Origin of the sequence: Streptococcus gallolyticus subsp. gallolyticus DSM 16831 (assembly GCF_002000985.1) — a bacterium.
GTDB lineage: Bacteria > Bacillota > Bacilli > Lactobacillales > Streptococcaceae > Streptococcus > Streptococcus gallolyticus.
On the sequence record NZ_CP018822.1, the window covers coordinates 30,001 to 77,500 of the forward strand.

The following is a 47,500-nucleotide window of genomic DNA, read 5'->3' on the forward strand; positions in this document are numbered from 1 at the left end:
GCGTGATTTTTTGGTAAAATAATAATGTCTTATCAAAAAGGAGTAGTTTAATTTATATGAAAAAAAGAATTTTATCAGCTGTTCTTGTCAGTGGTGTAACACTTGGAACGGCAGCCGCTACAGTAAATGCGGATGATTATGATACACAAATCGCTGCACAAGATGCGGTTATCAGTAATCTTACATCTGAGCAAGCAGCTGCACAAAGTCAAGTTGATGCTCTTCAAGAACAAGTGACTTCACTTCAATCACAACAAGATGAATTGGAAGCACAAAATGCTCAACTCGAAGCAGAATCTCAAAAATTGAGCGAAGAAATTCAAGCTCTTTCAAGCAAGATTGTTGCTCGTAATGAATCTTTGAAAAAACAAGCACGCAGTGCTCAAAAAACTAACACAGCTACAAGCTACATTAATACTATCTTGAATTCTAAATCAATTTCAGATGCTATTAATCGTGTAGCTGCTGTTCGTGAAGTTGTTTCTGCAAACGAAAAAATGTTGGAACAACAAGAAGCAGATAAAGCTGCTATCGAACAAAAACAAGCTGAAAACCAAGAAGCTATCAATACAGTAGCTGCTAATAAAGCAACTATTGAACAAAACCAAGCAGCTTTGGCAACTCAACAAGCTGAATTGGAAGCAGCTCAATTGAACTTGTCAGCTCAATTGGCAACTGCAGAAGATGAAAAAGCAAGCTTAGTAGCTCAAAAAGAAGCTGCTGAACAAGCAGCGGCTGAAGCAGCTGCAGCACAAGCTGCCGCGGAAGCACAAGCACAAGCTGAGGCAGAAGCGCAAGCTGCATCTGTAGCACAAGCACAAGAATCTGTTGAAAATGGTACAGCTACTGTTGATACTACAACAGATACATCATCACAAGATTCAACTACTGCATCTACAGATACTGCAGCAGCAACTGAAGATACTTCTTCAACTCAACAAGCTGCTACAGTTACTCCAACTGCTACAACAACTACATCAAGTTCATCAAGTAGCTCATCAGCTTCAAGTTCATCATCAAGTAGTTCATCAGCTTCTACAAGCTCAACTGCTTCAACATCAACTTCATCAAGCAGTTCAAGTAGCTCATCTTCAAGCTCAGTGAACACTTACCCTGTTGGTCAATGTACTTGGGGTGTTAAATCACTTGCTTCATGGGTTGGAAACAACTGGGGTAATGCAAATCAATGGATTGCTAGCGCACAAGCTGCAGGTCATTCTGTAGGTACTACACCACAAGTTGGTGCGGTTGCTGTATGGCCTTATGATGGTGGTGGATATGGACACGTTGCATATGTAACTGCAGTTCAAAGTTCTACAAGTATCCAAGTTATGGAAGCTAATTATGCTGGTAACTCATCTATTGGTAACTACCGTGGATGGTTTGACCCAACTTCATCAACTTGGGGTGGCGGTACTGTTTACTACATCTATCAATAATAAATATTTGAGAAGGAATTTTCCTTCTCTTTTTTCTTTTTACTCGGATTTCCTTGTATTTATAGGGATTTAACGGATTTGTCATTGAAAAATACTTGAAAAAACGTTAAAATGGTATAGGATAAAAACTTTGGAGGAAATCATGTCTTATTCTGATTTAAAATTGTTTGCCTTGTCGTCAAACAAAGAATTAGCAGAAAAAGTTGCTTCGGCTATGGGTATTGAACTTGGAAAATCGACTGTTCGTCAATTTTCTGATGGTGAAATCCAAGTCAACATTGAAGAATCAATTCGTGGACACCATGTCTTTATTTTGCAGTCAACTAGCTCACCAGTTAATGATAACTTGATGGAAATCTTGATTATGGTTGATGCGCTTAAACGTGCTAGTGCTGAAAAAATTAGTGTGGTTATCCCTTACTATGGTTACGCTCGTCAAGACCGTAAAGCTCGTTCGCGTGAACCGATTACTTCTAAATTAGTAGCTAATATGCTTGAAGTTGCAGGAGTTGACCGTCTTTTGACTGTTGATTTGCACGCCGCTCAAATTCAAGGGTTCTTTGATATTCCAGTTGATCATTTGATGGGTGCTCCATTGATCGCTGATTACTTTGATCGTCATGGATTGGTTGGAGACGATGTTGTTGTCGTTAGTCCTGACCATGGTGGTGTGACACGTGCTCGTAAATTGGCACAATTCCTCCAAACACCGATTGCTATCATTGATAAACGTCGTAGTGTTACTAAAATGAATACCAGTGAAGTTATGAACATCATTGGTAATGTTAAAGGTAAAAAATGTATCTTGATTGATGATATGATTGATACAGCAGGTACTATTTGTCATGCAGCGGATGCTCTTGCTGAAGCTGGTGCAACAGCGGTGTATGCATCATGTACTCACCCTGTTCTTTCTGGTCCTGCACTTGAAAATATTGAAAAATCAGCTATTCAAAAATTGGTTGTTTTGGATACTATCTATCTTTCAGAAGAACGTTTGATTGATAAAATTGAACAAATCTCAATTGCTGAATTAATCGCTGAAGCAATTACTCGTATTCACGAAAAGCGTCCTTTGTCACCATTATTTGAAATGGGAACTGCTAAATAAGACGACTTTTATTAGCTTTCATGTTAAAAACCGTTGGATTTTTGTCTGACGGTTTTTCTGTTTAAATTATTTTGAAAAATATTAACATGTGGATAATTTAATAAAATCTTTTTAAAGATAGAGCTGTGGATAAGTCTAAAAAGGCTGTTTAATTATCTGAATTTTATGTATAATAGATGTAATTAGATTTTGAGGTGAGACTATGAGTTTAACAAACCGTTTTAATAAAAACTTAGATAAAATCGAAGTATCATTGATTCGTCAATTTGACCAATCAATTTCAGACGTGCCAGGGATTATGAAGTTAACTTTGGGTGAGCCTGATTTTACAACTCCTGACCATGTAAAAGAAGCTGCCAAAGCGGCTATTGATGCGAATCAATCACATTATACTGGTATGGCAGGGTTGCCAGCGCTTCGCCAAGCTGCTGCAGATTTTGTGAAGTCAAAATACAATTTGTCTTACAATCCTGATAATGAAATTTTGGTTACGATTGGTGCAACGGAAGCTTTGTCAGCGACTTTGACAGCGATTTTGGAACCAGGAGATACGGTTCTTTTGCCAGCGCCAGCTTATCCTGGGTATGAGCCAATTGCAAATCTTGTTGGTGCTGAAATTGTTGAAATTGATACAACGGCAAATGATTTTGTATTGACACCAGAAATGCTTGAAAAAGCGATTTTGGAACAAGGTGATAAATTAAAAGCAGTTTTGCTTAATTATCCAACTAATCCAACTGGTGTGACTTATTCACGTGAGCAAATTAAGGCTTTGGCCGATGTTCTTAAAAAATATGATATTTTTGTCATCTCAGATGAAGTGTATTCTGAATTGACTTATAATGATGAACCGCATGTGTCAATTGCTGAATATCTTCCAGAGCAAACGATTTTGATTAATGGGCTTTCAAAATCTCATGCTATGACTGGTTGGCGAATTGGTTTGATTTTTGCGCCAGCTATTTTCACGGCACAGTTGATTAAGAGTCACCAATATTTGGTAACGGCTGCTGCGACAATGGCTCAATTTGCTGCGATTGAAGCTCTTTCTGCTGGTAAAGATGATGCACTACCGATGAAAGTTGAATATATCAAACGTCGTGATTATATTATTGATAAGATGTCTGCTCTTGGCTTTAAGATTATTAAACCAGACGGTGCTTTTTACATTTTTGCGAAAATTCCTGCTGGTTATGAACAAGATTCGTTTAAGTTCTGTCAAGATTTTGCGCGTGAAAAAGCAGTTGCTTTCATTCCTGGTGTGGCTTTTGGTAAGTATGGTGAGGGTTATCTACGTCTTTCTTATGCGGCTAGCATGGAAACAATCACAACAGCGATGGAACGCTTGAAAGAATTTATGGAAGAACATGCAAACTAAGGAAACTTATGGTCTTGTCCTCTATAATCGTAATTATCGTGAGGATGATAAGCTAGTCAAAATTTTTACAGAAACCAATGGAAAGCATATGTTTTTTGTTAAACATGCTGGTAAATCTCGGTTTAATTCTGTTATTCAGCCGTTAACGGTGGCAAAATTTATTTTAAAAATTAATGATACAGGTCTGTCTTTCATTGAAGATTATAAGGAAGTTGACTCTTTTAAGGAAATTAATGCAGATTTGTTTAAGTTGTCCTATGCTTCTTATGTGACAGCATTGGCGGATGCAGCTGTGCCAGATGGTGTGGCAGACCCGCAGTTGTTTGCATTTGTTAATAAGACGCTTTCCTTAATGGAAGAGGGACTTGACTACGAAATTTTGACTAATATTTTTGAGATTCAACTTTTAGAACGATTTGGTGTTAGTCTTAATTTTCATGAGTGTGCTTTTTGTCATCGGGTTGGATTGCCCTTTGACTTTTCGCACAAATATTCTGGTCTGCTTTGTCCAGAGCATTATGGAAAAGATGATTATCGTAGTCATCTTGATCCGAATGTGCTGTACCTGGTGGACCGATTTCAAGCCATTCATTTTGATGAATTAAAGACGATTTCAGTTAAGCCTGAGATGAAACGAAAATTGCGTTTATTTATTGATGATATTTATGATAATTATGTCGGTCTTCGTTTGAAAAGTAAAAAATTCATTGATGATTTAGGGACTTGGGGAAATATTATGAAATAATGGTTGTTAGTGCTGCTTGATTTGTAGAGTGAGCACTAACAGCTTTTTGTTTAGAGGTGTGTCATTGAGAAGACATCTTTTTGAAAAGGTATTGTGATATTTTCTGGAACTGAAAAAAATCGGGAATCATGCTATAATGAAGTGATAATGTTTTGTGAGGAAAAAATTGATATGAAAAAAATTGCTGTTGATGCTATGGGTGGCGACAATGCCCCTAAAGCTATTATCGAAGGAGTTAATCGTGCGTTAGCAGAATTCTCAGATATTGAAATTCAACTTTATGGAGATGAATCTAAGATAAAAGAGTACTTGACTGCAACAGAGCGTGTTTCAATTATTCATACAGAAGAAAAAATTAATTCAGATGATGAACCAGCTAAAGCTATTCGTCGTAAGAAGAAAGCTAGCATGGTACTTGGGGCACAAGCTGTAAAAGAAGGGACAGCAGATGCTGTCATTTCAGCAGGGAATACAGGTGCGCTCCTTGCGGCAGGACTATTCGTTGTTGGGCGTATTAAAGGTATTGATCGTCCAGGGCTTATGTCCACTTTGCCAACACTCGATGGTAAAGGGTATGATATGTTGGACCTTGGGGCTAATGCTGAGAATACCCCTAAACATTTACATCAGTATGCTATTTTAGGGTCATTTTATGCGAAGAATGTTCGTGGTATTGCTAAGCCACGTGTTGGTTTGCTTAATAACGGAACTGAGGCAACGAAAGGTGATCCACTTCATAAAGAAGCTTATGCGCTATTAGCAGAAGATGCTTCTTTGAACTTTGTCGGAAATGTTGAAGCGCGTGATTTGATGAATGGTGTTGCAGACGTTGTGGTATCGGATGGTTTCACGGGAAACGCTGTCTTAAAAACAATGGAAGGAACTGCTCTTAACATCATGGGAGGTTTGAAATCTTCTATTAAATCAGGTGGTTTGAAAGCAAAATTGGGAGCCCTTCTTTTGAAGGATAGTTTATATCAATTAAAAGGTACTATGGACTATTCAAGTGCAGGTGGTGCAGTTCTTTTTGGGCTTAAAGCGCCTGTTGTGAAATGTCATGGTTCAAGCGATGCGCAAGCTGTTTACTATACAATCAGACAAGTTCGTACAATGTTAGAAACGAATGTGGTTGGTCAATTAGTAGAAGCTTTCACACCAAAGGATTAAACAAGGGGAGGAAGAGATGACAAAAGAGGCTATTTTTGAAAGGATTTGCTTTATTATTAAGGAGCAATTGCATAAACCAGAGTTAAACATTACTCAAACGACAACTTTACATGATGATTTGGGAGTTGATTCGATTGCCCTAATGGAATTTATCATCAATTTAGAAGATGAGTTTCATTTGGAAATCCCTGACGAAGATGTTGAAAACATGAAATGTATGGGAGAAATGATGGAATATCTCTATAATCGCGTAAATTAAGCAAAAACGTTCGTTAATTTCGAACGTTTTTATTTTTATTTCGTTAAAAAGTCTGCTAAATGTTGAAATTGGTAACATCATGTGTTAAAATTTAGTAGAATAAAAGCGAAAGGCGAACAAAAACATGTCACGACAACTTATTTATACGGGAAAAGCAAAAGATATTTACACTACATCAGAAGATGAGAATTTGATTATTTCAGTCTATAAAGACCAAGCGACAATGCTTAATGGTGCTCGTAAAGAGACTATTAAAGGTAAAGGCGTTCTTAATAATCAAATCTCATCTTTAATTTTTACGAAATTGAATGAAGCAGGTGTGGCGACTCACTTTGTTAAACAATTGTCAGAAACCGAACAATTAAATAAAAAAGTTGATATTGTTCCACTTGAAGTTGTTTTGCGTAATGTTACTGCAGGTTCATTCTCAAAACGCTTTGGTGTTGAAGAAGGAATCAAATTAGATACTCCAATCGTTGAATTTTACTACAAAAATGATGATTTGGATGACCCATTTATCAATGATGAACACGTAAAATTCCTTGGTATTGCAAGTGACGAAGATATTGCTTATATCAAAGCAGAAACACGTCGTATTAATGACCTTTTGAAAGATTGGTTCAGCCAAATTGGTCTTAATTTGATTGATTTCAAATTGGAATTTGGTAAAGACAAAGATGGCAAAATTATTCTTGCGGATGAATTTTCACCAGATAACTGCCGTCTTTGGGATGCTGAAGGTCATCACATGGATAAAGATGTTTTCCGTCGTGATTTAGGTAGTTTGACAGATGTTTACGAAGTTGTCCTTGAAAAACTCAAAGGGCTTAACTAAAAACTGTGATTTCTAATTAAGTAGAAAGAAGAATTCTAAAAAGGGTAAAAAATGAATAAACGAATTTTCGTTGAGAAAAAATCAAATTTTAACATTAAGGCTCAGGCGCTTGTTAAAGAACTCAAACACAATCTTCAATTAACAAGTTTAACTGATTTACGCATTATTCAAGTTTACGATGTTTTTAATTTAGCAGATTCGCTTTTCGAACGTGCTGAAAAACACATTTTTTCTGAACAAGTAACGGATAATATTTTGGCTGAGAGTGATGTGGTTGCTGAACTTTCTAACTATGCTTTCTTTGCTATTGAATCACTTCCAGGTCAATTTGACCAACGTGCAGCGTCATCACAAGAAGCATTGCTTCTTCTTGGCAGCAGTAATGATGTAACAGTTAATACGGCTCAACTTTATCTTGTTAACAAGGATATTGATACTGCTGAACTTGATGCGGTTAAGAATTATCTTCTTAATCCAGTAGATTCTCGTTTTAAAGATATTACAACAGGAATTGCGCCACAAGCATTTTCAGAATCAGACAAAACGATTCCAAATCTTGATTTCTTCAAGACTTATACAGCGGCTGAATTTGCTGATTATAAAGCTGAACAAGGTTTGGCGATGGAAGTTGATGACCTTGTCTTTATCCAAGAGTACTTCAAATCAATTGGGCGCGTGCCAACGGAAACAGAATTGAAAGTTTTGGATACTTATTGGTCAGACCACTGCCGCCACACAACTTTCGAAACTGAGCTTAAACATATTGATTTCTCAGCGTCTAAATTCCAAAAACAATTACAGGCAACTTATGATAAATATATTGCTATGCGTGATGAGCTTGGACGTTCTGAAAAGCCACAAACATTGATGGATATGGCAACAATCTTTGGTCGTTATGAACGTGCGAATGGTCGCTTGGACGATATGGAAGTGTCAGACGAAATTAACGCATGTTCTGTTGAAATTGAAGTTGATGTGAACGGTGTTAAAGAACCATGGCTTTTGATGTTCAAGAATGAAACACACAATCACCCAACGGAAATTGAACCATTTGGTGGTGCCGCAACGTGTATCGGTGGAGCAATCCGCGACCCATTGTCAGGACGTTCTTATGTTTATCAAGCAATGCGTATTTCAGGTGCTGGTGATATTACAACACCAATTTCAGAAACACGTCTTGGTAAATTGCCACAACAAGTGATTTCTAAAACAGCGGCACATGGTTATTCTTCATATGGTAACCAAATCGGTCTTGCCACAACTTATGTTAAAGAATATTTCCACCCAGGATTCGTCGCTAAACGTATGGAACTCGGTGCCGTTGTCGGTGCAGCTCCTAAGGGAAATGTTGTTCGTGAGAAACCAGAAGCTGGTGATGTGGTTATTCTTCTCGGTGGTAAAACTGGTCGTGACGGTGTCGGTGGTGCAACTGGTTCATCTAAAGTTCAAACGGTTGAATCTGTTGAAACAGCTGGTGCAGAAGTACAAAAAGGGAATGCCATTGAAGAACGTAAAATTCAACGTCTTTTCCGTAATGGTAATGTGACTCGCCTCATTAAAAAATCAAACGACTTTGGTGCTGGTGGTGTCTGTGTGGCAATTGGTGAGTTAGCTGACGGTCTTGAAATCGACCTTAACAAAGTGCCTTTGAAATACCAAGGACTTAATGGAACTGAAATTGCCATTTCTGAATCACAAGAACGTATGGCTGTTGTGGTTCGTCCGAAAGATGTTGAGGCTTTCGTGGCAGAATGTCATAAAGAAAATATTGACGCGGTAGTGGTTGCCACAGTTACTGAAAAACCAAATCTTGTTATGACTTGGAATGGTCAAACAATCGTTGATATTGAACGTCGTTTCCTTGATACAAACGGTGTGCGCGTGGTGGTTGATGCTAATGTTGTTGACAGTCAAGTTGACATGCCAGAACAACGTATCACTTCAGCTGCGACACTTGAATCTGATACTGTAAATGTTCTTTCTGACCTTAATCACGCTAGTCAAAAAGGTTTACAAACTATCTTTGATAGCTCTGTTGGTCGTTCAACGGTTAACCATCCGATTGGTGGTCGATATCAAATCACACCAACAGAAAGTTCAGTTCAAAAACTTCCTGTTCAAAACGGTGTAACAACAACAGCGTCAGTTATGGCACAAGGGTTCAACCCTTATATTGCTGAATGGTCACCATATCATGGTGCAGCTTATGCTGTTATCGAAGCAACAGCGCGTTTGGTGGCAACAGGTGCGAATTGGTCTAAAGCACGCTTCTCTTATCAAGAATATTTCCAACGTATGGATAAACAAGCTGAACGCTTTGGACAACCAGTCTCAGCCCTTCTTGGGTCAATCGAAGCGCAATTGCAACTTGGTTTACCATCAATCGGTGGTAAAGACTCAATGTCTGGTACATTTGAAGAATTGACAGTACCACCAACATTGGTTGCTTTTGGTGTGACAACAGCTGATAGTCGTAATGTTCTTTCACCAGAATTTAAAGCAGCTGATGAATACATTTACTACATTCCAGGGCAAGCTATTTCACAAGAGATTGATTTTGATTTGATTAAAGCTAATTTTGCTAAATTTGAAGCGATTCAAAAAGCACACCATATCACATCAGCTTCAGCTGTTAAATATGGTGGTGTGATTGAAAGCTTGGCACTTGCAGCTTTTGGTAACCATATCGGAGCTAAAGTAGAATTGGCAGAGCTTACAACTAGCTTGACAGCACAACTCGGTGGCTTTATCTTTACATCTACTGAAGAAGTTGCTGAAGTTAGCAAAATCGGTGAAACAACAGCTGACTTTACACTTGCTGTCAATGGTGTCAACCTTGCAGGAGATAAACTTTTGTCAGCCTTTGAGGGCAAACTTGAAGATGTTTATCCAACTGAATTTGAACAGAGTACAAAACTTGAAGATGTTCCAGCAGTTGCTTCGGATGCAGTGATTAAAGCAAGTGAAAAAGTTGCTGAACCATTGGTTTACATCCCAGTATTCCCTGGTACAAACTCAGAGTACGATTCAGCTAAAGCCTTTGAACAAGCAGGTGCAAAAGTTAACTTGGTACCATTTGTAACACTTGATGAAGCAGCTATTGAAGCATCTGTTGACACAATGGTTGACAATATCAGTAAAGCTAACATCATCTTCTTTGCAGGTGGTTTCTCAGCTGCTGATGAACCAGACGGTTCGGCTAAATTCATTGTCAACATCTTGTTGAACCAAAAAGTCCGCGCAGCTATTGACAGCTTTATTGAAAAAGGTGGTCTTATTATCGGTATCTGTAATGGATTCCAAGCCCTTGTGAAATCAGGTCTGCTTCCATACGGTAACTTTGAAGACGCGACTGAAACAAGCCCAACTCTTTTCTACAATGATGCTAACCAACACGTGGCGAAAATGGTTGAAACACGTATTGCCAATACGAATTCACCTTGGCTTGCAGGTGTTGAAGTGGGTGACGTTCATGCTATTCCAGTATCACATGGTGAAGGTAAATTCGTCGTAACAGATGAAGAATTTGCAGAACTTCGTGATAATGGACAAATCTTCAGCCAATACGTTGACTTTGACGGTAAACCAAGTATGGATTCTAAATACAATCCAAACGGTTCTGTTAATGCGATTGAAGGTATCACAAGTAAGAACGGTCAAATCATTGGTAAAATGGGACATTCAGAACGTTACGAAGGCGGTCTTTTCCAAAATATTCCAGGAAATAAAGACCAACACTTGTTCCGTAGCGCTGTTGAATATTTTACTAAAGGGTAATACTATTTTTAAAAATATATTTTATAGAAATGACATGACTGCGATTGCGTCTTGAAATTCTAAATACAAATACACAGGCAAGAGAGCTGAGGCTTGTCTCAGCCTCTTTTGTCAACTTATCAAAAGGAGAAAAAATTCCTTATAATTTAGTTCTAGGTAATAAAAATAATGACATACGAAGTTAAATCTCTAAATGAAGAATGTGGTGTTTTTGGGATTTGGGGGCATCCTCAAGCCGCTCAAGTGACTTATTTTGGACTTCACAGTCTTCAACACCGCGGTCAAGAAGGTGCTGGTATCGTTACAAACGATAACGGCAAACTTCTTCAGCACCGTAATACTGGTCTTCTTTCAGAAGTATTTAAAAATCCTGCTGATTTGGAAAAATTAACAGGAACTGCAGCTATTGGTCACGTTCGCTATGCGACTGCTGGCTCTGCGTCTATTAATAACATTCAACCATTTCTTTACAACTTTACAGACGAGCAATTTGGGCTTTGTCACAATGGTAATTTGACAAATGCAGTATCATTGAAAAAAGAATTGGAAGACCAAGGGGCGATTTTTAATGCCTCATCTGATACTGAAATTCTAATGCATTTGATTCGCCGTAGCCATAATCCTGAGTTTATCGGTAAAGTCAAAGAAGCGTTGAACACTGTCAAAGGTGGCTTTGCTTATCTTTTGATGACAGAAGATAAATTGATTGCTGCGCTTGACCCAAATGGTTTTCGTCCGTTGTCAATTGGGCAAATGGCAAATGGTGCTTGGGTAGTATCAAGCGAAACGTGTGCCTTTGAAGTGGTTGGTGCTAAATGGGTTCGTGATGTAAAACCAGGAGAACTTGTTATCATTGATGACAATGGCATTCAGTATGACACTTACACAAATGATACACAGCTTGCTATCTGTTCAATGGAATATATCTATTTTGCACGTCCTGACAGTGATATTTATGGTGTCAATGTTCACACGGCTCGTAAAAATATGGGGAAACGTTTGGCACAGGAATTTCAACATGAAGCTGATATTGTCGTTGGTGTACCGAATTCATCACTTTCAGCAGCGATGGGATTTGCTGAAGAATCAGGTCTCCCAAATGAAATGGGCTTGGTGAAAAATCAGTACACACAACGTACTTTCATTCAACCGACACAAGAGTTACGTGAGCAAGGTGTTCGCATGAAGCTCTCAGCCGTATCTGGTGTTGTTAAAGGTAAGCGCGTGGTCATGGTTGATGATTCTATCGTGCGTGGAACTACATCACGCCGTATCGTTCGTTTGCTTCGTGAAGCTGGTGCGACAGAAGTTCATGTGGCAATCGGTAGTCCAGAATTGAAATACCCATGTTTCTACGGTATCGATATTCAAAATCGTCGTGAATTGATTTCAGCTAACCACACTAAAGATGAAGTTTGTGAGATTATCGGTGCTGATAGCTTGACTTACTTGTCAATTGACGGTTTGATTGAATCAATCGGTCTTGATACAGATGCGCCTAATGGTGGTTTGTGTGTGGCTTACTTTGACGGTAAGTATCCAACACCACTTTACGATTACGAAGAACCTTACCTCAAGAGCTTAGAAGAAAAAACAAGCTTCTATATTCATGAAGTTAATGAAAATAAATAGAACTGTTTAATAGCTCTGCTATTTCCCAAAAGGAGAAAAATATTATGATAAAAAATGCTTACGCTCCACGTCTTACCACTGACTAAAGGCTAAAGCATTTGTCAGTGGACGCTTTGTCCTATGGGACCAAAGCTAAAGACCTGACTAGTTTTTTCAGTCAAAATGATGGTTTGACTGAAAAAACGTCGCAATCTCCAAAATGGTTTTTTGACAAAAAAAGAGAAGGAAAAATATTATGACAAAAAATGCTTATGCTCAATCTGGTGTTGATGTTGAAGCGGGTTATGAAGTTGTTGCACGTATCAAAAAACACGTTGCGCGTACTGAACGTGCAGGTGTTATGGGAGCTCTTGGTGGCTTTGGTGGTATGTTCGATCTTACAAAAACTGGTGTGAAAGAACCTGTTTTGATTTCAGGAACTGATGGTGTGGGAACAAAACTCATGCTTGCCATTAAATATGATAAACACGATACAATCGGTCAAGACTGTGTTGCCATGTGTGTTAATGACATCATTGCAGCTGGTGCGGAACCACTTTACTTCCTAGATTACATTGCAACTGGTAAAAATGAACCTGCAAAACTTGAACAAGTCGTTGCAGGTGTTGCTGAAGGTTGTGTTCAATCTGGCGCAGCTCTTATCGGTGGTGAAACTGCTGAAATGCCTGGTATGTATGGTGAAGATGATTATGATTTGGCTGGTTTTGCAGTAGGTGTTGCTGAAAAATCACAAATCATTGATGGTTCAAAAGTTTCTGATGGTGATGTTCTTCTTGGACTTGCTTCAAGTGGGATTCACTCAAATGGTTATTCACTTGTCCGTCGTGTCTTTGCTGATTACACAGGTGAAGAAGTGCTTCCTGAACTTGAAGGCAAAAAATTAAAAGAAGTTCTTCTTGAACCAACACGTATCTACGTTAAAGCGGCGCTTCCACTTATCAAAGAAGAATTGGTTAACGGTATTGCTCACATTACTGGTGGTGGTTTCATTGAAAATGTCCCACGTATGTTTGCGGATGATTTAGCTGCTGAAATCGAAGAAGATAAAGTTCCTGTTCTTCCAATTTTTAAAGCTCTTGAAAAATACGGTAACATCAAACACGAAGAAATGTTTGAAATCTTCAACATGGGTATTGGTTTGATGTTGGCAGTTAGCCCTGATAAGGTTGAGCGCGTGAAAGAATTGCTTGACGAACCAGTTTACGAACTTGGTCGTATTGTTAAAAAAACTGATGCAAGTGTGGTGATTAAATAATGAAAAAAATCGCAGTTTTTGCGAGTGGTAATGGGTCAAATTTTCAAGTCATTGCGGAGCAATTTCCAGTTGAATTTGTCTTTTCAGATCACCGAGATGCATATGTCTTAGAACGTGCGGAAAAACTCGGTGTGACAACTCATGCTTTTGAACTTAAAGAGTTTGACAATAAAGCAGCTTACGAAGAGGCTATTGTTGCTTTGCTTGAAAAATATGATATTGATTTGGTTTGCCTAGCTGGTTATATGAAGATTGTTGGTCCGACTTTGCTAGCGGCTTACGAAGGTCGTATCATCAATATTCACCCAGCTTATCTGCCAGAATTTCCAGGTGCTCATGGTATTGATGATGCTTGGGAAGCAGGTGTTGACCAGTCTGGTGTTACCATTCACTGGGTTGACAATGGCGTTGACACGGGAAAAGTGATTAAACAAGTCCGTGTGCCTCGTCTGGCTGATGATACCATTGACAGTTTTGAAGCTCGTATTCATGAAAATGAGTATAAACTCTACCCAGAAGTTTTAGAGAGCTTAGGAGTTGAGAAAAAGTAGTCAGCGCATTTGATAGCATAGCTATTGGCATGCTAGCTTATTAGGAGATTATGATGATGAAAAAGATTTTGGTGTTTGTATTAACTTTTATTGTCGTTGCCTTTATAGTAAATGTACTATTTGGCAATCTTGAAAATCCATGGCGTCTTAGTTTAGCTTATGTTATCGGGCTTATTGCTGGCATTATGATTGACTGGTTTATTTTTTATAGAAAGTAGGACTGAAATGACAAAACGTGCACTAATTAGTGTTTCTGATAAAGCGGGCATTGTTGAATTTGCTCAAGAATTGAAAAAACTTGGTTGGGATATTATCTCGACTGGTGGAACAAAAGTTGCGCTTGATAAAGCAGGTGTTGACACTATCGCGATTGATGATGTGACTGGATTCCCAGAAATGATGGACGGTCGTGTGAAAACACTTCACCCAAATATTCATGGTGGTCTTTTGGCTCGTCGTGACCTTGACAGCCACCTTCAAGCTGCAAAAGATAACCACATTGAATTGATTGATCTTGTTGTGGTTAACCTTTACCCATTCAAAGAAACAATCTTGAAACCAGAAGTAACTTACGCTGATGCGGTTGAAAATATTGATATCGGTGGTCCTTCAATGCTTCGCTCTGCTGCTAAAAACCATGCTAGTGTAACAGTTGTCGTTGATCCAGCTGACTACGCTGTTGTTTTGGATGAATTGTCAGCTAATGGTGAAACAAGCTTTGAAACTCGTCAACGTTTGGCAGCAAAAGTTTTCCGTCATACAGCAGCTTATGATGCTTTAATTGCAGAATATTTCACAAAACAAGTTGGTGAAACAAAACCTGAAAAACTCACAATCACTTACGATTTGAAACAACCAATGCGTTATGGTGAAAATCCTCAACAAGACGCTGATTTCTACCAAAAAGCTTTGCCAACAGATTACTCAATTGCTTCTGCTAAACAATTGAATGGTAAAGAATTGTCATTTAACAACATCCGCGACGCTGATGCTGCAATCCGCATTATCCGTGATTTCAAAGACCGTCCCACTGTTGTTGCCCTTAAACACATGAACCCGTGTGGTATCGGACAAGCTGATGATATTGAAACAGCTTGGGACTATGCTTATGAATCAGACCCAGTTTCAATCTTTGGTGGAATTGTTGTACTTAACCGTGAAGTTGACGCCGCAACAGCTAAGAAAATGCACGCTATCTTCCTTGAAATCATCATTGCACCAAGTTATTCAGAAGAAGCCCTTGAAATCTTGACAACTAAGAAGAAAAACTTGCGTATTCTTCAATTGCCATTTGAAGCTCAAGAGGCTAGCCAAGTTGAAAAAGAATACACTGGTGTTGTCGGTGGGCTTTTGGTTCAAAACCAAGATGTTGTCGAAGAAAATCCAGCTGATTGGAAAGTTGTAACAAAACGTCAACCAAACGACCAAGAAAAAACAGCGCTTGAATTTGCTTGGAAAGCTATTAAATACGTGAAATCTAACGGTATTATTGTGACAAATGACCACATGACACTTGGTGTTGGTCCTGGTCAAACAAACCGTGTAGCTTCTGTTCGTATCGCTCTTGATCAAGCTAAAGACCGTCTTGACGGTGCTGTCCTTGCTAGTGATGCCTTCTTCCCATTTGCGGACAACGTTGAAGAAATTGCTGCTGCAGGTGTGAAAGCAATCATCCAACCTGGTGGTTCAGTCCGTGACCAAGAATCTATTGATATGGCTGATAAATACGGCATTGCCATGGTATTTACAGGTGTTCGTCACTTCCGTCATTAAGAGTTAATAATATAATAGCAAGTGCCTTAGCCAAATTGGTTGAGGCGCTTTTTAAGTTTTCTGAAAGAAAATTTTCAGTCTCTCTTAAGCAAGCCACCCTATACTAAAGATACTCCTAAATAAACTTTTTTTCATACCCCTGCAAATCCTAATCTATTTTAGATTGGGATTTTTTTGTGCAACGATTTTAGAGATAAAAAAGAAAGAACCCCGCTAGCGGAGTCCTTTCAGGAGATTATGAAAAAGAAAAGTTTTAGGATTGTTTATATTGTAAATCGGGTGCCTTAATTTTTTCTTAAAAATAAAAATAGAAGTTAGAGTATTTGTCGTGTGATAAGGCTCTATTTTTTGTTATAATGATAAAAGAAGTTTTTAATAAATGAGTTATTGACTACGTAGGGAGAGAAAATGAAAAAAGTATGTTTTGTTTGTCTAGGAAATATTTGTCGTAGTCCAATGGCTGAATTTGTGATGAAAGATTTGGCTGGTGCTGAAGGCTGGCTGATTGAAAGCCGTGCAACTTCTGGCTGGGAACATGGTAATCCCATTCATCATGGAACGCAAAGTATTTTTAAAAAACATAACATTAGTTACGACAAGCACAAGTCATCTCAACAGATTTCGCGCAAAGATTTTTATGATTTTGATGTTATTATTGGTATGGATGCGGAAAATGTTGCGGATTTGAAACATATGTCACAAGGAAAGTATGATGACAAAATCTTTCTTTTTGTAAAAGGTGGTGTACCAGATCCTTGGTTTACAGGTGATTTTGATGCAACCTATGATTTGGTTAAGCGTGGTTGTGAACAATGGCTAACGCGGCTAAAAAATTCTTAAAAAGAGAAGTTGAGCAAAAATGAAAAAAATAAAAATAACCCGAGGGCGCATAGAGCTCTTAACGGTTTTGATTCTTATCATCTGTGGTTTATCCGTTTTTACGCTATCAATGAAATCTAAAACAACGTTAACCTACGACAATGGTAAAATAACCTACACAGGCTATGTTGTTAATCACCGTATGAATGGTCAGGGAAAATTGACTTATGAAAATGGTGATACCTATGAAGGTAATTTTGTGGATGGTGTTTTTGAAGGTCAAGGAACTTTTGCCTCAAATTCTGGTTGGACATATCAAGGAGAATTTAAAGATGGTCAGCCAGACGGTCAAGGAACTTTGACAGCGCAAAATGGAGAGGTATATACAGGAACCTTTAAACAGGGGATTTTTCAAAAATGAGAATAAAATGGTTTTCAATGGTTAGGGTGACGGGGCTCTTGCTCGTTTTACTCTATCATTTCTTTAAAACAGCTTTTCCAGGCGGTTTTATTGGTGTTGATATTTTCTTTACATTTTCAGGATATTTGATTACGGCTTTACTGATTGATGAATATTCGAAAAACAAGAAAATTGATCTTTTAGGATTTTACAAGAGGCGTTTTTATCGTATCGTGCCTCCGTTGGTGTTGATGATTCTTATTGTTATGCCGTTTACTTACTTGGTACGTAAAGACTACGTGGCAAGCATTGGCAGTCAAATTGCGGCAGCAGTAGGATTTACAACGAATTTTTATGAAATTATCACAGGTGGTAACTACGAAACGCAATTTATCCCACATCTCTTTGTTCATACATGGAGTTTGGCAATTGAGATGCATTTTTATTTGATTTGGGGATTTTTGGTTTGGTTTTTGGGGAAACACCATGATAACGTAGTAAAATTCCGTAGTTTGATTTTTGCAATTTCTGCAGCATTTTTTGCTGGAAGTTTCCTATCAATGTTTATCCGAGCATTTTTTGTTGACAACGTTTCGACAATTTACTTTTCATCTCTGTCCCATAGTTTTCCGTTTTTCTTAGGAGCCATGGTGGCAACGATGACAGGAATTCGAGAAACAACGGCTCGTTTCAAAAAGAATGTTCGTCTCTGGTCAACAAAACGCAGTATTTTGACAATGGTGCTAAGCTTTGCTTTGTTGCTACTGTTGACATTTGCTTTGAAATTTGACCAACGAATCACGTATTTGTTTGGCTTTGTATTAGCAAGTTTATTTGCAACGGTGATGATTTATGCGGCGCGTGTGCTAAACGACCAAACGCCTAATGCCAAAGAGCCCGCTATTATCAACTATTTGGCAGATGTTAGTTATGGTGTTTATCTTTTCCATTGGCCATTTTACATTATCTTCACGCAACTAATGTCAAATGGTTTAGCGGTATTGGTAACGGTTATCTTTTCATTGATATTTTCAACGCTGTCTTATTATGTATTGGAGCCATTTCTTGCTGGCAAGTCTGTCAAATTGCTTGGCTTGAATTTAGATTTACATCCTTATCAAAAATGGCTTTATGGTGGAGGAGCTTTGCTTGGTTTGGTGACAATTGTGACCATTATCATTTCTCCAGCTGTTGGTGATTTTGAGACAAGTCTTTTGGTGAATTCGCTCCAGCAAGCACAGACTAATTTGAATCGGACACATACTGTAACTGCTGGGGATGCAACGGCTTTAAGTGATGTTACTGTCATTGGAGATTCCGTAGCTCTTCGCTCAAGTGCTTCATTTTCAAGCTTACTTCCAGATGCTCAAGTTGACGCTGCGGTTAGCCGAAGCTTTGATGATGCTTTTGAGATTTTCCAAAATGAAATTTCAAGCGGGACATTATCGCAAACAACAGTTCTTGCGGTGGGGGTTAATTCGCTAGATAATTACCAAGAAGATTTGCAGCAGTTTATTGATGCTCTGCCAGATGGCTATCGTTTGATTATTGTGACACCTTACAATGCTAATAATGAAGCTCAAGTCAAAGAAGTTCGTGATTATGAGCTAACTTTGGCTGATACTTATAATTATGTTACGGTGGCAGATTGGTATAAAGCAGCAACTAAACACCCAGAAATCTGGAGTGGTACTGATGGCGTGCATTACAGTGATAGTGATACGACTGGTGCAGACCTTTATGTTAAAACGATTCAAAAAGCAATTGAAAAATCCGCTAAAAATCCAGCCAAAGGAGAATCGGATTCTTAGTTTGTTTCAGAAACCAACTTCGGTTGGTTTTTTCTTGTTCAAAACGCTAATTTTCTATCATTTTATGTAAGAAATAATAACATCAAAAAAGTTTTAAAAATCCCTTTACAGTATAGGTTTGAAGCGTTATAATACAGGTGACATAAAACGTGAGAAGAAAGGAGAAAGAAAAAGGTGGCTGATTTATTCTACGACGTCTTGGCAAGCGTCTGGATTTCTATTGCTGGTGTTGATTCACGTTGGGGAAAATAAGAAACTAAAGCACCTGTACGGGTGCTTTTTTCGATAATTGTCATAAATTTGTATAAATTTTCTGATAATTATGGTAAAATAGACAAAAGACTATCTATATATATGAGGAATTTGTGATGACGTTAATTTACCAATCAACTCGTGATGAAAATAACAAAGTAACTGCTAGTCAAGCTATCTTACAAGGATTGGCAACTGACGGTGGTTTATTTACTCCTGTATCACTTCCAGAAGTGGCATTGGATTTTGAAACTTTAAAAGATGCTTCTTACCAGGAAGTGGCTAAGCTTGTATTGTCTGCATTTTTAGACGATTTCACAGAAGAAGAGTTGGCTTACTGTATTGATTCTGCTTACGATGCTAAATTTGATACACCAGAAATCGCACCGCTGGTTAAATTAGGTGGCCAATATAATCTTGAACTTTTCCATGGGTCAACTATTGCGTTTAAAGACATGGCATTGTCAATCTTGCCATACCTTTTGATAACGTCAGCTAAAAAACAAGGCGTTGATAACAAAATCGTGATTTTGACAGCGACATCAGGTGATACTGGTAAAGCTGCAATGGCTGGTTTTGCGGATGTCCCAGGAACAGAAATCATTGTTTTCTATCCAAAAGACGGTGTCAGCAAAATTCAGGAACTTCAAATGACAACACAAACTGGTAATAACACACACGTTGTAGCTATTACTGGTAACTTTGATGATGCGCAAACAGATGTAAAACGTATGTTTAACGACGTTGATTTGCGTGAAAAATTGCTTGCGCACAAGACACAATTTTCATCAGCGAACTCAATGAATGTTGGGCGTTTGGTACCACAAGTTGTTTATTATGTTTATGCTTACGCACAACTTGTTAAAGCTGGTCATATTAAAGCAGGCGACAAAGTAAACTTTACAGTTCCAACAGGAAACTTTGGTAATATTCTAGCAGCTTACTATGCAAGTCAAATCGGTGTCCCAGTTGGTAAATTAATCTGTGCTTCAAATGAAAACAAAGTTTTAACAGACTTCTTCACAACAGGGACTTATGATAAAAAACGTGAGTTTAAAGTCACAACAAGTCCTTCAATGGATATCTTGGTATCATCTAACTTAGAACGTTTGATTTTCCATTTGTTGGGAAATGATGCTGCTAAGACGAAAGCATTGATGGAACAATTGGTTTCAGAAGGCGAATACACACTTCCTGATGTTGACCAATCGATTCTTGATTTATTTGAAGCAGGCTATGCAACAGAAGTTGAAACATCTGCTGAAATCAAACGTGTCTATGAAGCATCTGATTACATTGAGGACCCACATACGGCAGTTGCGTCAGCTGTTTATCAAAAATACGCAGAGCGCACAGGTGATAAAACACCAACTGTGATTGCTTCAACAGCAAGTCCATATAAATTCCCACGTGTGGCAGTTGAAGCTGTTAGTGGACAAGCACCTGCAGATGATTTTGTTGCTGTTAAGGAACTTGAAAAATTATCAGGTGTTGCCATTCCAAAAGCTGTCAATGGACTTGAAACAGCTGAGGTTCGTCACAAAACGGTTGTGGCAACAGGTGATATGCAAAAAGCAGTTGAAAATTATTTAGGACTTTAAATTTATAAAAGTAGAAGCTGAGGCTGGTTCTCAGCTTTTCTTTCTGTTACGATAAGGGTATGAAACAAACAAAGAAAATTATTCACTTGGCTTTTCCTGCTATGATGGAAAATTTGCTGCAGATGCTGATGGGAGTGGTTGACAACTACCTTGTTGCTCAGGTTGGTTTGATTGCCGTTTCAGGTGTCTCTGTTGCTAATAATATTATTACAATTTATCAAGCTATTTTCATTGCTCTCGGAGCTGCGGTTTCAAGTCTGGTGGCTAAAAGTCGTGGTGAAAAAAATAATGAAAAGACGGTGCAATATCAGTCTGAGGCGATTTTGGTAACACTAGGTCTCAGTTTAGTTCTAGGGCTTTTTTCCTTGCTTTTTGGAAAAACAATTCTTCATTGGCTAGGAACAGAAACAACAGTCACACAAGCAGGTGGTCTGTATTTGGCGATTGTTGGTGGTTTGATTGTTAGTCTTGGTTTGATGACAACGTTGAGCGCGTTTTTGCGTGCTTTAGGCAAACCACAGTTACCAATGTATGTTAGTTTATTGAGCAATATTTTAAATGCGATTTTTTCTGCGGTATCTGTTTTTGTTTTTCACTGGGGGATTGCTGGTGTTGCTTGCTCAACGGTCTTGTCACGTTTTATCGGTACGTTGTTGTTAGCAAGTCAATTGCCAATGGGCAATATTTTAAAAACGATAAAATGGCATTTGGATAGTGATTTGTTGAAAATAGCCTTGCCTGCGGCTGGTGAACGTCTAATGATGCGTGCTGGTGATGTGGTTATCGTGGCGATTATTGTCAAATTTGGTACGGAAGTCGTTGCAGGAAATGCCATTGGGGAAACCTTGACGCAGTTTAATTACATGCCAGGAATGGGCGTTGCGACAGCAACCGTTATTCTTGTTGCACATAGTCTTGGACAAAAAAATACCAAAGATATTAAACAGCTGGTACGTGATTCGTATTTGATTTCGACGATTATGATGCTTTGTGTCGGTGCTTTGGTTTACGTGTTTGGTAGTCATTTGACTTATCTTTTCACGACCAATCAAACAGCGCTAACAGCTAGCCTTGTTGTGTTGTTTTATTCTTTTGTTGGCGGTCCAGCGACAGCAGGAACACTTATTTACACAGCAGCATGGCAAGGTTTGGGCAATGCAAAACTTCCATTTTACGCCACAACATTTGGAATGTGGGTCATTCGAATTATTTCAGGGTACGTGTTGGGAGTTAGCCTAAACCTTGGTTTGACAGGTGTTTGGCTAGCAACGTTAGCAGATAATATTTTCCGTTGGCTTTTCCTATATTCCCTTTACAAGAAATATATGAAGGAATTAGCAATGATGAGTTGAAAAAATCAGGTTTTCCTGATTTTTTTGTTATTTTTTCCCAAAAGGGAAGTGAAATTTGTCCCTAAAGTCTATTATTTTCTAAGTAAGGATTTGTTAAGATGAGCATATTAGAAAAGGAGACTGTCTATGGGAAAATTACTACATAAATTAAGTTATTGGATTTTTAGGCATGCCAAACTGACAATTGTTTTGGTTATGCTGTTGTTGGGGGCTCTTGGTGGAATTGCTGGGTTAACAGGCGTGCATTTTTCATCAACAGGGCTTGATATGAAAGGTACAGAATCGCAAACAGCGCTTAATATTGTTGAAAAAGATTTTGCTGGTCTTGCTTCAAAAGGTGCGAGTGAAAAAGTCGTCTTTAAAGCAACTTCGGGTTCGTTAACAGATGAGACGGCACAGCAAGCTATGGCGGATTTTGTTAAAGAAGAAATGGCTGATGATGCTGTTGAGATGGTTATTCTACCAGAGCAACAACAAAATTTGACTAAGAATAATGCTATCGGATATGCAACAGTTACTTTCAAAAAAGCAAAGGAAGATGTTAAGCAGTCATCGATTAATCATTTGGTAAAGGCGACTAAAATTCCCAAAGATGCAGGAATTGAAACGGAACTAACAGGCGATTTGACAATTAGTGAAATGGATACTGGTGAAAAATCAGAAATCTATGGTCTCTTAGCAGCCATTATCATTCTAGCCATTACTTTTGCATCGGTTATCATGGCAGGAATGCCGATTCTTTCTGCACTTATTGGTTTGGGAATCAGTGTGCTTGGTGTGGTTATTTTGTCAAATTGGATTGAGTTCACAACATCTGATTTATCGCTTAGTGGTATGATTGGCTTAGCTGTGGGAATTGATTATGCTCTCTTCATTATTTCGCGTTACAGACAAGAAATAAAAAAAGGACATAGTCGTGAAGAAGCACTGGCTAAGTCAATGACGACAGCAGGGAAAGCCGTTATTTTTGCAGGTACGACTGTTATAGTTGCTTTGCTTGCTATGTCAACACTTGGTATTAGCTTCTTATCTGTAATGGGATTTGCTGGTGCTTTGTCTGTTCTTGGAGCAATGTTGACAGCTTTGACCATTATTCCAGCGGTGATTGTTCTTTTAGGAAAAATTGCAACAGGAGAAAAGCAAAATCGTGTATTAGCTCGTTTTGGACGATTGAAACGTGACTATGGTTGGGGAAAATTCGTTAGCAAATTTAAAGTGTTGTTATCAGGAATGGTGTTGCTTGGCTTAATTATTGTTGCTTTGCCAGCGCGTAATATGAATCTTGGGTTGCCAACGGATGCTAACAAGAGCACCAAGACAACGGAACGTCGTGCTTATGATATTATGACAGAAGGTTATGGTGCAGGGCATGCGGCAACCTTGGTCGTTTTAGTTAAAACTGGTGATAGTGAAACAGCGCAGGATGTAGCCACAGAATTGCAGAATACAGCTAACGTAGAGCGTGTGACACCACCAATGATTGGCAATGGTAAATCTGGACAATATTACATGATTACGTTGACTCCGAAAACAGACGGAAATGCAGTAGCTACTAAGAATTTGGTAAAAGCTATCCGTGCGAAATCAAATAAAAATGGCAACCCAACGTTGTTGGTTACAGGTTCAACAGCTATTAATATTGATATGTCAGATGCTTTGCTAGCAGCTCTTCCAAAATTTGCTTTAATTATCGTAGCATTTGCCTTTGTTCTTTTATTGCTTATCTTCCGTTCGTTATTGATTCCGTTTGTTGCGGTAAGTGGTTTTGTTCTTTCATTGCTTGCGACTTTGGGTGCCTTGGTCTTTATTGTCCAAGAAGGACATTTTGATGATTTGATTGGACTTGCTGGTCCGAGTGCTATTTTGAATTTCTTACCAGTTTTAGTTATCGGCATTATGTTTGGTTTGGCAATGGATTACGAGGTCTTTCTTATCAGTCGGATGAAAGAAGTATATGATGAAACAGGAGACACTCAAAAAGCCTTGCTTGAGGGAATGAAAGATAATGGGAAAGCTATCTTTGCAGCTATTTTGATTATGGCATCAGTCTTTATGGGCTTTGTCTTTGCAGCAGACAGTACAGTTAAATCAATGGGCTTGGCGTTGACGTTGGGAATCTTCTTTGATGCTCTCATTGTTCGAATGATTTTTGTTCCAGCTACGCTTGCCGTCTTTGGTAAAGCCAATTGGTATCTGCCTAAATGGTTGGATAAACTTCTCCCAAATGTTAAAATTGAATAGAGAGATTGAGCTGAGATAATCTCAGCTTTTTTAGGTGATAGGTATGAAAACAAATAAAATAGAAGAAAGTGTCAAATATCAATTTTTAAAATTAGGTAAATGGCTTTTGATAGGTTGGCTAGTTTTCCTTTATCTTTTTGTCCAATATTTAAATTGTGGCTACTTTTTTCAAACAGATGTTATGTCAAATGCAGCCTTAGTTAGTGAAGTATTATTGCTTTATTTTTCTAATCGTTTGGTGTCAACGAAATATTTGTATCTCGGATTAGCTGTGCAAGTCTTGCTGATTTTTTGGTTGGCACTTTTCTTTGACAATCTATCTAGTCTTGCTTTACTGGTTGGATTCATGCCTATTTGCATTGTTGAAGAAATTACCTACCAGTATCCTAAACGTTATTTTGTAATGACAGCTTTGTACGGTCTCTGTGTTCTTGGCTTTGGCTTATTGCAAGATGGTTTAGATTTTTTCAATTTTATCTTGTTAGCTGAAGCTGTGGCTATGATTGCACTACTTGCCATTTATTATTATCAAATGATTTATCGTCAAGCTTTTCAAGCGCAATATCTTCAGGAAGTTAATGAGGAACTCAATCAAGCTTATGCACAAGTAGAGGAAGCGACAACTAAGGCAGTCAAACAAACGCTGGCGCGTGATTTACACGATAGCTTGACTCAAGATTTGATTGGCATTAATATGCACCTCTCGGCAATGAAAGCTCTCCTAGACAATGAAGATTATCAAAAATTGGCACAGACTTTGGAAAAAACACAACATCTCACCAAAGAATCCATTAGTGAGGCACGTCAAACGATTGCTGATTATCGCCAAGAAAAACGAGACAATCTAACGTTGCAGTTGCGAGAAGAATTACAAAAACGGTTGACCAATTTGCAAGAAAATTATCATCTCAATACTCAACTGGCTATGCCTGATGAGATTGAATTATCTTATCATCAAGGAATGGATGTTTTGCGAATGATTAATGAAGCTTTGATGAATGTTATTAAGCATGCTGAGATTGACCAAGCAAAAGTTGACGTCAAGAAAGAGGGAAAAATGTTGCAAATTCACGTTATTAATTTTGGTAAGCCTATGCGATTACTAGCGCAAAACAATCAACATTTTGGCTTACTTGGCATGAAAGAACGAGCAGCGCAGTATAACGGTCAAGTGAGTATTAACAGTAGCAAAAACACAGGAACGGTTGTAACGATTGAATTGGAGGTAATCTAGTGAAGCACATTATGATTGTAGATGATCATCCGATTGTCAGAGAAGGTTTGGCTAATTTTATTGAAATAGCAGATGATTTGACAGTGGTTGCCACAGCTTCAAATGGTCAGGAGGCTTTGGAAAAATTAGCTGCGCTTACTAGGCAACCAGACCTTATCTTAGTTGATTTGCAAATGCCAGAAATGAGTGGCAAAAAGTTACTAGAAGAGCTGCCGACATTGTCGAATGTTCTCATCTTTTCTACGGAAATCGACGGTGAACTTGCGCAGCACTTTATTCAAAAAGGAGTACGAGGCTACCTATTAAAAGACGAAGACCCGACTGACATTGTTAATCATATTCAAAAGTTATTAGCAGATGATAGCTATATTGCCATAAGTTCAGAAGTTTTGACGGCTAGTTTTCAACATAGACAAAACGAAGAAAATGTGCCAACGATTACAGAGCAGCAGAAGCAGCTATTGCAAATGGTAGCTGATGGATTGACCAATAAAGAAATTGCAGCGCAGCTATTTGTTACTGACCGCACGGTAAAGACCTATCTAACGGAACTTTATGAGATTTTTCAAGTCAATAATCGAGCTCAAGCAATTGCTTATGCGATAAGACACAACTTAATTTAAAAAATAATCATTAGAAAAGTTTTGTGATTTTTGTTATGCTACAATAAAGAATTTATTTCAGGAAGTAACGCTATGGAACTGAATCATGTGAAAGAATTTATTGCCTTAACAAAGACAGAAAATTATCTAGAAGCAGCGGAGAATTTATTCATTTCGCAATCTAGCTTGTCAAAACATATAAAATCTTTGGAAGTTGAACTTGGAACAACTCTATTTGACCGAACGACACGTCAAGTTAAACTCAATGAAGCAGGAAAAGTATTTCTCAAATACGCTCAACAGCTAATTGATGTCCAGCACCAATGTAATACGGCGCTTATTAATCTCAAGGAAGCTGAAGAGCAAAGTTTGACAATCGGCTCAATTCCAATTATGGCTCCTTATGGCATCACAGATATGCTCATTGATTTTAAAAAGGCGAATGTAAAAATTAATCTGAGCATTATTGAAGGTGAGACTGAGCAACTTAAACAGAAACTTCGAAATGATGACTGTGATTTGATTTTTATTCGTCGATTGTCAGGTCAAAAAGAAGTTACAGAGGATTTGGATGATTTTGCAGTCATCAATTTCACGACGGATTATTTGGTTGCGGTGTTACCAAATGATCACCCCTTGGCTAACCAAGCTCTGATTGACTTGTCGGAATTGAAAAATGAAGAATTTTTATTCTTACCTCCTCATTCTGTCATGCATAACATTTCACTTCAAGCTTGTCGTCAAGCTGGCTTTACGCCGTCAATTGCTTATACGGGAAAGCGTGCTGAAAATATTATCGACCTTGTTAGTAAAGGAATGGGCATTTCGTTATTAATGGCAAAACCTATTTCCTATATCAATACGCGAAATCTGGTGAAACTGGTGCCTGTTCTTCCGCATATCGAGACAGAAATTGTCATTTATTATAAGAAAAGTGCCCTGTTATCAAAAGCAGCCAGTCACTTTTTAGAATTTGTTCAACGATAGAGGAGTGGTTTTGCCCACTCCTTTATTGTTGAAAATTATTCATTTTAGGAATAGATTGCTCTAAAAACGGAATTGTTTCCGATTTTATTTTTAGGTAATATAAGTTATGAGGAGGGAAGAAATGAAAGTAAGTAAAACAAGAGAGTTTGTCTTTTCTTTATCAATGGCATTTGCTATGAGTTTTTGCATGGAATATTACAATTTATCACTTAATAACGGCGGTGCCAATTATGGTTTAGTTTTGGACGTATTGAAAGAAGTGTGGTGGATTACAATCATCGTTTTTCTCATTCAAGAATTCTTCGGTGGACCAATTGCAGTTCGCTTGATGTCAATGCTGGCAAAGCCTGAAGAAATTCCTGTGTTCATGCGACCAACGATACGAAGAATTTGCACAGTCTGTGTGATGTGTCCAAGTATGGCGGTTGTTTCATCTATTTTATTTAAGCATCCATGGGGAAATTTCATTCCAACGGTTTTAACCACGCTAACGTTTAATTTTCCAATGGCGTTTTCAATTCAAATCTTTTTATTAGGTCCCGTCCTCAAAAAATTGATTCTAGAATCAGGAAATAAATAACATCTTTTTATTCCAAAGATAGTTTCTTCCTATTAGAGTGCTTTTTGCTAATTATATATGTAAGAAATCAGGTGATTGCCTGATTTTTTTGTTAATGCTTAAAATGTTGGTAGTACCTGAAAACATTTTCTTGGAAAAAAAGCTAAAAAACACGGTAAAAACCTTGCAAACTCTTGTCAAATCTGATATTATATACTGGTGCTGTAAATACAGTAACTTTAGCTATGATACAAGAGGTTGCGACACGCTCGGTTGCATTGCCACGCAAAAGCGTGTTGGTTTTCTTGAGGAGCTAGCCTATTATCTTAAATAGACGAAAAGGAGAAAAAGATGGCAAACAAAAAAATCCGTATCCGTTTGAAAGCATACGAACATCGTACACTTGATACAGCGGCAGAAAAAATTGTTGAAACTGCAACACGTACAGGTGCAACAGTTGCTGGACCAGTTCCACTTCCAACTGAACGTAGCTTGTACACAGTTATTCGTGCGACTCACAAATACAAAGATTCACGCGAACAATTTGAAATGCGTACTCACAAACGCTTGATCGATATCATCAACCCAACTCAAAAAACAGTTGACGCTTTGATGAAATTGGATCTTCCAAGTGGTGTTAACGTAGAAATCAAACTCTAATAAGGATTTGGTGATTGAGCACAAAAAACGCTCGTTAAAAACTTTTTTGAGCATGAAAAATGCTCATTAAAAACTTTTTAAATAAATAAAGTAAAGGAAATATTCTCTCATGACAAAAGGAATCTTAGGGAAAAAAGTGGGAATGACTCAAATCTTCACTGAATCTGGTGAATTTATCCCTGTTACTGTCATCGAAGCAACTCCAAACGTTGTGCTTCAAGTGAAAACTGTTGAAACAGATGGTTACGAAGCAGTTCAAGTTGGTTTTGACGACAAACGTGAAGTATTGAGCAACAAACCTGCCAAAGGCCATGTAGCAAAAGCTAACACAGCTCCTAAGCGCTTCATTCGTGAATTCAAAAACATTGAAGGCTTAGAAGTTGGTCAAGAAATCACAGTTGATACATTCGAAGCTGGAGATGTTGTTGATGTAACTGGTACATCTAAAGGTAAAGGTTTCCAAGGTGTTATCAAACGCCACGGTCAAGCTCGTGGACCAATGGCTCACGGTTCTCGTTATCACCGTCGTCCAGGTTCTATGGGACCTGTTGCGCCTAACCGTGTTTTCAAAAACAAACACTTGGCAGGACGTATGGGTGGTAACCGTGTGACAATCCAAAACCTTGAAGTTGTCCAAGTTATCCCAGAGAAAAACGTTATTCTTATCAAAGGTAACGTACCAGGTGCTAAGAAATCTCTTATCACTATCAAATCAGCAGTTAAGGCTGCTAAATAATAAGAAAGGAGAAAACAGTTAAAATGGCAAACGTAAAACTATTTGACCAAACTGGTAAAGAAGTTAGCTCAGTTGAGTTGAACGATGCTATCTTCGGTATCGAACCAAACGAATCAGTAGTATTTGATGTCGTTATCAGCCAACGCGCTAGCCTTCGCCAAGGTACTCACGCAGTTAAAAACCGCTCTGCAGTATCTGGTGGTGGTCGTAAACCATGGCGTCAAAAAGGAACTGGACGTGCTCGTCAAGGTTCTATCCGCTCACCACAATGGCGTGGTGGTGGTGTAGTCTTCGGACCAACTCCACGTTCATACGGATACAAACTTCCACAAAAAGTTCGTCGCCTTGCATTGAAATCAGTTTACTCAGCTAAAGTTGCTGAAGATAAATTTGTAGCTGTAGAAAGCCTTTCATTTGCAGCTCCAAAAACTGCTGAATTCGCAAACGTACTTTCAGCTCTTAACGTTGACTCAAAAGTACTTGTAATCCTTGAAGAAGGAAACGAATTTGCAGCTCTTTCTGCACGTAACCTTCCAAACGTTAAAGTTGCAACTGCAACAACTGCAAGTGTTCTTGATATCGTAAACAGCGACAAACTTCTTGTTACTAAAGAAGCAATCTCTACAATCGAGGAGGTTCTTGCATAATGAATTTGTACGACGTAATCAAAAAACCAGTAATCACTGAAAAATCAATGTACGACCTCGAAGCAGGTAAATATACATTCGAAGTTGACTCTCGTGCGCACAAACTTTTGATCAAACAAGCTGTTGAAGCTGCTTTTGATGGAGTTAAAGTTGCAAACGTGAACACTGTAACAGTTAAACCAAAAGCAAAACGTGTTGGTCGTTACACTGGTTTCACTTCAAAAACTAAAAAAGCTATCATCACTCTTACAGCTGATTCTAAAGCAATCGAGTTGTTTGCAGCTGAAGCTGAATAATCTAAGGAGGAAATAACGTGGGTATTAAAGCTTATAAACCAACGACAAATGGTCGTCGTAATATGACTTCTTTGGATTTTGCTGAAATCACTACAAGCACTCCTGAGAAATCATTGCTTGTTTCACTTAAAAACAAAGCTGGTCGTAACAACAACGGTCGCATCACTGTACGTCACCAAGGTGGCGGTCACAAACGTCACTACCGTTTGATTGACTTCAAACGTAACAAAGATGGCGTTGAAGCAGTTGTAAAAACTATTGAGTATGATCCAAACCGTACAGCTAACATCGCTCTTGTACATTACACTGACGGTGTGAAAGCTTATATCCTTGCACCTAAAGGTCTTGAAGTTGGACAACGTATCGTTTCAGGTCCAGATGCAGATATCAAAGTTGGTAACGCTCTTCCACTTGCTAACATCCCTGTTGGTACAGTTATTCACAATATCGAACTTCAACCAGGTAAAGGTGCTGAATTGATTCGTGCTGCTGGTGCTTCTGCACAAGTTCTTGGTCAAGAAGGTAAATACGTGCTTGTTCGTCTTCAATCAGGCGAAGTTCGTATGATTCTTGGTACTTGCCGTGCTACAATCGGTACAGTTGGTAACGAACAACAATCACTTGTAAACCTTGGTAAAGCTGGTCGTAGCCGTTGGATGGGTATCCGTCCTACAGTTCGTGGTTCTGTAATGAACCCTAATGATCACCCACACGGTGGTGGTGAAGGTAAAGCACCAGTTGGACGTAAAGCGCCATCTACTCCTTGGGGTAAACCTGCGCTTGGTCTTAAAACTCGTAACAAAAAAGCTAAATCTGACAAACTTATTGTTCGTCGTCGTAACGATAAATAATTCAGTCGCTTAGTTAAATAATCATCCGCCAGCTCGGTAGTGTGCATTTTGCACACAGGCCGCTGTGGTACTATATTTTAAAGGAGAAAACTACAAAATGGGACGTAGTCTTAAAAAAGGACCTTTCGTCGATGAGCATTTGATGAAAAAAGTTGAAGCTCAAGCAAATGACGAAAAGAAAAAAGTAATTAAAACTTGGTCACGTCGTTCAACGATTTTCCCAAGTTTCATCGGTTATACAATCGCAGTTTATGATGGACGTAAACACGTACCAGTTTACATCCAAGAAGACATGGTAGGTCACAAACTTGGTGAATTCGCACCAACTCGTACTTACAAAGGTCACGCAGCTGACGATAAGAAAACACGTCGTTAATAGGAGGAGGACACAATGGCAGAAATTACTTCAGCTAAAGCAATGGCTCGTACAGTCCGTGTTTCACCTCGTAAAACACGTCTTGTACTTGATCTTATCCGTGGTAAGAATGTTGCTGACGCAATCGCAATCTTGAAATTCACTCCAAACAAAGCAGCTCGCGTAGTTGAAAAAGTTCTTAACTCTGCTATCGCTAACGCAGAAAACAACTTTGGTTTGGAAAAAGCTAACTTGGTAGTATCTGAAACTTTCGCAAACGAAGGACCAACTATGAAACGTTTCCGTCCACGTGCTAAAGGTTCAGCTTCACCAATCAACAAACGCACAACTCACGTCACAGTAGTTGTGTCAGAAAAATAAGGAGGTAAAATCGTGGGTCAAAAAGTACATCCAATTGGTATGCGTGTCGGAATCATCCGTGATTGGGATGCGAAATGGTATGCTGAAAAAGAATACGCGGATTACCTTCATGAAGATCTTGCAATCCGCAAATTCATTCAAACAGAATTGGCAGACGCTTCAGTTTCACGTATTGAAATCGAACGTGCTGTAAATAAAGTAATTGTTTCACTTCACACTGCTAAACCAGGTATGGTTATCGGTAAAGGTGGAGCTAATGTTGACGCTCTTCGCGCTAAACTTAACAAATTGACTGGAAAACAAGTTCACATCAACATCGTTGAAATCAAACAACCTGATTTGGACGCACACCTTGTTGGTGAAAACATTGCACGTCAACTTGAACAACGTGTTGCTTTCCGTCGTGCTCAAAAACAAGCTATCCAACGTACAATGCGTGCAGGTGCTAAAGGTATTAAAACTCAAGTATCTGGTCGTTTGAACGGTGCTGATATCGCTCGTAGTGAAGGTTATTCAGAAGGAACTGTTCCACTTCACACACTTCGTGCAGATATTGACTACGCTTGGGAAGAAGCTGACACTACTTACGGTAAACTTGGTGTTAAAGTTTGGATCTACCGTGGTGAAGTTCTTCCAGCTCGTAAAAACACTAAAGGAGGCAAATAACAAATGTTAGTACCTAAACGTGTTAAACACCGTCGCGAATTCCGTGGAAAAATGCGCGGTGAAGCTAAAGGTGGTAAAGAAGTCGCATTCGGTGAATATGGTCTTCAAGCTACTACTAGTCACTGGATCACAAACCGTCAAATCGAAGCTGCCCGTATCGCAATGACTCGTTACATGAAACGTGGTGGTAAAGTTTGGATTAAAATCTTCCCACACAAATCATACACTGCTAAAGCTATCGGTGTACGTATGGGTTCTGGTAAAGGGGCACCTGAAGGTTGGGTAGCACCAGTTAAACGTGGTAAAGTGATGTTTGAAATCGCTGGTGTATCTGAAGAAGTTGCACGTGAAGCACTTCGTCTTGCTAGCCACAAATTGCCAGTTAAGACTAAATTCGTGAAACGTGAAGCAGAATAAGGAGAAATCATGAAACTTCAAGAAATTAAAGATTTTGTTAAAGAGCTTCGTGGTCTTTCTCAAGAAGAACTTGCTAAGAAAGAAAACGAACTTAAGAAAGAACTTTTCGATCTTCGTTTCCAAGCTGCAGCAGGTCAACTTGATCAAACTGCTCGTTTGAACGAAGTTAAAAAACAAATTGCACGCGTAAAAACAGTGCAATCTGAAAAGAAATAATAGATTGGGAAAGGAGAAATTCTAATAATGGAACGTAATCAACGTAAAACCCTTGTTGGACGTGTAGTATCTGACAAAATGGATAAAACAATCACTGTTGTAGTTGAAACTAAACGTAACCACCCAGTCTATGGTAAACGTATCAACTATTCTAAAAAATACAAAGCACATGATGAAAACAACGTTGCTAAAGAAGGCGATATCGTTCGTATCATGGAAACTCGTCCACTTTCAGCTACAAAACGCTTCCGTCTTGTAGAAGTAGTGGAAGAAGCTGTTATTATCTAATCAAACTAAAAGGAGAAATTTGAAATGATTCAACAAGAAACTCGCTTGAAAGTTGCTGATAATAGCGGTGCTCGTGAGATCTTGACTATCAAAGTTCTTGGTGGTTCAGGACGTAAATTCGCTAACATCGGTGACGTAATCGTTGCTTCTGTAAAACAAGCTACTCCTGGTGGAGCTGTTAAAAAAGGTGATGTCGTAAAAGCTGTTGTTGTTCGTACTAAATCTGGTGCACGCCGTCCAGACGGTTCATACATCAAATTTGATGACAACGCTGCAGTAATCATCCGTGATGACAAAACTCCTCGCGGAACTCGTATCTTCGGCCCTGTTGCACGTGAATTGCGTGAAGGTGGCTTCATGAAGATCGTATCACTTGCACCAGAAGTACTTTAATCAATAAAAAACACAAACTAAGTCCCCTGCATTTGCAGGGTGCCCATTAGGGCGTAAGAAATAATAGGAGAAAAACCAAATGTTTGTAAAAAAAGGCGACAAAGTTCGCGTTATTGCTGGTAAGGACAAAGGCGTTGAAGCTGTAGTTCTTAAAGCCCTTCCTAAAGTCAACAAAGTTGTTGTCGAAGGTGTTGCTATTGTTAAAAAACATCAAAAACCAAACAACGAAAACCCTCAAGGTGCTATCGTAGAAAAAGAAGCACCAATCCATGTATCTAACGTACAAGTTCTTGACAAAAATGGTGTAGCAGGACGTGTTGGTTACAAAGTTGTAGACGGCAAAAAAGTTCGTTACAACAAAAAATCAGGCGAAGTGCTTGATTAATCACGAAGGAAAGGAGAAAGTATAAGTAATGGTAAATCGCTTAAAAGAAAAATACACTAACGAAGTCGTTCCTGCTTTGACTGAAAAATTCAACTACACTTCAGTTATGGCTGTCCCAAAAGTTGAGAAAATCGTTCTTAACATGGGTGTTGGTGATGCTGTAAATAATTCTAAAAACCTTGAAAAAGCTGCTGCTGAATTGGCACTTATTTCAGGTCAAAAACCATTGATTACTAAAGCTAAGAAATCAATCGCTGGCTTCCGTCTTCGTGAAGGTGTAGCGATCGGTGCAAAAGTTACCCTTCGTGGTGAACGTATGTACGAATTCTTAGATAAATTGGTTACTGTTTCACTTCCACGTGTACGTGACTTCCACGGTGTTCCAACAAAATCATTTGACGGACGTGGTAACTACACACTTGGTGTGAAAGAACAATTGATCTTCCCAGAAATCAACTTTGATGATGTTGATAAAGTACGTGGTCTTGATATTGTTATCGTAACTACAGCTAACACTGACGAAGAAGGTCGTGAATTGCTTAAAGGCCTTGGAATGCCTTTTGCAAAATAATTTAGGAGGTAAATCAATTGGCTAAAAAATCTATGATTGCTAAGAATCATCGCCCTGCGAAATTCTCTACGCAAGCTTACACTCGTTGCGAACGTTGTGGCCGTCCACATTCAGTTTACCGCAAATTCAAACTTTGCCGTGTTTGCTTCCGTGAGTTAGCTTACAAAGGACAAATCCCAGGCGTTACTAAAGCGTCTTGGTAAAATTATGATACTAAACCCGTGGTGAACAAAGCAAAATTAGGAAATCGAAGATGTTTGCTTGCAAACGAGTCGATTTATCTATTTTGCACACTTCATAGGGCGAGTTCAAATTAGCTTTTCGTCTGAGAAGCATACAACCAGCCCAATCGGGCGACATTAACTAGCAAGTGAAATATTCAAACTACTAGTAAGAGGAGAAATATATAATGGTTATGACTGACCCAATTGCAGACTTTTTGACACGCATTCGTAATGCTAACCAAGCAAAACACGAAGTGCTTGAAGTACCTGCATCAAATATCAAAAAAGGAATTGCTGAAATTCTTAAACGCGAAGGTTTCGTGAAAAACGTTGAAGTTATCGAAGATGACAAACAAGGTATCATCCGTGTATTCCTTAAATATGGACAAAACGGTGAACGTGTTATCACTAACTTGAAACGTATCTCTAAACCAGGTCTTCGTGTTTACGCAAAACGTGAAGATGTTCCTAAAGTTCTTAACGGACTTGGAATTGCAATCATCTCTACATCAGAAGGTCTTTTGACTGACAAAGAAGCTCGCCAAAAGAACGTTGGTGGAGAAGTTATTGCTTACGTTTGGTAAGATAAAACTTCCTTTCAATTTTTATTGAAAAAGTTTCTTACTAAAAATAATGGACTATAGATACAGGTATTCTGTATAATAGTCGCCCCGTGAAAACTCGTCGCATATGCGGCTTGACAATCTAACAGGAGAAAATAAAAACTATGTCACGTATTGGTAATAAAGTTATCAACTTGCCTGCTGGTGTAGAAGTTACTAACAATGATAACGTAGTAACTGTCAAAGGACCTAAAGGCGAACTCACTCGTGAGTTTAACAAAAACATTGAAATCAAAGTTGAAGGCACTGAAGTTTCACTTCACCGTCCAAACGACTCAAAAGAAATGAAAACAATCCACGGTACAGCTCGTGCTAACTTGAACAACATGGTTGTTGGTGTTTCTGAAGGTTTCAAAAAAGAACTTGAAATGCGCGGGGTTGGTTACCGTGCTCAACTTCAAGGTTCAAAACTTGTACTTTCTGTAGGTAAATCTCACCAAGACGAAGTAGAAGCTCCAGAAGGTGTTTCATTTGAAGTTCCATCTGCAACTACTATCGTCGTTAACGGTATCAACAAAGAAGTTGTTGGTCAAACAGCAGCTTACATCCGTAGCCTTCGTGCTCCAGAACCTTACAAAGGTAAAGGTATCCGTTACGTTGGTGAATACGTACGTCGTAAAGAAGGTAAAACTGGTAAATAATAGATTGTGGGAAGTTTTGCAAGACTTACTCTTGCAAAGCCCATGTTCTAGCATTTATAATGTGTCGTTTTGACATTAATCAATTAATTAAGAGGTGAAAATTGTGATTTCGAAACCAGATAAAAATAAAATCCGCCAAAAACGCCACCGTCGCGTTCGCGGTAAACTCTCTGGAACTGCTGATCGCCCACGTTTGAACGTTTTCCGTTCTAATACAGGCATCTACGCTCAAGTTATTGATGACGTAGCGGGTGTAACGCTCGCAAGTGCATCAACTCTTGATAAAGAAGTTTCTAAAGGAACTAAAACAGAACAAGCCGTTGTTGTCGGTAAACTTGTTGCTGAACGCGCAGTAGCTAAAGGTATTTCTGAAGTGGTGTTTGACCGCGGTGGATATCTCTATCACGGACGTGTTAAAGCTTTGGCTGACTCAGCTCGTGAAAACGGATTGAAATTCTAATAGGGAGGACACTTAATAATGGCATTTAAAGATAATGCAGTTGAACTTGAAGAACGCGTTGTTGCTATCAACCGTGTTACAAAAGTTGTTAAAGGTGGACGTCGTCTCCGCTTTGCTGCTCTTGTAGTTGTTGGTGATCGTAATGGTCGTGTAGGTTTTGGTACTGGTAAAGCTCAAGAAGTACCAGAAGCTATTCGTAAAGCTGTTGAAGACGCTAAGAAAAACTTAATCGAAGTACCTATGGTTGGTACAACAATTCCTCACGAAGTTCGTTCAGAATTCGGTGGAGCTAAAGTATTGTTGAAACCTGCTGTAGAAGGTGCTGGGGTTGCCGCTGGTGGTGCTGTACGTGCCGTCATCGAATTGGCAGGTGTTGCAGATGTTACATCTAAATCACTTGGTTCAAACACTCCAATCAACATCGTTCGTGCAACTGTTGAAGGTTTGAAACAACTTAAACGTGCAGAAGACGTTGCTGCTCTTCGCGGTATTTCAGTTTCTGATTTAGCTTAAGAAAGGGGATAATAATGGCTCAAATTAAAATTACTTTGACTAAGTCTCCAATCGGACGCATTCCTGCACAACGCAAAACAGTTGCTGCTCTTGGACTTGGTAAATTGAATAGCTCAGTTATCAAAGAAGATACACCAGCTATTCGTGGAATGGTTACTGCAGTTTCACACTTGGTAACTGTTGAAGATGTTAAATAATTAACATAATAATTTTAGGTTTAAGTCGCGGAGAAATCTCTTGCGACTTAAACTAGATATAGTATAGGCGAGTTTCTATGGGGAGTCCTTTCCCCTCATAGAGGCGCTAGCATTTTACAAATAAGGAGAAAATTAATAATGAAACTTCATGAACTTAAACCAGCAGAAGGTTCTCGTAAAGTACGTAACCGTGTAGGTCGTGGTACTTCATCTGGTAATGGTAAAACAGCTGGACGTGGTCAAAAAGGTCAAAAAGCTCGTAGCGGTGGTAAAGTACGTCTTGGTTTTGAAGGTGGACAAACTCCATTGTTCCGTCGTATGCCAAAACGTGGTTTCTTGAACATCAACGCTAAAGAATACGCTCTTGTAAACCTTGACCAACTTAACGTCTTTGAAGACGGTACTGAAGTAACTCCAGTTGTTCTTAAAGAAGCTGGAATTATCCGTGCTGAAAAATCAGGTGTTAAAGTTCTTGGTAACGGCGAATTGACTAAAAAATTGACTGTCAAAGCAGCTAAATTCTCAAAATCTGCTGAAGCAGCTATCACTGCAAAAGGTGGTTCAATCGAAGTCATCTAATGAGGAGGACTTAGTATGTTCTTTAAATTACTTAAAGATGCACTAAAGGTAAAAAATGTTAGAAATAAAATTTTCTTTACACTTTTTATCATCTTGGTTTTCCGCATTGGAACGCATATTACTGTGCCAGGTATCAATGCGAAAAGTCTTGAACAATTAGGGGAGCTTCCCTTCTTAAATATGTTGAACCTTGTTTCTGGTAATGCTATGAGTAACTTCTCTGTATTCTCTATGGGTGTTAGCCCATATATCACAGCATCCATCATCGTTCAACTGTTGCAAATGGATATCTTACCTAAATTTGTCGAATGGAGTAAACAAGGTGAAGTAGGACGCCGTAAGCTTAATCAAGCAACGCGCTATATTTCACTCGTCCTAGCTTTCGTTCAATCTATTGGTATTACAGCAGGATTTAATACTCTTTCAAGTATTTCATTGGTATCAACACCAAATGTTAAGACTTATCTTCTCATTGGTGCCTTGTTAACAACAGGTAGTATGATTGTGACATGGCTTGGTGAGCAAATCACCGACAAAGGTTTTGGTAATGGTGTCTCAATGATTATCTTTGCAGGTATCATTTCATCGATTCCAAATGCTATCTCAACAATTTATGAAGATTTCTTTGTGAATGTACGTTCAAGTGATTTATTATCTTCATACATCTTTGTAGCTTTGTTGATTGTGGCAGTATTGGCAATTGTATTCTTTACAACCTTTGTCCAACAAGCAGAATACAAAATTCCAATTCAATATACAAAACTTGTTCAAGGTGCGCCTACAAGTTCTTACCTTCCTTTAAAAATTAATCCAGCCGGCGTCATTCCCGTTATCTTTGCCAGCTCGATTACGACAATTCCAAGTACGATTATTCCGTTGATTTCAAATGGAAAAGACATTCCTTGGTTAACTACTCTAGAATCATTCTTGAATTACCAAACACCAAGTGGTATGGTAGTTTACGCAGTACTAATCATTTTATTCTCATTCTTCTATACTTTTGTGCAAGTTAATCCTGAAAAAACAGCAGAAAACTTGCAAAAAGGTGCGTCATATATTCCTAGTGTTCGACCTGGACGTGAAACAGAAGAATACATGTCTTCACTCTTGAAGAAATTAGCTACTGTGGGTTCAATTTTCTTGGCGTTTATCTCATTAACACCAATTATCGCTCAACAAGCAATGAACCTATCTAGCAGTATTGCTCTTGGAGGAACAAGCTTACTTATCTTGATTTCAACAGGTATTGAAGGTATGAAACAACTTGAAGGCTATCTTTTGAAGAGACAGTATGTTGGTTTCATGAACACAGCAGAATAGAATATAGGTTGACCTAGTCAACCTTTCTATTTTGTTTTTGAATAAGTTTAGCACTTCGGTGTTAAATTTATTTAAAAATAAAATAAGGAGACTATCATGAATCTTTTAATCATGGGTTTACCAGGTGCTGGTAAAGGAACTCAAGCAGCAAAAATTGTTGAAAAATTTGGTGTAGCTCATATTTCTACTGGAGATATGTTCCGCGCTGCAATGGCAAACAAAACTGAAATGGGTGTCCTTGCAAAATTATTCATCGACAAAGGTGAACTTGTACCAGATGAAGTTACGAACGGTATCGTTAAAGAACGTTTAGCACAAGATGACATCGCAGAAAAAGGCTTTTTGCTTGATGGCTATCCACGTACTATTGAACAAGCACACGCTTTAGATGAAACACTTAGCAACTTGGATCTTAAATTAGATGGTGTGATTAACATTGAAGTTAACCCAGAATCACTTATTGAACGTTTAAGTGGTCGTATTATCAACCGTAAAACTGGCGAAACTTTCCACAAAGTATTCAATCCACCAGTTGGTGACTACAATGAAGATGACTTCTACCAACGTGAGGACGACAAACCTGAAACGGTAAAACGTCGTCTTGATGTTAATATCGCTCAAGGTGCACCAATCATTGAACATTACCGTAAAGCAGGTATTGTTTTTGACGTTCAAGGTAACCAAGACATTGATGATGTTTTTGCAGATATTGTTAAAGCTATCTCATCATTAAAATAATTTAAGAATTTTCTACTTGCACAAGTAGAAAAGACATGATATAATAGGCTAGTCTGGCTTATAATTGTTACCTCTGTGCTCAGAGGACATCAAATCGAAATTTAGGGGGTACTTTTGCGTGGCAAAAGAAGATGTGATTGAAATTGAAGGTAAAGTTGTTGAGACGATGCCTAATGCAATGTTTACTGTTGAGTTAGAAAATGGACACCAAATCTTGGCAACTGTATCAGGAAAGATCCGTAAAAACTACATTCGTATTTTGGTAGGTGACCGTGTTACTGTTGAAATGAGTCCGTATGATTTGACACGTGGACGCATCACATACCGCTTTAAATAATCGAAATAATTGGAGGGATTAAAAAATGAAGGTAAGACCATCAGTCAAACCAATTTGCGAATACTGTAAAGTTATTCGTCGTAACGGTCGTGTTATGGTAATTTGTCCATCAAATCCAAAACACAAACAACGTCAAGGATAATTATAGAAAGGAGAAAAAATGGCTCGTATTGCTGGAGTTGATATTCCAAATGAAAAACGTGTAGTAATTTCACTTACTTATGTGTATGGTATCGGTCTTGCTACTTCTAAGAAAATCTTAGCTGCAGCTGGTGTTTCAGAAGATATCCGTGTTAAAGATTTAACATCAGACCAAGAAGATGCTATCCGTCGTGAAGTTGATGCAATTAAAGTTGAAGGTGACCTTCGTCGTGAAGTAAACTTGAACATCAAACGTTTGATGGAAATCGGTTCATATCGTGGTATCCGTCACCGTCGTGGACTTCCTGTCCGTGGACAAAACACTAAAAATAACGCTCGCACTCGTAAAGGTAAAGCTGTTGCGATTGCAGGTAAGAAAAAATAAAATAGGAGGTAAAAAAATTGGCTAAACCAACACGTAAACGTCGTGTGAAAAAGAACATCGAATCTGGTGTTGCTCATATTCACGCTACATTCAATAACACTATTGTTATGATTACAGATGTGCATGGTAATGCAATTGCTTGGTCATCAGCTGGTGCTCTTGGATTCAAAGGTTCTCGTAAATCTACTCCATTCGCTGCACAAATGGCTGCTGAAGCTGCTGCAAAATCTGCACAAGAACATGGTCTTAAAACCGTTGAAGTTACTGTAAAAGGTCCTGGTTCAGGTCGTGAGTCTGCTATTCGTGCTCTTGCTGCGGCTGGTCTTGAAGTGACTTCAATCCGTGACGTTACTCCTGTGCCACATAATGGTGCTCGTCCTCCAAAACGTCGTCGTGTGTAATCGTAATTGTTAATAGTACACAAGATTCGTTTCGAGGGAGTATAATAAATGATTGAGTTTGAAAAACCAATAATAACAAAAATTGATGAAAATAAAGATTACGGCAGATTTGTCATTGAACCACTTGAACGTGGCTATGGGACAACTCTAGGTAATTCTCTTCGTCGTGTACTCTTGTCTTCACTCCCAGGTGCGGCAGTAACATCAATTAAAATTGATGGAGTACTCCACGAATTTGACACTATTCCAGGTGTACGCGAAGATGTTATGCAAATCATCCTTAATATTAAGGGACTTGCAGTAAAATCTTATGTTGATGATGAAAAAATTATCGAACTTGATGTTGAAGGTCCAGCAGAAGTTACTGCGGGAGATATTTTAACAGATAGCGATGTTGAAATCGTCAACCCCGACCACTATCTCTTTACAATCGCTGAAGGACACAGTTTGAAAGCTACAATGACTGTTGCTAAAAAACGTGGTTATGTCCCAGCAGAAGGTAATAAAAAAGAAGATGCTCCAGTGGGAACATTGGCTGTAGATTCAATCTACACACCAGTGAAAAAAGTTAATTATCAAGTTGAACCTGCTCGTGTAGGTAGCAATGATGGCTTTGATAAATTAACAATCGAAATCATGACAAATGGCACAATCATTCCTGAAGATGCTTTAGGTCTTTCTGCTCGTGTCTTGATCGAACACTTGAACCTCTTTACTGACCTTACAGAAGTGGCTAAAAACACTGATGTAATGAAAGAAACTGAGAAAGTGAACGATGAGAAAGTGCTTGACCGTACCATCGAAGAACTTGATTTGTCAGTTCGCTCATACAACTGTCTTAAACGTGCAGGTATCAATACTGTATTTGATTTGACAGAAAAAACTGAGCCCGAAATGATGAAAGTCCGTAACCTTGGTCGTAAGAGCCTTGAAGAAGTCAAAGTTAAACTTGCTGATCTTGGACTCGGACTCAAAAACGATAAATAATATAGGAGGATAAAATGGCTTACCGTAAACTAGGACGCACTAGCTCACAACGTAAAGCAATGCTTCGTGATTTAACAACAGATCTTTTGATTAACGAATCTATTGTAACAACAGAAGCTCGTGCTAAAGAAATCCGTAAAACAGTTGAAAAAATGATTACTTTAGGTAAACGCGGTGATCTTCATGCTCGTCGTCAAGCAGCTGCTTTCGTACGTAATGAAATTGCATCTGAAAACTTTGATGAAGCTACTGAAAAATACACTTCACAAACAGCTCTTCAAAAACTTTTCGATGAAATCGCACCTCGTTATGCAGAACGCAACGGTGGATACACTCGTATTCTTAAAACAGAACCTCGCCGTGGTGACGCTGCTCCAATGGCAATCATTGAATTAGTATAATTTTTATCAATTTTGTTGAGTGTTATGATGATGGAACTGAAAAGTTCTTAGTCTAGCTCTGGTCTACCGCTAGGATTTTTCCTAGCGGGAACACTCATCATATTGGTGTTTTTAGTAACGCTTGTTTACGAAATGTCTCTAGATTAGAAACACTTCGTAAGCAGGCGTTTTTGAGTTTCTTTGACTCGTTGTTAATTGTCGTAGATGATAAATTTAGGCCCTAGCGAGAACAACTTTTAAGTCTCATTTTTGAAGTTAAAGATAAAGGAAAACAATTTTTCTTATTTTTAATAGTTCAAAGATTTTTTGAGAAAACTAAATTACTTTGAAACTCATATAGTTTTCAGTCATGCAGAGGCATTATTTACAAAGAAATTATGCATGTATGATTATAATAGCCATAAAATGCGTTTTAATGACCAAATTCAGCCCATAAAGCTTTTTTATTAAATAAAAGACTGTAAATGGTAAAAATGGCTATTTACGGCAAATAAAACACTTCTGATGATTAAAGTGCTCAAAAATCTTAAAAACAAATTTTAAGTCTAAGTTAGCTATTTCGTAAAAACTCTTTAGAGGTTTATAATCTAACGCTTTTGAGGACAGTTATTTATCCGATTTTCAATAAAAGTAACTTGCTCATGCTGGCTTTGTTGTTAATAATTTTAGGAGCTTTAACCAATCTTCTAGCGATTTCACGATAGGAATGCTCTTCTTTGAGCTGGTATTAAATATTCCCCTTTTTGGTGTGTAGTAATCAGAGTTCTTCTAATTATTTTTGTAGTGATTACAATTATATTTCTCTAAGGTGTTTTTGATACACTCAAATGGCTAGCTGCATTTTAGAACTTTCAAATAAAGAAAATTTATATTTTAATCAGAAAATTTTCTAAAAAGTAGTTGACAGTTTTTCCTAAGTTTAGTATACTAGATGAGCTGTCGCAAGAGGGCAGGTCTTAGGTTTACAGAAAAGCTAAAAAAGTTCTTGACAAAGTAAGCTTGAGATGATACACTAATATAGCTGTTGTCCGAGAGGGATGCGGTAATCGGTTTGAAACAGGATTGAAAAAAACTTGAAAAAGTAGTTGACAAGTTGTTTCAGATTTGATAGAATATAGAAGTTGTCTCGCAAGAGGCAAAGACCTTTGAAAACTGAACAAGACGAACCAAACGTGCGGGTTGAGAAATCGACCTGTTAAGAAAATAAATCTGTCAGTGACAGAATGAGAACAAGATTAAATGAGAGTTTGATCCTGGCTCAGGACGAACGCTGGCGGCGTGCCTAATACATGCAAGTAGAACGCTGACTACTTTAGCTTGCTAGAGTAGAAGGAGTTGCGAACGGGTGAGTAACGCGTAGGTAACCTGCCTACTAGCGGGGGATAACTATTGGAAACGATAGCTAATACCGCATAACAGTGTTTAACACATGTTAGATGCTTGAAAGATGCAAATGCATCACTAGTAGATGGACCTGCGTTGTATTAGCTAGTTGGTGGGGTAACGGCCTACCAAGGCGACGATACATAGCCGACCTGAGAGGGTGATCGGCCACACTGGGACTGAGACACGGCCCAGACTCCTACGGGAGGCAGCAGTAGGGAATCTTCGGCAATGGGGGCAACCCTGACCGAGCAACGCCGCGTGAGTGAAGAAGGTTTTCGGATCGTAAAGCTCTGTTGTAAGAGAAGAACGTGTGTGAGAGTGGAAAGTTCACACAGTGACGGTAACTTACCAGAAAGGGACGGCTAACTACGTGCCAGCAGCCGCGGTAATACGTAGGTCCCGAGCGTTGTCCGGATTTATTGGGCGTAAAGCGAGCGCAGGCGGTTTAATAAGTCTGAAGTTAAAGGCAGTGGCTTAACCATTGTTCGCTTTGGAAACTGTTAAACTTGAGTGCAGAAGGGGAGAGTGGAATTCCATGTGTAGCGGTGAAATGCGTAGATATATGGAGGAACACCGGTGGCGAAAGCGGCTCTCTGGTCTGTAACTGACGCTGAGGCTCGAAAGCGTGGGGAGCAAACAGGATTAGATACCCTGGTAGTCCACGCCGTAAACGATGAGTGCTAGGTGTTAGGCCCTTTCCGGGGCTTAGTGCCGCAGCTAACGCATTAAGCACTCCGCCTGGGGAGTACGACCGCAAGGTTGAAACTCAAAGGAATTGACGGGGGCCCGCACAAGCGGTGGAGCATGTGGTTTAATTCGAAGCAACGCGAAGAACCTTACCAGGTCTTGACATCCCGATGCTATTTCTAGAGATAGAAAGTTTCTTCGGAACATCGGTGACAGGTGGTGCATGGTTGTCGTCAGCTCGTGTCGTGAGATGTTGGGTTAAGTCCCGCAACGAGCGCAACCCCTATTGTTAGTTGCCATCATTCAGTTGGGCACTCTAGCGAGACTGCCGGTAATAAACCGGAGGAAGGTGGGGATGACGTCAAATCATCATGCCCCTTATGACCTGGGCTACACACGTGCTACAATGGTTGGTACAACGAGTCGCAAGTCGGTGACGGCAAGCAAATCTCTTAAAGCCAATCTCAGTTCGGATTGTAGGCTGCAACTCGCCTACATGAAGTCGGAATCGCTAGTAATCGCGGATCAGCACGCCGCGGTGAATACGTTCCCGGGCCTTGTACACACCGCCCGTCACACCACGAGAGTTTGTAACACCCGAAGTCGGTGAGGTAACCTTTTAGGAGCCAGCCGCCTAAGGTGGGATAGATGATTGGGGTGAAGTCGTAACAAGGTAGCCGTATCGGAAGGTGCGGCTGGATCACCTCCTTTCTAAGGAAAAAACGGAAGCACGTTTGGGAAGTCTTGTTTAGTTTTGAGAGGTCTTGTGGGGCCTTAGCTCAGCTGGGAGAGCGCCTGCTTTGCACGCAGGAGGTCAGCGGTTCGATCCCGCTAGGCTCCATTGAATCGAAAGATTCAAGATGATTGTCCATTGAAAATTGAATATCTATATCAAATTCCACAATTAGAAATAATTGTAGAAAGTAACAAGAAATAAACCGAAACGCTGTGATTTAATGAGTTTAAGGTCAGAAGACCAAAATAAGGTTAAGTTAATAAGGGCGCACGGTGGATGCCTTGGCACTAGAAGCCGATGAAGGACGTGACTAACGACGAAATGCTTTGGGGAGTTGTAAGTAAACATTGATCCAGAGATGTCCGAATGGGGGAACCCGGCATGTGATGCATGTCACTCATTACTGTTAAGGTAATGAAGAGGAAGACGCAGTGAACTGAAACATCTAAGTAGCTGCAGGAAGAGAAAGCAAACGCGATTGCCTTAGTAGCGGCGAGCGAACTGGCAAGAGGGCAAACCGATGTGTTTACACATCGGGGTTGTAGGACTGCGTTGTGGGACGCAAGATTATAGAAGAATTACCTGGGAAGGTAAGCCAAAGAGAGTAACAGCCTCGTAATCGAAATAGTCTTAAACCCTAGCAGTATCCTGAGTACGGCGAGACACGAGAAATCTCGTCGGAATCTGGGAGGACCATCTCCCAACCCTAAATACTCTCTAGTGACCGATAGTGAACCAGTACCGTGAGGGAAAGGTGAAAAGCACCCCGGGAGGGGAGTGAAATAGAACCTGAAACCGTGTGCCTACAACAAGTTCGAGCCCGTTAATGGGTGAGAGCGTGCCTTTTGTAGAATGAACCGGCGAGTTACGATATGATGCGAGGTTAAGTTGAAGAGACGGAGCCGTAGGGAAACCGAGTCTTAATAGGGCGGCTTAGTATCATGTCGTAGACCCGAAACCATGTGACCTACCCATGAGCAGGGTGAAGGTGAGGTAAAACTCACTGGAGGCCCGAACCAGGGCACGTTGAAAAGTGCTTGGATGACTTGTGGGTAGCGGAGAAATTCCAAACGAACTTGGAGATAGCTGGTTCTCTCCGAAATAGCTTTAGGGCTAGCGTCGATGTTAAGTCTCTTGGAGGTAGAGCACTGTTTGATTGAGGGGTCCATCCCGGATTACCAATATCAGATAAACTCCGAATGCCAATGAGATATAATCGGCAGTCAGACTGCGAGTGCTAAGATCCGTAGTCGAAAGGGAAACAGCCCAGACCACCAGCTAAGGTCCCAAAATATATGTTAAGTGGAAAAGGATGTGGGGTTGCACAGACAACTAGGATGTTAGCTTAGAAGCAGCTATTCATTCAAAGAGTGCGTAATAGCTCACTAGTCGAGTGACCCTGCGCCGAAAATGTACCGGGGCTAAAACATATTACCGAAGCTGTGGATACCTTTTAGGTATGGTAGGAGAGCGTTCTATGTGTGAAGAAGGTGTACCGTGAGGAGCGCTGGAACGCATAGAAGTGAGAATGCCGGTATGAGTAGCGAAAGACAGGTGAGAATCCTGTCCACCGTAAGACTAAGGTTTCCAGGGGAAGGCTCGTCCGCCCTGGGTTAGTCGGGACCTAAGGAGAGACCGAAAGGTGTATCCGATGGCCAACAGGTTGATATTCCTGTACTAGAGTATATAGTGAAGGAGGGACGCAGTAGGCTAACTAAAGCGTGCGATTGGAAGAGCACGTCTAAGCAGTGAGGTGTGATATGAGTCAAATGCTTATATCTATAACATTGAGCTGTGATGGGGAGCGAAGTTAAGTAGCGAAGTTAGTGATGTCACACTGCCAAGAAAAGCTTCTAGCGTTAATTATACTCTACCCGTACCGCAAACCGACACAGGTAGTCGAGGCGAGTAGCCTCAGGTGAGCGAGAGAACTCTCGTTAAGGAACTCGGCAAAATGGCCCCGTAACTTCGGGAGAAGGGGCGCTGGCTTAGAGTCAGCCGCAGTGAATAGGCCCAAGCAACTGTTTATCAAAAACACAGCTCTCTGCTAAATCGTAAGATGATGTATAGGGGGTGACGCCTGCCCGGTGCTGGAAGGTTAA

52 protein-coding genes, 1 tRNA gene and 2 rRNA genes (1 of these 55 cut by a window edge) are annotated in these 47,500 nt (G+C 39.3%); all 55 read left to right on the forward strand.

Features of this window, described 5'->3' with window-relative positions; genetic code table 11:
• Nucleotides 1–56 precede the first annotated feature (56 nt).
• Entirely contained in the window at nt 57–1,439 is a 1,383-nt protein-coding gene (locus tag BTR42_RS00250; RefSeq protein WP_009853181.1) for a PcsB-like coiled-coil domain-containing protein, read from the forward strand.
• 142 nt (nt 1,440–1,581) lie between these two features.
• A complete protein-coding gene (locus tag BTR42_RS00255; protein WP_003062784.1) occupies nt 1,582–2,550 on the forward strand; it encodes a ribose-phosphate diphosphokinase in 969 nt (322 codons plus the stop codon).
• Between the two features lie 202 nt (nt 2,551–2,752).
• Complete coding sequence (locus BTR42_RS00260) at nt 2,753–3,928, forward strand: pyridoxal phosphate-dependent aminotransferase (RefSeq protein WP_009853182.1); 1,176 nt, start codon at nt 2,753–2,755, stop codon at nt 3,926–3,928.
• Nucleotides 3,918–4,673 (forward strand): DNA repair protein RecO, encoded by a 756-nt coding sequence (gene recO / locus BTR42_RS00265; protein ID WP_009853183.1) that lies wholly within the window; start codon nt 3,918–3,920, stop codon nt 4,671–4,673. Before BTR42_RS00260 ends, recO begins: the two co-directional genes overlap by 11 nt.
• A gap of 171 nt (nt 4,674–4,844) precedes the next feature.
• Nucleotides 4,845–5,840, forward strand: a complete 996-nt coding sequence (gene plsX / locus BTR42_RS00270; RefSeq protein ID WP_012961315.1) for a phosphate acyltransferase PlsX — start codon at nt 4,845–4,847, stop codon at nt 5,838–5,840.
• Nucleotides 5,841–5,856: 16 nt separating this feature from the next.
• Nucleotides 5,857–6,099: an acyl carrier protein gene (locus BTR42_RS00275; RefSeq protein WP_009853185.1), complete on the forward strand. Its 243-nt coding sequence runs from the start codon at nt 5,857–5,859 to the stop codon at nt 6,097–6,099.
• Nucleotides 6,100–6,223: 124 nt separating this feature from the next.
• Nucleotides 6,224–6,934, forward strand: coding sequence for a phosphoribosylaminoimidazolesuccinocarboxamide synthase (gene purC / locus BTR42_RS00280; protein ID WP_009853186.1), 711 nt, complete (start codon nt 6,224–6,226; stop codon nt 6,932–6,934).
• Nucleotides 6,935–6,985: 51 nt separating this feature from the next.
• Nucleotides 6,986–10,711, forward strand: coding sequence for a phosphoribosylformylglycinamidine synthase (locus BTR42_RS00285; protein WP_077495897.1), 3,726 nt, complete (start codon nt 6,986–6,988; stop codon nt 10,709–10,711).
• A 168-nt stretch (nt 10,712–10,879) separates the two neighbouring features.
• A complete protein-coding gene (gene purF, locus BTR42_RS00290; RefSeq protein ID WP_003062799.1) occupies nt 10,880–12,343 on the forward strand; it encodes an amidophosphoribosyltransferase in 1,464 nt (487 codons plus the stop codon).
• A 235-nt stretch (nt 12,344–12,578) separates the two neighbouring features.
• A complete protein-coding gene (gene purM, locus BTR42_RS00295) occupies nt 12,579–13,598 on the forward strand; it encodes a phosphoribosylformylglycinamidine cyclo-ligase (RefSeq protein ID WP_077495899.1) in 1,020 nt (339 codons plus the stop codon).
• Nucleotides 13,598–14,149 (forward strand): phosphoribosylglycinamide formyltransferase, encoded by a 552-nt coding sequence (gene purN, locus BTR42_RS00300; protein WP_077495901.1) that lies wholly within the window; start codon nt 13,598–13,600, stop codon nt 14,147–14,149. The genes purM and purN overlap by 1 nt, the downstream gene beginning before the upstream one ends.
• Before the next feature lie 53 nt (nt 14,150–14,202).
• Nucleotides 14,203–14,367: a hypothetical protein gene (locus BTR42_RS00305; RefSeq protein WP_039693620.1), complete on the forward strand. Its 165-nt coding sequence runs from the start codon at nt 14,203–14,205 to the stop codon at nt 14,365–14,367.
• Between the two features lie 7 nt (nt 14,368–14,374).
• Entirely contained in the window at nt 14,375–15,922 is a 1,548-nt protein-coding gene (gene purH / locus BTR42_RS00310; RefSeq protein ID WP_009853191.1) for a bifunctional phosphoribosylaminoimidazolecarboxamide formyltransferase/IMP cyclohydrolase, read from the forward strand.
• 408 nt (nt 15,923–16,330) lie between these two features.
• On the forward strand, nt 16,331–16,762 hold the full coding sequence (locus BTR42_RS00315) for a low molecular weight protein-tyrosine-phosphatase (protein WP_061459149.1): 432 nt from the start codon (nt 16,331–16,333) through the stop codon (nt 16,760–16,762).
• A gap of 19 nt (nt 16,763–16,781) precedes the next feature.
• Nucleotides 16,782–17,162 (forward strand): MORN repeat-containing protein, encoded by a 381-nt coding sequence (locus BTR42_RS00320; RefSeq protein WP_077495903.1) that lies wholly within the window; start codon nt 16,782–16,784, stop codon nt 17,160–17,162.
• On the forward strand, nt 17,159–18,952 hold the full coding sequence (locus tag BTR42_RS00325) for an acyltransferase family protein (RefSeq protein WP_077495905.1): 1,794 nt from the start codon (nt 17,159–17,161) through the stop codon (nt 18,950–18,952). Before BTR42_RS00320 ends, BTR42_RS00325 begins: the two co-directional genes overlap by 4 nt.
• A 368-nt stretch (nt 18,953–19,320) precedes the next feature.
• Nucleotides 19,321–20,805, forward strand: coding sequence for a threonine synthase (gene thrC / locus BTR42_RS00330; protein WP_077495907.1), 1,485 nt, complete (start codon nt 19,321–19,323; stop codon nt 20,803–20,805).
• A gap of 59 nt (nt 20,806–20,864) precedes the next feature.
• Nucleotides 20,865–22,157: an MATE family efflux transporter gene (locus tag BTR42_RS00335; RefSeq protein WP_077495909.1), complete on the forward strand. Its 1,293-nt coding sequence runs from the start codon at nt 20,865–20,867 to the stop codon at nt 22,155–22,157.
• A 126-nt stretch (nt 22,158–22,283) separates the two neighbouring features.
• Nucleotides 22,284–24,398, forward strand: a complete 2,115-nt coding sequence (locus BTR42_RS00340) for an MMPL family transporter (RefSeq protein WP_077495911.1) — start codon at nt 22,284–22,286, stop codon at nt 24,396–24,398.
• Nucleotides 24,399–24,441: 43 nt separating this feature from the next.
• Nucleotides 24,442–25,632 (forward strand): sensor histidine kinase, encoded by a 1,191-nt coding sequence (locus tag BTR42_RS00345; RefSeq protein WP_061459153.1) that lies wholly within the window; start codon nt 24,442–24,444, stop codon nt 25,630–25,632.
• Nucleotides 25,632–26,255 (forward strand): response regulator, encoded by a 624-nt coding sequence (locus BTR42_RS00350; protein WP_009853207.1) that lies wholly within the window; start codon nt 25,632–25,634, stop codon nt 26,253–26,255. Before BTR42_RS00345 ends, BTR42_RS00350 begins: the two co-directional genes overlap by 1 nt.
• A gap of 72 nt (nt 26,256–26,327) precedes the next feature.
• Nucleotides 26,328–27,221, forward strand: coding sequence for a LysR family transcriptional regulator (locus BTR42_RS00355; RefSeq protein WP_009853208.1), 894 nt, complete (start codon nt 26,328–26,330; stop codon nt 27,219–27,221).
• A gap of 121 nt (nt 27,222–27,342) precedes the next feature.
• Nucleotides 27,343–27,801 carry a DUF2798 domain-containing protein gene (locus tag BTR42_RS00360; protein WP_012961324.1) on the forward strand — a complete coding sequence of 153 codons (459 nt, stop codon included), beginning with the start codon at nt 27,343–27,345 and terminating at the stop codon, nt 27,799–27,801.
• Between the two features lie 330 nt (nt 27,802–28,131).
• Nucleotides 28,132–28,440 carry a 30S ribosomal protein S10 gene (gene rpsJ / locus BTR42_RS00365; protein WP_009853211.1) on the forward strand — a complete coding sequence of 103 codons (309 nt, stop codon included), beginning with the start codon at nt 28,132–28,134 and terminating at the stop codon, nt 28,438–28,440.
• A gap of 109 nt (nt 28,441–28,549) precedes the next feature.
• Nucleotides 28,550–29,176, forward strand: a complete 627-nt coding sequence (gene rplC / locus BTR42_RS00370) for a 50S ribosomal protein L3 (RefSeq protein ID WP_003067226.1) — start codon at nt 28,550–28,552, stop codon at nt 29,174–29,176.
• A gap of 23 nt (nt 29,177–29,199) precedes the next feature.
• Complete coding sequence (gene rplD, locus BTR42_RS00375) at nt 29,200–29,823, forward strand: 50S ribosomal protein L4 (protein WP_006531321.1); 624 nt, start codon at nt 29,200–29,202, stop codon at nt 29,821–29,823.
• Nucleotides 29,823–30,119: a 50S ribosomal protein L23 gene (locus tag BTR42_RS00380; RefSeq protein WP_003062842.1), complete on the forward strand. Its 297-nt coding sequence runs from the start codon at nt 29,823–29,825 to the stop codon at nt 30,117–30,119. Before rplD ends, BTR42_RS00380 begins: the two co-directional genes overlap by 1 nt.
• Nucleotides 30,120–30,136: 17 nt before the next feature.
• Nucleotides 30,137–30,970 (forward strand): 50S ribosomal protein L2, encoded by an 834-nt coding sequence (gene rplB / locus BTR42_RS00385; protein WP_003062844.1) that lies wholly within the window; start codon nt 30,137–30,139, stop codon nt 30,968–30,970.
• A gap of 97 nt (nt 30,971–31,067) precedes the next feature.
• The gene (gene rpsS, locus BTR42_RS00390; RefSeq protein ID WP_000533765.1) at nt 31,068–31,346 is read left to right on the forward strand and encodes a 30S ribosomal protein S19; all 279 of its coding nucleotides are present in this window, start codon (nt 31,068–31,070) and stop codon (nt 31,344–31,346) included.
• A gap of 15 nt (nt 31,347–31,361) precedes the next feature.
• Nucleotides 31,362–31,706 (forward strand): 50S ribosomal protein L22, encoded by a 345-nt coding sequence (rplV, locus tag BTR42_RS00395; RefSeq protein ID WP_003062848.1) that lies wholly within the window; start codon nt 31,362–31,364, stop codon nt 31,704–31,706.
• Between the two features lie 12 nt (nt 31,707–31,718).
• A complete protein-coding gene (rpsC, locus tag BTR42_RS00400; protein ID WP_009853213.1) occupies nt 31,719–32,372 on the forward strand; it encodes a 30S ribosomal protein S3 in 654 nt (217 codons plus the stop codon).
• A 3-nt stretch (nt 32,373–32,375) separates the two neighbouring features.
• Nucleotides 32,376–32,789: a 50S ribosomal protein L16 gene (rplP, locus tag BTR42_RS00405; RefSeq protein WP_003062852.1), complete on the forward strand. Its 414-nt coding sequence runs from the start codon at nt 32,376–32,378 to the stop codon at nt 32,787–32,789.
• Nucleotides 32,790–32,798: 9 nt separating this feature from the next.
• Nucleotides 32,799–33,005 (forward strand): 50S ribosomal protein L29, encoded by a 207-nt coding sequence (gene rpmC / locus BTR42_RS00410; protein WP_003062854.1) that lies wholly within the window; start codon nt 32,799–32,801, stop codon nt 33,003–33,005.
• 27 nt (nt 33,006–33,032) lie between these two features.
• Nucleotides 33,033–33,293 carry a 30S ribosomal protein S17 gene (gene rpsQ, locus BTR42_RS00415; RefSeq protein ID WP_002885836.1) on the forward strand — a complete coding sequence of 87 codons (261 nt, stop codon included), beginning with the start codon at nt 33,033–33,035 and terminating at the stop codon, nt 33,291–33,293.
• Nucleotides 33,294–33,317: 24 nt separating this feature from the next.
• A complete protein-coding gene (rplN, locus tag BTR42_RS00420) occupies nt 33,318–33,686 on the forward strand; it encodes a 50S ribosomal protein L14 (RefSeq protein WP_003062856.1) in 369 nt (122 codons plus the stop codon).
• 79 nt (nt 33,687–33,765) lie between these two features.
• Nucleotides 33,766–34,071 carry a 50S ribosomal protein L24 gene (gene rplX, locus BTR42_RS00425; protein WP_003062858.1) on the forward strand — a complete coding sequence of 102 codons (306 nt, stop codon included), beginning with the start codon at nt 33,766–33,768 and terminating at the stop codon, nt 34,069–34,071.
• Nucleotides 34,072–34,099: 28 nt separating this feature from the next.
• Entirely contained in the window at nt 34,100–34,642 is a 543-nt protein-coding gene (gene rplE / locus BTR42_RS00430) for a 50S ribosomal protein L5 (RefSeq protein WP_003062861.1), read from the forward strand.
• A 17-nt stretch (nt 34,643–34,659) separates the two neighbouring features.
• On the forward strand, nt 34,660–34,845 hold the full coding sequence (locus BTR42_RS00435) for a type Z 30S ribosomal protein S14 (protein WP_003062863.1): 186 nt from the start codon (nt 34,660–34,662) through the stop codon (nt 34,843–34,845).
• A gap of 206 nt (nt 34,846–35,051) precedes the next feature.
• Nucleotides 35,052–35,450 (forward strand): 30S ribosomal protein S8, encoded by a 399-nt coding sequence (gene rpsH / locus BTR42_RS00440; RefSeq protein WP_006531328.1) that lies wholly within the window; start codon nt 35,052–35,054, stop codon nt 35,448–35,450.
• A gap of 143 nt (nt 35,451–35,593) precedes the next feature.
• Nucleotides 35,594–36,130: a 50S ribosomal protein L6 gene (gene rplF, locus BTR42_RS00445; RefSeq protein ID WP_009853214.1), complete on the forward strand. Its 537-nt coding sequence runs from the start codon at nt 35,594–35,596 to the stop codon at nt 36,128–36,130.
• A 103-nt stretch (nt 36,131–36,233) separates the two neighbouring features.
• Nucleotides 36,234–36,590: a 50S ribosomal protein L18 gene (gene rplR, locus BTR42_RS00450; RefSeq protein ID WP_003001342.1), complete on the forward strand. Its 357-nt coding sequence runs from the start codon at nt 36,234–36,236 to the stop codon at nt 36,588–36,590.
• Nucleotides 36,591–36,608: 18 nt separating this feature from the next.
• Nucleotides 36,609–37,103, forward strand: a complete 495-nt coding sequence (gene rpsE / locus BTR42_RS00455) for a 30S ribosomal protein S5 (RefSeq protein WP_009853215.1) — start codon at nt 36,609–36,611, stop codon at nt 37,101–37,103.
• A 14-nt stretch (nt 37,104–37,117) separates the two neighbouring features.
• A complete protein-coding gene (gene rpmD, locus BTR42_RS00460) occupies nt 37,118–37,300 on the forward strand; it encodes a 50S ribosomal protein L30 (RefSeq protein WP_009853216.1) in 183 nt (60 codons plus the stop codon).
• A gap of 138 nt (nt 37,301–37,438) precedes the next feature.
• Nucleotides 37,439–37,879, forward strand: coding sequence for a 50S ribosomal protein L15 (rplO, locus tag BTR42_RS00465; protein WP_003067203.1), 441 nt, complete (start codon nt 37,439–37,441; stop codon nt 37,877–37,879).
• A gap of 15 nt (nt 37,880–37,894) precedes the next feature.
• Nucleotides 37,895–39,199: a preprotein translocase subunit SecY gene (secY, locus tag BTR42_RS00470; protein ID WP_009853217.1), complete on the forward strand. Its 1,305-nt coding sequence runs from the start codon at nt 37,895–37,897 to the stop codon at nt 39,197–39,199.
• A gap of 96 nt (nt 39,200–39,295) precedes the next feature.
• Nucleotides 39,296–39,937: an adenylate kinase gene (locus BTR42_RS00475; RefSeq protein ID WP_077495913.1), complete on the forward strand. Its 642-nt coding sequence runs from the start codon at nt 39,296–39,298 to the stop codon at nt 39,935–39,937.
• 118 nt (nt 39,938–40,055) lie between these two features.
• A complete protein-coding gene (gene infA, locus BTR42_RS00480) occupies nt 40,056–40,274 on the forward strand; it encodes a translation initiation factor IF-1 (protein WP_001040189.1) in 219 nt (72 codons plus the stop codon).
• Between the two features lie 25 nt (nt 40,275–40,299).
• The gene (gene rpmJ, locus BTR42_RS00485) at nt 40,300–40,416 is read left to right on the forward strand and encodes a 50S ribosomal protein L36 (RefSeq protein ID WP_002959355.1); all 117 of its coding nucleotides are present in this window, start codon (nt 40,300–40,302) and stop codon (nt 40,414–40,416) included.
• A gap of 18 nt (nt 40,417–40,434) precedes the next feature.
• Nucleotides 40,435–40,800, forward strand: a complete 366-nt coding sequence (gene rpsM / locus BTR42_RS00490; protein WP_003062883.1) for a 30S ribosomal protein S13 — start codon at nt 40,435–40,437, stop codon at nt 40,798–40,800.
• Nucleotides 40,801–40,817: 17 nt separating this feature from the next.
• A complete protein-coding gene (rpsK, locus tag BTR42_RS00495; protein WP_003062885.1) occupies nt 40,818–41,201 on the forward strand; it encodes a 30S ribosomal protein S11 in 384 nt (127 codons plus the stop codon).
• 48 nt (nt 41,202–41,249) lie between these two features.
• Entirely contained in the window at nt 41,250–42,188 is a 939-nt protein-coding gene (locus BTR42_RS00500) for a DNA-directed RNA polymerase subunit alpha (protein WP_009853219.1), read from the forward strand.
• A gap of 14 nt (nt 42,189–42,202) precedes the next feature.
• On the forward strand, nt 42,203–42,589 hold the full coding sequence (gene rplQ, locus BTR42_RS00505) for a 50S ribosomal protein L17 (protein WP_003062890.1): 387 nt from the start codon (nt 42,203–42,205) through the stop codon (nt 42,587–42,589).
• 1,235 nt (nt 42,590–43,824) lie between these two features.
• A 16S ribosomal RNA gene (locus tag BTR42_RS00510) occupies nt 43,825–45,373 on the forward strand.
• 57 nt (nt 45,374–45,430) lie between these two features.
• Nucleotides 45,431–45,503 (forward strand) — tRNA-Ala (locus BTR42_RS00515).
• A 144-nt stretch (nt 45,504–45,647) separates the two neighbouring features.
• Nucleotides 45,648–47,500: ribosomal RNA gene (locus BTR42_RS00520) — 23S ribosomal RNA — on the forward strand (it continues 1,046 nt past the right edge of the window).
• The 16S and 23S rRNA genes sit together here with 1 tRNA gene alongside, the layout of an rRNA operon.

Excerpts from the sequence above, each read along its gene's own strand:
- BTR42_RS00250 (WP_009853181.1), top strand. The coding sequence starts at position 57 with ATGAAAAAAAGAATTTTATCAGCTGTTCTTGTCAGTGGTGTAACACTT.
- BTR42_RS00255 (WP_003062784.1), top strand. The coding sequence starts at position 1,582 with ATGTCTTATTCTGATTTAAAATTGTTTGCCTTGTCGTCAAACAAAGAA.
- BTR42_RS00260 (WP_009853182.1), top strand. The coding sequence starts at position 2,753 with ATGAGTTTAACAAACCGTTTTAATAAAAACTTAGATAAAATCGAAGTA.
- recO (WP_009853183.1), top strand. The coding sequence starts at position 3,918 with ATGCAAACTAAGGAAACTTATGGTCTTGTCCTCTATAATCGTAATTAT.
- plsX (WP_012961315.1), top strand. The coding sequence starts at position 4,845 with ATGAAAAAAATTGCTGTTGATGCTATGGGTGGCGACAATGCCCCTAAA.
- BTR42_RS00275 (WP_009853185.1), top strand. The coding sequence starts at position 5,857 with ATGACAAAAGAGGCTATTTTTGAAAGGATTTGCTTTATTATTAAGGAG.
- purC (WP_009853186.1), top strand. The coding sequence starts at position 6,224 with ATGTCACGACAACTTATTTATACGGGAAAAGCAAAAGATATTTACACT.
- BTR42_RS00285 (WP_077495897.1), top strand. The coding sequence starts at position 6,986 with ATGAATAAACGAATTTTCGTTGAGAAAAAATCAAATTTTAACATTAAG.
- purF (WP_003062799.1), top strand. The coding sequence starts at position 10,880 with ATGACATACGAAGTTAAATCTCTAAATGAAGAATGTGGTGTTTTTGGG.
- purM (WP_077495899.1), top strand. The coding sequence starts at position 12,579 with ATGACAAAAAATGCTTATGCTCAATCTGGTGTTGATGTTGAAGCGGGT.
- purN (WP_077495901.1), top strand. The coding sequence starts at position 13,598 with ATGAAAAAAATCGCAGTTTTTGCGAGTGGTAATGGGTCAAATTTTCAA.
- BTR42_RS00305 (WP_039693620.1), top strand. The coding sequence starts at position 14,203 with ATGATGAAAAAGATTTTGGTGTTTGTATTAACTTTTATTGTCGTTGCC.
- purH (WP_009853191.1), top strand. The coding sequence starts at position 14,375 with ATGACAAAACGTGCACTAATTAGTGTTTCTGATAAAGCGGGCATTGTT.
- BTR42_RS00315 (WP_061459149.1), top strand. The coding sequence starts at position 16,331 with ATGAAAAAAGTATGTTTTGTTTGTCTAGGAAATATTTGTCGTAGTCCA.
- BTR42_RS00320 (WP_077495903.1), top strand. The coding sequence starts at position 16,782 with ATGAAAAAAATAAAAATAACCCGAGGGCGCATAGAGCTCTTAACGGTT.
- BTR42_RS00325 (WP_077495905.1), top strand. The coding sequence starts at position 17,159 with ATGAGAATAAAATGGTTTTCAATGGTTAGGGTGACGGGGCTCTTGCTC.
- thrC (WP_077495907.1), top strand. The coding sequence starts at position 19,321 with ATGACGTTAATTTACCAATCAACTCGTGATGAAAATAACAAAGTAACT.
- BTR42_RS00335 (WP_077495909.1), top strand. The coding sequence starts at position 20,865 with ATGAAACAAACAAAGAAAATTATTCACTTGGCTTTTCCTGCTATGATG.
- BTR42_RS00340 (WP_077495911.1), top strand. The coding sequence starts at position 22,284 with ATGGGAAAATTACTACATAAATTAAGTTATTGGATTTTTAGGCATGCC.
- BTR42_RS00345 (WP_061459153.1), top strand. The coding sequence starts at position 24,442 with ATGAAAACAAATAAAATAGAAGAAAGTGTCAAATATCAATTTTTAAAA.
- BTR42_RS00355 (WP_009853208.1), top strand. The coding sequence starts at position 26,328 with ATGGAACTGAATCATGTGAAAGAATTTATTGCCTTAACAAAGACAGAA.
- BTR42_RS00360 (WP_012961324.1), top strand. The coding sequence starts at position 27,343 with ATGAAAGTAAGTAAAACAAGAGAGTTTGTCTTTTCTTTATCAATGGCA.
- rpsJ (WP_009853211.1), top strand. The coding sequence starts at position 28,132 with ATGGCAAACAAAAAAATCCGTATCCGTTTGAAAGCATACGAACATCGT.
- rplC (WP_003067226.1), top strand. The coding sequence starts at position 28,550 with ATGACAAAAGGAATCTTAGGGAAAAAAGTGGGAATGACTCAAATCTTC.
- rplD (WP_006531321.1), top strand. The coding sequence starts at position 29,200 with ATGGCAAACGTAAAACTATTTGACCAAACTGGTAAAGAAGTTAGCTCA.
- BTR42_RS00380 (WP_003062842.1), top strand. The coding sequence starts at position 29,823 with ATGAATTTGTACGACGTAATCAAAAAACCAGTAATCACTGAAAAATCA.
- rpsS (WP_000533765.1), top strand. The coding sequence starts at position 31,068 with ATGGGACGTAGTCTTAAAAAAGGACCTTTCGTCGATGAGCATTTGATG.
- rplV (WP_003062848.1), top strand. The coding sequence starts at position 31,362 with ATGGCAGAAATTACTTCAGCTAAAGCAATGGCTCGTACAGTCCGTGTT.
- rplP (WP_003062852.1), top strand. The coding sequence starts at position 32,376 with ATGTTAGTACCTAAACGTGTTAAACACCGTCGCGAATTCCGTGGAAAA.
- rpmC (WP_003062854.1), top strand. The coding sequence starts at position 32,799 with ATGAAACTTCAAGAAATTAAAGATTTTGTTAAAGAGCTTCGTGGTCTT.
- rpsQ (WP_002885836.1), top strand. The coding sequence starts at position 33,033 with ATGGAACGTAATCAACGTAAAACCCTTGTTGGACGTGTAGTATCTGAC.
- rplN (WP_003062856.1), top strand. The coding sequence starts at position 33,318 with ATGATTCAACAAGAAACTCGCTTGAAAGTTGCTGATAATAGCGGTGCT.
- rplX (WP_003062858.1), top strand. The coding sequence starts at position 33,766 with ATGTTTGTAAAAAAAGGCGACAAAGTTCGCGTTATTGCTGGTAAGGAC.
- rplE (WP_003062861.1), top strand. The coding sequence starts at position 34,100 with ATGGTAAATCGCTTAAAAGAAAAATACACTAACGAAGTCGTTCCTGCT.
- rpsH (WP_006531328.1), top strand. The coding sequence starts at position 35,052 with ATGGTTATGACTGACCCAATTGCAGACTTTTTGACACGCATTCGTAAT.
- rplF (WP_009853214.1), top strand. The coding sequence starts at position 35,594 with ATGTCACGTATTGGTAATAAAGTTATCAACTTGCCTGCTGGTGTAGAA.
- rpsE (WP_009853215.1), top strand. The coding sequence starts at position 36,609 with ATGGCATTTAAAGATAATGCAGTTGAACTTGAAGAACGCGTTGTTGCT.
- rpmD (WP_009853216.1), top strand. The coding sequence starts at position 37,118 with ATGGCTCAAATTAAAATTACTTTGACTAAGTCTCCAATCGGACGCATT.
- rplO (WP_003067203.1), top strand. The coding sequence starts at position 37,439 with ATGAAACTTCATGAACTTAAACCAGCAGAAGGTTCTCGTAAAGTACGT.
- secY (WP_009853217.1), top strand. The coding sequence starts at position 37,895 with ATGTTCTTTAAATTACTTAAAGATGCACTAAAGGTAAAAAATGTTAGA.
- BTR42_RS00475 (WP_077495913.1), top strand. The coding sequence starts at position 39,296 with ATGAATCTTTTAATCATGGGTTTACCAGGTGCTGGTAAAGGAACTCAA.
- rpmJ (WP_002959355.1), top strand. The coding sequence starts at position 40,300 with ATGAAGGTAAGACCATCAGTCAAACCAATTTGCGAATACTGTAAAGTT.
- rpsM (WP_003062883.1), top strand. The coding sequence starts at position 40,435 with ATGGCTCGTATTGCTGGAGTTGATATTCCAAATGAAAAACGTGTAGTA.
- BTR42_RS00500 (WP_009853219.1), top strand. The coding sequence starts at position 41,250 with ATGATTGAGTTTGAAAAACCAATAATAACAAAAATTGATGAAAATAAA.
- rplQ (WP_003062890.1), top strand. The coding sequence starts at position 42,203 with ATGGCTTACCGTAAACTAGGACGCACTAGCTCACAACGTAAAGCAATG.